The following is a 56,434-nucleotide window of genomic DNA, read 5'->3' as shown; positions in this document are numbered from 1 at the left end:
CGATGATCCGGTTCGGCGACACCAGGGCCAGCTTCAACTTGGTCAGGGCCGCGAGGTCGAGCTGCTTCATCGCTCGGGCGATGAGCTGGAGCATCTCCTCGATCGCACGTTGGACCTCCTCGTCACTGTCGCCCTCCATCAGGGAGAGCAGGAGCACGTAGAGGAACTCCGTGTCAGTAGTGCCCCGCATCTGCTTCAGGTACTTGTCCTCGCAGTGCTGCAGCAGCTCCCGCTGGAGCAGCACCCAGTTCGGCAGGTCACCGTTCTGGGCGAGAGTCCATGGGGTCTCCTCGAAGGAGAAGGGGTGGCAGTTCTCGTCGGCCAGCACGGTCCTCGAGTTGTAGGCGGCTGCTCGGACATGAGCGAGCATCGTGCTGGCCTGGAGGCTGGGGATGATGCGGTCGGCGTTGTCGTCGTAGAACGCAGCCATCGGCCGGCGGTAGATGAAGGGCTCCTCCGGCTTGAGCAGGTGCTCGCTCCACGCCCCGAAACCCCACCCTGCCAGCTGGAGCTCCGGGTGACGCTCCGGGTCGAGGGACTGGTTGATCAGGCTGTTCTCCGGCCTGAGCAGCAGGCTCTCCAGAGGTGTCTCCGGCCCGATGTAGGCGAGTACTCGGCACATACGCTTCCTTCGCTCACACGTCGGTGTCCGGCGATCACTGCGACCGCGAGCGCGCCAGCCTAACGGCCCGGCGGCGGCCCCGTCCGGGGTAGACGCTCACCCCGGGTCTCGGACCACGGCGGCGGAGGGTCGGACGTCAGCTGTGCTCAGCTGCCTCCGAACGTCCCGGCACCGTAGTTCCCAGCGCTGCCGGTGGGCGGGTAGTCGTGCTTCTGGCAGCGCCGGCACCGGCGGAACCGGCCGGTCCCGTCCTCCGAGCTGACCTTCTCCCAGTCGTGCAGCGACAACAGGCAGCGCAGCGTCCTCATCGCACCCTCCTCCGACCAGCACATGGTGCTCGTCCGCGATGAACGGACAGGGAAATCCACGGTGCCCCGCGATCCCCACCGACCGGCGCTGCCTCTGACCCACCCCTCGGGGCGGCCGGTGCGCTGGGACGACGGCATACCGTCGGACCCAGCGCCAGCACCGACCACCGAGGAGCACCTGTGAGCGACGACGAGCAGACCACCGGCCAGAGCACCGACCGGGCCACGATCGGTGTCATCGGGCTGGCGGTGATGGGCTCCAACCTCGCCCGCAACCTGGCCTCCCGCGAGGGCAACACGGTCGCGGTCCACAACCGCACCACCGCGAAGACCGACGCCCTGGTCGAGGAGCATCCCGAGGCGGGCTTCGTGGCCGCCGAGACCCTCGACGACTTCGTCGCCTCCCTGGCCACGCCCCGTACGGCGATCATCATGGTGCAGGCGGGCGCCGGCACCGACGCCGTCATCGAGAAGCTCGCGGAGCGCTTCGAGGAGGGCGACATCATCGTCGACGGCGGCAACGCCGACTTCCACGACACCATCCGCCGCGAGGAGGAGCTGCGCGAGCGCGGCATCCACTTCGTCGGCTGCGGCATCTCCGGCGGCGAGGAGGGCGCGCTCAACGGCCCCTCCCTGATGCCCGGTGGGTCGAAGGAGGCCTGGGAGGCCATCGCGCCCGCGCTGCGCTCGATCGCCGCCGTGGCGCAGGACGAGCCCTGCGTCACCCACGTCGGCAGCGACGGCGCCGGCCACTTCGTGAAGATGGTCCACAACGGCATCGAGTACGCCGACATGCAGCTGATCGCCGAGTCCTACGACCTGCTGCGCCGCATCGGCGGGCACGACCCCGCCGCGCTCGCCGACGTGTACGCCGAGTGGAACGAGGGCGACCTCGAGTCCTACCTGATCGAGATCACCGCCGAGGTGCTGCGCCAGTCGGACGCCGAGACCGGCGAGCCGTTGGTCGACGCCATCCTCGACCAGGCCGGCTCCAAGGGCACCGGTGTCTGGACCGTGCAGAACGCCACCGGTCTCGGCGTGCCGACCACCGCGATCGGCGAGGCCGTCTTCGCGCGGGCGCTGTCGTCGTCCGCCGAGCACCGCGACGCGGTCCGCCGGACCTTCACCGACCGCCCCGACCTCCCGGAGGCACCCGAGGGGTTCGAGGACGACGTCCGCTCGGCGCTCTACGCCTCCAAGGTGGTCGCCTACGCCCAGGGCTTCGACCTGATCAGGGCCGGGGCCGAGGAGCACGGCTGGGACATCGACCTCGGCGCGGTCGCCCGCATCTGGCGCGGCGGGTGCATCATCCGGGCCCGGTTCCTCGACCGGATCGCCGAGGCCTTCGACGACGACCCGTCGCTGGTCACCCTGCTGGCCCACCCCTACTTCGCCGATGCCGTCCGCGACGGCGAGGCCGCCTGGCGCCGCGTGGTCGCGCTCGCCGTCACCGCTGGCGTCCCCGTGCCCGCGTTCGGCTCCGCGCTGGCGTCGTACGACGCGCTGGCCTCGGAGCGGCTGCCCGCGGCGCTGATCCAGGCCCAGCGCGACTTCTTCGGCGCCCACACCTACCGGCGCACCGACCGCGACGGCGTCTTCCATACGCTCTGGTCGGGCGACCGCTCCGAGGTCTCCGCCGACTGAGCGCTCACGGCACGCCGCACGGCCTCGACCGTGCGGCGCACGTCGTCCTCGGTGGTGGCGGCGTTCGACACCGACACCCGGATGACGGGGCGGCCCCGCCAGTGCGACGGGGACATCCAGACCTCACCCGACCTCGTGAGGGTCGCGCAGACCTCCTCGACCCGGTCGTCGTCGAGGCCGAGGCAGACCTGGGTGTAGACCACGTCGTTGAGCACCTCGACGCCCGGCAGGCCGGCCAGCCCGTCGGCGAGGTGCCGGGCGCGCGCCGCCAACCGCTCGACCTGCGCGGCGGCGCCCTCGCGACCCAGTGAGCGCAGCGCGGCCCACACCGGCACGCCGCGGGCGCGGCGGGAGAGCTCGGGCACCCTCTCGAAGGGGTTGCCCGGCCCGGGGGCGTCGGGGAGATAGCTCGCGTGCACGCCCATCGCGCTGCGCATCGCCAGCGGGTCCCGCACGACGACGATGCCGCAGTCGTAGGTGACGTTGAGGGTCTTGTGCGCGTCGGTCGCCCACGAGTCGGCCGCCTCGACCCCGGCCGCGAGGTGGGCCAGCCGGGGCGTCGCCCGCGCCCACAGCCCGAACGCGCCGTCGACGTGCACCCACGCGCCGCGGTCGTGGGCCGCGGAGACGAGGTCGGGGAAGGCGTCGAAGGCCCCGGAGTGCAGGTTGCCGGCCTGGAGGCAGACGACCAGCGGCTCGCCGTCCGGTACGTCGCGCAGCGCGGCCGCCAGGGCCGCGGGGTCCATCCGCCCCTGGCCGTCGGCCGCCACCGCGGTCGGCGCGCCCAGGCCCAGGTAGCGCAGCGCCAGGTCGACCGTGTCGTGCCGCTCGGCGCCCACCAGCACGTGCACCCGGGGCGCACCGGTCAGCCCGTCGTGGTGCACGTCCCACCCGACCCGGTCGAGCACGGCGAAGCGCGCGGCCGCGAGACCGGTGAAGTTGGCCATCGTCGCGCCGGTCACGAAGCCGACGTCGGCCCCGCGCGGCAGGTCGAGCAGCTCCAGCAACCAGTCGCCCGCGACCTCCTCGAGCACCGCGGTGGCCGGCATCGCGTCGCGCAGCCCGGCGTTCTGGTCCCAGGCGCTCACCAGCCAGTCGGCACCGAGCGCCGCCGGCAGGTTGCCGCCCATCACCCACCCGAAGAACCGGCCGGACTGGATGTTCAGCAGCCCGGGAGCCGCGCCCGTCGCGAGCTCGTCGACCACCGCGACCGGGTCGGCGCCCCGCTCGGGCAGCGGACCCCAGAAGGTCGCCAGCATCTCCTCGAGCCCGGCGCTCGGCCCGACCGGGTGCTCGGGGGCACCGGCACGCCACTCCCGCGCGTGCGCCAGCGCCCGCTGCAGCACCGCGTCGTCGGACATCTCGTCAGACTAGGGCTCCTCGAGACGGGCCGCGAGCCCGTCGAGCACCAGCTCCAGCCCGACCTCGAACTCGTCCCCGAAGTCGTAGCCGGGCCGCAGGGCGTGCTCGAGGGTGAACTCGCGGAAGTACGGCAGCTGCCCCTCAGGCAGGGCGGTGAGGATCTGCCGGCCGAGCTCGGCGAGATCCTCCTCGCCGTCGAAGGCCAGGCTGAGCTCCTGGACGAGGAAGCCGTAGAGGTGGGCGTCGAGGACCGCGAAGGCGTGGCCGGTCAGCGCGAGCGAGAAGCCGGCCTCGCGCAGGCAGCCGAGCACCGCGTCGTGGTGGCGCAGGGTCTCGAAGCCGGCGTTGCGGCGCGAGTCCATCATCCCCACCGCCCACGGGTGCTTCTTGCAGACCGCACGCGCCGAGTGGTGGCGCGCGCGCATCTCCTCGCGCCAGGGCCCGCCCACCTCGGGGGCGTGGAACTCGGCGAAGACCGCGTCGACCATGCCGTCGAGCAGGTCCTCCTTGTTGGCGACGTGGTGGTAGAGCGACATCGCCTCCACCCCCAGCCGCTTGCCGACCGCGCGCATCGACAGGGCCCCGACGCCCTCGGCGTCCGCCAGCCCCACGGCCGCCGCCACGATGCCCGTCCGCGTCAGACCGCTCCTGCCCATCCGTCCTCCGTACCCGATCTGGTCGTTGACCGAACTTACACCGTAAGTCTAACGTTGGATCCGCAACCTTACGTCGTAAGAAAGGACGATCCCGATGCGTGCCATCACGCAGCACCGCTACGGCGGCACCGAGACCCTGCAGCTCACCGAGATCGAGACCCCCACCCCAGGACCCGACGAGGTGCTCGTGCGGGTGCGCGCCGCCGGGGTCGACCGCGGCACCTGGCACCTGATGGCCGGGCGCCCGTACGCCGTGCGCCTGGCCTTCGGGCTGCGCCGCCCCAAGTTCCCGGTCCCGGGCCGCGACGTCGCCGGGGTCGTCGAGCGGGTCGGCGCGGAGGTGACCTCCTTCGCGGTCGGCGACGAGGTGATCGGCACCGCCGACGGCTCCTTCGCCGAGGTCGCGGTCGTCCCCGAGCGCCGCCTGGGACACAAGCCCGCCAGCCTCTCCTTCGAGGAGGCCGCCGTCCTGCCGATCTCCGGCGGCACCGCCCTCCAGGCCGTCCGCCTGGCGCGGGTCGGCCCCGGCGACCGGGTCCTGGTCATCGGCGCCTCCGGCGGCGTCGGCTCGTACGCCGTGCAGGTCGCGGCGGCGCGCGGCGCCGAGGTCACGGGGGTGGCCAGCGCAGCCAAGGCGGACCTGGTCCGCGCCCTGGGCGCCGTGGACGTCATCGACCACGACCGCGAGGAGATCGACGACGCGGGCCGGCGCTGGGACGTCATCATCGACGTCGCCGGGCTCCGCCCGCTCCGCCTGCTGCGCCGCTGCCTGGAGCGCGAGGGCACCCTCGTCATCGTCGGGGGCGAGGGTGGTGACCGGTCGATCGGCGGCATCCAGCGCCAGCTGGTCGCCATGGTGCTCTCGCCCTTCACCCACCAGCGCCTGACCTCGTTCATGGCTAAGGAGACCGCCGCCGACCTCGCCGAGCTCGCCGACCTGGTCGACCGGGGCGTGGTGCGACCGGTCCTCGAGCGCACCTACGCCCTCGACGAGGCCGCCAAGGCCATCGACCACCTCGTCGCCGGCCACGCGCGCGGCAAGGTCGCGGTGTCCCTGTGAACGCGCCCACGACCACTCCCCGCACCGCCGCGGGCTGGGCGGCGGTCTCGTACGCGCTGCTCTTCGTGCTGGCGGTCCTCGCCAACTTCCTCGCCCTCGGCAGCGTCCTCGAGCCCGGCGACGCCCCTGCCACCGCTGCCGCCCTGGTCGAGCACGAGACCTCGCTGCGGCTCGGGGCGGTGGCGTTCCTGGGCGTCTTCCTGCTCGACGTGCTGATCGCGTGGGCGCTGCTGGTCCTGCTGCGGGCGGTCCAGCCCGACCTCGCCCTGCTCGCGGCCTGGTTCCGGCTGACCTACACGGTGCTGCTGGGCGCCTCGATGGTGGCGCTCTTCGTCGCCCTCGAGCTGGTCGAGACCCCGGGGGCGAGCGACAGCTCGGTGCTGCTGGCCCTGCAGTCCTTCGACTTCCTGTGGGTCGTGGGGCTCTCGGCCTTCGGCGTGCACCTGGTGCTCGTCGGGCTCCTGCTGCTGCGAGCCACCGGCGCCCCCCGCCCGCTGGCGTGGCTGCTCGTCGTCGCCGGTACGGCGTACGCCGCCGACACGGTGGCCCATCTGGTCCTCAGCGACTACGAGGCTTACGCCGACCTGATGCTCGCGGTCGTGGCGGTGCCCTCGGTCGTGGCCGAGCTGTGGTTCACCGTCTGGCTGGCCCTGGTGGCCGCGGGTCGGCGTCCGGCGCCTTCGGCGCGAGGCACTGGCGACTACGCCGAGCGCACCACGTCGAGCCGGAGCCTGACGGTCTGACCCGGCTCGAGCCCGGCCGCCCGGCGTACCGCGACCTTGAGCGGCACCAGGTAGCGACTCTCCCGGGGGAACAGGGCGGTGCGGAACTCCACGTCGCCCAGGCGGACCAGCACCGGGACCTGGCCCCAGTACTCCACGCCCTTCGCCGCCTCCTTGAGGTCCTCGGAGTCCTCGTGGGAGACCTGCAGGAAGTAGAACGGCGCCGGGCCGCGCCACTCCACGACGGGGCCCTCGAGCTCGAACTCCACCAGGCCCCCGGGCGTCAGACCCGGTGCAGCCGGCGGGCGGCCTCGGCGATCGAACCGCTCATGGAGGGGTAGACGGTGAAGGTCTGGGCCAGCTGGTCGGCGGTGATCGACTCGGCCACGGCCAGCGCGACGGGGTGGATCAGCTCGCTGGCGCGCGGGCCGACCACGCTGCCACCCACGACGATGCCGGTGCCGGGGCGGCAGATGAGCTTGATGAAGCCGTCGCGGACCCCCTGCATCTTGGCCCGCGGGTTGCCGCCGAGCGGCAGCATCACGACCTCCGCCTGGATCTCGCCGTTGTCGACGGCCTGCTGGGTCCAGCCGACGGTGGCGATCTCGGGGGCGGTGAAGACGTTGGAGGAGACCTTCTTGAGGTCGAGCGGGTGCACGGTGTCGCCGAGGAAGTGCCACATCGCGATCCGGCCCTGCATCGCGGCCACCGAGGCGAGCATCAGCACGCCGGTGCAGTCGCCGGCGGCGTAGACGCCGCGCGCCGAGGTGCGCGAGACCCGGTCGACGTTGACGAAGCCGCCGTCCTTGAGCACGACACCGGACTCCTCGAGCCCGAGGTCGGCGGTGTTGGGCACCGAGCCGAGGGCCAGGATGCAGTGCGAGCCCTGGACGGTGCGCCCGTCGGTGAGGGTGACGGTCACGACGTCGCCGTCGCGGGTCACCGACTCCATCCGGGACTTGGAGAGCACCTTCATGCCCCGGCGCTCGGAGACCTCCTGCAGCACCAGGGAGGCGTCGGCGTCCTCGCCGGGCAGGACCCGGTCGCGCGAGGAGACCAGGGTGACCGGCACCCCGAGGGCGAGGTAGGCGCTGGCGAACTCGGCGCCGGTGACACCGGAGCCGACCACGATCAGCTCCTCGGGCAGCTCGTCGAGGTCGTAGACCTGCTCCCAGGTCAGGATGCGCTCCCCGTCGGGCTGCGCGGTGGGCAGCACCCGGGGTGCGGCACCGGTGGCGATGAGCACGGCGTCGGCCTCGAGGACCGACTCGGCGCCCTCGGCGTCGGTGACCACGACCCGGTCGGGGCCGTCGAGGCGCCCGCGGCCCACGACCAGCTCGACCCCGTCGCGCTCGAGGCGGCGGCGGATGTCGTCGGACTGGTCGGCGGCCAGCGCCTTGACCCGACGGTTGACCCGGCCCAGGTCGACCTTGATGGCGGTCGCCGCGTCACCCTGCGGGTCGTTGAAGGTGATGCCGAGCTCGGCGGCCTCGGCCACCTCGCTCATCACCTCGCTGGTGGCGATCAGGGTCTTGCTGGGCACGCAGTCGGTCAGCACGGCCGAGCCGCCCAACCCGTCGGTGTCGACGATGGTGACCTGCGCCCCCAGCTGTGCGGCCACGTGCGCCGCCTCGTACCCGCCGGGGCCTCCCCCGACGATGACGACCTTGTCGCTCATCTGTTCCTTCCGCGCGTGGTGGGTGTCAGAGGTTGATCATGTGGCCGGCGATCCCCTCGACGGCCTCCTTCATCGCCTCCGACAGGGTCGGGTGCGCGAAGACGTTGCGGGCGACCTCGTCGGCGGTGAGGTCCCACTTCTGCGCCAGCGTCAGCGCCGGCAGCAGCTCGGTGACCTCGGGGCCGATCATGTGGGCGCCGATGATCTCGTTGTGCTCGGCGTCGGCGACGATCTTGACGAACCCGACGCCCTCGGCCATGCCGCGGGCCTTGCCGTTGGCCGAGAACGGGAACTGCGCGGTTTTGACGTCGTAGCCCTTCTCCTTCGCCTGCTCCTCGGAGTAGCCGAAGGAGGCGATCTGGGGCTGGCAGAAGGTGGCGCGCGGGATCATGTCGAAGTCGATCTCGACGGTCTCGGCGCCGGCGATGGTCTCGGCGGCGATGACACCCATCGACTCCGCGGTGTGGGCCAGCATCAGCTTGCCGGTGACGTCACCGATCGCCCAGACGCCGTCGACGTTGGTGCGCCCGCGCGCGTCGACCGCGATCGCGCCGCGCTCGGTGAGCTCAACGCCGGTCGCGTCGAGGCCGAAGCCCTCGACGCGGGGCGCGAAGCCGATCGCCTGCATGACCTTGTCGGCCTCGAGCACCTGCTCCTCGCCGTCCTTGGTGACGGTGACCTTCACCTTCTCGGCGGAGTCGTCGATCTTCTCGACCTTGGTCGAGAGCATGACGTCGACGCCGAGCTTCTTGTACTGCTTGAGCAGCTCCTTGGACACGTCGGCGTCCTCGGTGGGCACCATCCGGTCGAGGAACTCGACGATGGTCACCTTCACGCCGAAGTTGACCATCACGTAGGCGAACTCGACGCCGATGGCGCCGGAGCCGGCGATGATGATCGAGCCGGGCAGCTGGTCGGTGAGGATCTGCTCCTCGTAGGTGACCACGCGCTCGCTGAGCTCGGTGCCGGGGATCAGCCGGGTCTTGGCACCGGTGGCGATGATCAGGTCGTCGCAGGTGTGGGAGGTGGTGTTGCCGTCGGCGTCCTTGACGTCGATGCCGTGCTTGCCGTCGGTGGTGCCGGTCAGGGTGCCCCAGCCGTCGACCTCGGTGATCTTGTTCTTCTTCATCAGGTAGTGCACGCCCTTGGCGCTGGCCTCGGCGACCTTGCGGCTGCGCGCGTGGGTCGGGCCGAAGGCCATCGTGGCGTCGCCCTCGATGCCGAAGGTCTTCTTCTCGTGGGTGATGAGGTGGGAGATCTCGGCGTTGCGCAGGAGGGCCTTGGAGGGGATGCAGCCGACGTTGAGGCACACACCGCCCCAGTACTTCTCCTCCACGACCGCCACCGACTTGCCGAGCTGAGCAGCTCGGATCGCCGCGACGTAGCCTCCGGGGCCGGCACCAAGAACGAGAACATCGAAGTGGGTCACGCCCCCACCCTAATGCCGATCGCCGACGGTCTAGCCTTCGGTGTCGTGACGCTCTACGCCGCTTACGGGACCAACCTCGATCCGGGCCGCATGGGCGAGCGCTGCCCGCACTCCCCGCTGCGCACCACCGGCTGGCTCGGGGGCTGGCGTCTCACCTTCGGGGGTGAGGAGCACGGCTGGGACGGCGCGCTGCCCACCCTCGTGCAGGACCCCTTCGAGCAGGTCTTCGTCGCGCTCTACGACGTGACCCGCGAGGACGAGAAGCTCCTGGACTCGCTGGAGTCGGCCGACTCGGGCCTCTACCGCAAGACCAAGGTGCGGGTCTCGACCATGACGGGCGAGGAGGTCGCCTGGACCTACGTCCTCGACGCCTACGAGGGCGGCCTGCCCTCGGCCCTGCACCTGGGCGTCCTCGCCGACGCCGCCGAGGCGGCCGACGCCCCCGCCGACTACGTGGCGGCCCTGCGGCGCCGGCCGTGTCGTTCCACCGGTCTCTGACGCGCGCGGCCCCCAGCGTCTAGAGTCGCGGCGTGAATCACAGCGCCGCACCCACAGCCACGCCGTACGAGCTCGCGCAGGAGGCCGCCCAGCGGCTCGCGGAGCTGACCGGCGTCGAGCGCCACGACGTCGCCCTCGTGCTCGGCTCGGGCTGGCTGCCCGCCGTCGACGCCCTGGGCGAGGCGACGGCCGAGATCGAGACCACCGACCTGCCCGGCTTCAGCGCGGCGGCCGTGGCCGGCCACTCCGGCAGGATCCGGTCGGTGCGCCAGGGCGAGCGCAACCTGCTGGTCTTCCTCTCCCGCACCCACTACTACGAGGGCCGCGGCGTCGAGGCGGTCGTGCACCCGGTGCGCACCGCGGCCGCCGCGGGCTGCTCGACGATCGTGCTGACCAACGGCTGCGGCGGCCTCAACCCGGCGTGGACGCCGGGCACCCCGGTCCTGATCAAGGACCACCTCAACCTCACCGCCCGCTCCCCCATCGTCGGCGCGACCTTCGTCGACCTCACCGACCTGTACTCCGCCCGGCTGCGGGCGCTGTGCCGGGAGGTCGACGAGACCCTCGACGAGGGCGTCTACGCCCAGTTCCCCGGCCCCCACTACGAGACCCCGGCCGAGGTGCGGATGGCCGGCGTGCTCGGCGCCGACCTCGTCGGCATGTCGACCACGCTCGAGGCGATCGCGGCCCGCGAGGCCGGGATGGAGGTCCTCGGCATCAGCCTGGTCACCAACCTGGCCGCCGGCATCAGCGACCAGCCCCTGGACCACCAGGAGGTCATCGAGGCCGGGCGCGCCGCGGCGGAGCGGATGGGCGGCCTCCTGGGCCGCATCGTCCCGCGGGTCTGAGATGAGCAACGACAGCGGGGCCGAGACCCGCCAGCGACTGATCGCGGCGGCCAGCGGCGCCTTCGCCGAGCACGGCACGGCCAACGCCTCCCTGCTCGACATCACCCGGCAGGCCGGCCAGCGCAACCGCGGCGCCGTGCACTACCACTTCGGGACCCGCGAGGGCCTGATCGCGGCGGTGCTCGAGCAGCACGCCGCGTTCCTGAGCGAGCGCGAGCTCGCGCTCCTGGCCGCCGCCCGCGAGCGCCCGGGCGACCTGGCGGCCGCCGTCGAGGCCTCTGCGCGCCCGACCACCGAGCTGGCCGAGACCGGCAGCAGCGGTCGCCACTACGTCCAGATCGTGGCCGAGCTGGTCGCCGAGGAGCGCATCGACATCCACCCGGGGGTGCGCGAGGCGCTCGAGCGCACCGGCGGCTGGGCGGTCTTCGAGGAGATCCGCGCCCGGCTGCCGGAGATGCCCGCGCACATCGTCGAGGAGCGCCTCGCGCTGGTGACCGGCTTCCTGCTGCGCGCCGTCAGCGACCGCGCCCGCGCCATGGACCGCGAGCACTCGCGCCGGCCGCAGCTGGGGACCGACGAGTTCGTCGGCAACCTGGTGCGGATGATCGTCGCGATGCTCCAAGCACCCGTGGAGTGAGACGGGCGGTCACCGCTCAGGAGTAGCGGTGGCTCTTCGCGGCGTGCCCGTGCTCCCGGGTGCAGGTGCGCCCGCTCATGTTGCGGTGCCCGCACAGTGCGTCGCTGGCCGGGGCGTCGCTGGCCGGGGCGTCCGGGGTCGTCGAGGACCTCGGGGCCGCCGGCGCCACCGGGGGCGGCGTGGCGACCTTCCGGGTGGTCTTCGTGGTCTTCTGGGCTGTCTTCTGGGCCGTCTTCTGGGCGGCCTCGTACTTGGCCTCGCGCATCGCCCGCAGGGCGTCCATCTTGCTCATCGTCGCTTCACCCCTCGATCCTAGGCGCGGGCACCGACACCTCCCCCGGGCAGGACCCCTCGCCAGGGGCTAGCGTGCGGGCATGACCTCGCCGACCTCCTCGACCGAGCTGCTCGACCGCGCCCGCGCCTGGGCCGACGCCGACCCCGACCCGACGACCCGCGACGAGCTGGAGCGGCTCGTGGCGTCCGTCGAGTCCGGCGACGAGGCCGCCCGCGCCGACCTGGCCGACCGCTTCGACGGCACCCTCGAGTTCGGCACCGCCGGCCTGCGGGGCGCGATGGGCGCGGGGCCCAACCGGATGAACCGCGTGGTGGTCTCGCGGGCCGCGGCCGGCCTGGCGGCGTACCTGGTCGCCGACGCCGAGGGTGGGCACGCCGGTCGTGGCGCGGTGGTGATCGGCTACGACGCCCGCCACCTCTCCGAGCAGTTCGCCCGCGACAGCGCCGAGATCATCAACGGCGCCGGGCTCGACGTGTGGCTGCTGCCGCGCCCACTGCCCACCCCCGTGCTGGCCTACGCCATCCGCGAGCTCGGCTGCGTGGCCGGCGTGATGGTCACCGCCAGCCACAACCCCCCGCAGGACAACGGCTACAAGGTCTACCTCGGTGACGGCAGCCAGATCGTGCCGCCCGCCGACGCCGAGATCGCCGAGCGGATCGCCGCGGTCGGCGAGCTGTCGTCGGTGCCCCGCGCCGACGGCGCCCGGGTGCTCGACGAGAACATCCTCGACGCCTATCTCGACACCGTCGCGGCGCTGGCCGGCGACGGCCCGCGCGACCTCGACGTCGTCTACACCCCGCTGCACGGCGTCGGCGGCAGCACGGTGGCGCAGGTGCTCGAGACCGCCGGCTTCGCGGCCCCCCGGGTCGTGGAGCAGCAGGAGCAGCCCGACGCCGACTTCCCCACCGTGCCCTTCCCGAACCCCGAGGAGGACGGGGCCATGGACCTGGCGCTCGCCCTCGCCGAGCGCACCGACGCCGACCTCGTGGTGGCCAACGACCCCGACGCCGATCGTTGCGCGGCCGCGGTGCCCACGCCGACCGGCTGGCGGATGCTGCGCGGCGACGAGGTGGGCGCGCTGCTCGCCTCCCACCTGGTGGGCCGCGGGGTCACCGGCACCCTGGCCACGAGCATCGTGTCGTCGAGCCTGCTGGGCAAGATCGCCGCCGCCGCCGGCCTGCCGTACGCCGAGACGCTCACCGGCTTCAAGTGGATCGGTCGCGTCGAGGGGCTCTCCTTCGGCTACGAGGAGGCGCTCGGCTACTGCTGCGACCCCGAGCACGTGCGCGACAAGGACGGCGTCTCGGCGCTGCTGCTGCTCTGCGAGATGGCCGCCGACGCGAAGGCCCAGGGGCGCACCCTGCTCGACCTGCTCGACGACCTGGCCACCGAGCACGGCCTGCACGCCACCGATCAGGTCAGCGTGCGGGTGGAGAATCTCAGCCTGATCACCGACGCGATGGCGCGGCTGCGCGAGCAGCCGCCGACCGAGCTCGGCGGCCTGGCGGTCGAGGGCGTCGACGACCTCGCCGAGGGCTCCGCCGACCTGCCGCCGACCGAGGGCCTGCGCTACCGGCTGGCCGACGGGGCCCGCGTGGTGGTCCGCCCCAGCGGCACCGAGCCCAAGCTGAAGGCCTACCTCGAGGTCGTGGTGCCGGTGCGCGACGAGCCCGTCGAGGCGGCCCGCATCTCGGCCGCCACGCGCCTCGACGCGCTCGGGGGCGACGTACGGGCCGCGCTCGGTCTCTAGCTGAGTCTCAGCCCAGCAGCAGGCTGAGCACGACGACGGCGCCCGCGAGCACCGTGAGCCCGATCTGCACGAGCGCCGGGCGGCGCACGACCTGGGCGGCCAGCGCGGCCTGCTCGCTGCTGCCGAGCTTGACGCGGTGCCGGCTGCGGGCCTGGGCCGCCAGCTCGCGCAGCCGGTCCTCGACGAAGTCGGCGTAGTTCATGCCCTCCTCGGCGACCAGGCCCTCCCCCGGCACCGGCGTCATCGCCAGCTCCCGGGTCGAGCGCGGCTTGCGCAGGGCCTGGCGGAAGGTGCGGCCCACCGCCGGGGAGACGTAGCGCTTGTCGCCGACGAGCACGGCGAGCACCTGGCGCACCGCCACGGTCTCGACACCGGCCAGCGGCAGCCGGACGGTCTCGAAGAGGTTGACCATCTCGAGCTCGTCGTCGGTGGCGCGCACCACGGGCTTGAGCATCGAGCCGTGCACCAGGACGCCGACGAGCACCGCCACGGCCATCGTGGTGACCCCGAAGCCGGAGCCCGGGTCGACCAGGCCGATCACCACGACCCCGGCGCAGACCAGGAGGCCCACCACCCCCAGGAAGCGTCCGCTCGTCGGCTTGAAGACCTCGACGTACTCGTCCGGGCCGGTCATGACAGGTGCTCCGTCCAGGGGCGGGGGTGGGGGGCTGCTCGACGGTTGTGGCGCCGTCGGCCGCCAACCTTATGCTGGCCCAATGCCCTCCACGCCCACCACGGACGCCCCGGCCGCCACCGCGACCGGCGCGGCCACCGGTTCCGCCACCGGCGGGAACTTCTCGGACGTCACCCGCTCCGACGCGTCCCTGCGCCGGTTCCTGCACGGCCTGCCCGGCGTCGACCAGGTCGGCGCCGAGGCGCGCGCCGCCTCGTTGAGCACCCGGTCGATCAAGACCACCGCGAAGGCGCAGGCCATCGACCTGGCCATCCGGATGGTCGACCTGACCACGCTCGAGGGCGCCGACACCCCCGGCAAGGTCCGCGCGCTGGCCAGCAAGGCGATCCGCCCCGACCCCGCCGACGCGTCGTGCCCGCCGGTCGCGGCCGTGTGCGTGTACGGCGACCTGGTCGCCACCGCGCGCGAGACCCTCGGCGACAGCGGCGTCCACGTCGCCGCCGTGGCCACCGCGTTCCCCAGCGGCCGCGCCTCGCGCGAGGTCAAGCTCGCCGACACCCGTGAGGCCGTCGCAGCGGGCGCCGACGAGATCGACATGGTCATCGACCGCGGCGCGTTCCTGGCCGGGCGCTACCTCGACGTCTACGAGGAGATCGTGGCGGTCAAGGAGGCCTGCGGGCCCGCCCACCTCAAGGTGATCTTCGAGACCGGCGAGCTGCAGACCTACGACAACGTCCGGCGCGCCTCGTGGCTGGCGATGATGGCCGGCGGCCACTTCATCAAGACCTCCACCGGCAAGACCCAGCCGGCCGCGACCCTGCCGGTCACCATGATCATGCTCGAGGCCGTGCGCGACTGGCGCGAGGCCACCGGGCAGATGGTGGGCGTCAAGCCCGCCGGCGGCATCCGCTCCACCAAGGACGCGATCAAGTACCTGGTCACCGTCAACGAGGTCGCCGGCCCCGACTGGCTCGACCCCGACTGGTTCCGCTTCGGCGCCTCCACGCTGCTCAACGACCTGCTGATGCAGCGGACCAAGATGCGCACCGGCCGCTACTCCGGCCCCGACTACTTCACCCTGGACTGATCGCATGAGCATCTTCGAGTACGCCCCCGCCCCCGAGTCCCGCGCGATCGTCGACATCAAGGGCTCCTACGGGCTCTTCGTCAACGGTGAGTTCACCGACGGCCACGGCACCCCCTTCAAGACGGTCAACCCGGCCACCGAGGAGGTGCTCGCCGAGGTCGCCGAGGCCGACGCCTCCGACGTCGACGCCGCGGTCAAGGCCGCGCGCAAGGCCTACGACAAGGTCTGGGGCCCGATGCCCGGGCGCGAGCGCGCCAAGTACCTCTACCGCATCGCGCGCATCCTGCAGGAGCGCTCCCGCGAGATCGCGGTGCTGGAGACCATCGACAACGGCAAGCCGATCAAGGAGTCGCGCGACGTCGACGTCCCGACCGCGGCGGCCTTCTTCTTCTACTACGCCGGGTGGGCCGACAAGCTCGAGCACTCCGGCTACGGCAGCACCCCGCTGGGCGTGGCCGGCCAGGTCATCCCGTGGAACTTCCCGCTGCTGATGCTGGCCTGGAAGATCGCCCCGGCGCTGGCCTGCGGCAACACCGTGGTGCTCAAGCCCGCCGAGACCACGCCGCTGACGGCGCTGCTCTTCGCCGAGATCTGCCAGCAGGCCGACCTGCCCCCCGGCGTCGTCAACATCATCACCGGCGCCGGCGCCACCGGCGAGGCCCTGGTGGGCCACCCGGGCGTCGACAAGGTCGCCTTCACCGGCTCCACCGGGGTCGGCAAGGCCATCGCGCGCACCGTCGCGGGCAGCGACAAGAAGGTGACCCTGGAGCTCGGCGGCAAGGCCGCCAACATCGTCTTCGACGACGCCCCCATGGACCAGGCGGTCGAGGGCATCGTCAACGGCATCTTCTTCAACCAGGGCCACGTGTGCTGCGCCGGCTCGCGGCTGCTGGTGCAGGAGTCGGTGGCCGACGAGGTGCTCGAGCGCCTCAAGCGCCGGATGTCGACGCTGCGCCTGGGCGACCCGCTCGACAAGAACACCGACGTGGGCGCCATCAACTCCGCCGCCCAGCTGGCCCGCATCCGCGAGCTCTCCGACGTCGGCGAGGCCGAGGGCGCCGGGCGCTGGTCGCCCGAGTGCGAGCTGCCCGCCAACGGCTTCTGGTTCCCGCCCACGGTCTTCACCGGGGTCTCCCAGGCGCACCGCATCGCGCGCGAGGAGATCTTCGGCCCCGTGCTGTCGGTGCTGACCTTCCGCACCCCCAGCGAGGCGGTCGAGAAGGCCAACAACACGCCGTACGGCCTCTCGGCGGGGATCTGGACCGACAAGGGCTCGCGCATCCTCGACATCGCCGGGCGCCTGCGCGCCGGCGTCGTGTGGGCCAACACGTTCAACAAGTTCGACCCCACCAGCCCCTTCGGCGGCTACAAGGAGTCGGGCTACGGCCGCGAGGGCGGGCGCCACGGCCTCGCCGCCTACCTGAAGGGAGCCGACGCGTGAGCAACCGCATCGACGTCCGCAAGACCTACAAGCTCTTCATCGGCGGCGCCTTCCCGCGCTCGGAGTCGGGCTACTCCTACGTCGTCAACGACCACAAGGGAGCCTTCGTGGCCAACGCCGCCCTCGCCTCGCGCAAGGACGCCCGCGACGCCGTCGGCGCGGCCCGCAAGGCCCAGTCCGGCTGGGCCGGGCGCACCGCCTACAACCGCGCGCAGATCCTCTACCGGGTCGCCGAGGTGATGGAGGACCGCCGCCCGCAGTTCGTGCAGGCCGTCCAGCAGTCCGAGGGGCTCTCGGGCAGCAAGGCCGAGCGGGTCGTCAACGAGGCCGTCGACCGGTGGGTCTGGTACGCCGGGTGGGCCGACAAGCTCGCCCAGGTCGTCGGCAACGCCAACCCGGTCGCGGGGCCGTTCTTCAACCTCTCCACCCCCGAGCCGACCGGCGTCGTGGCGGTGCTCGCCCCCGAGCGCTCCTCGCTGCTGGGCCTGGTCTCGGTGCTGGCGCCGGTGATCGTCAGCGGCAACACCGCCGTGCTGGTCTCCTCCTACTCGCGCCCGCTGCCGGCGGTGAACCTCGCCGAGGTGCTCGCCACCAGCGACGTGCCGGGAGGCGTGGTCAACATCCTCACCGGCAAGGCGGCCACCGTGGCGCCGTGGCTGGCCGCCCACATGGACGTCAACGCGATCGACCTGTGCGGCGTCGCGGGTGACGCGACCCTGGCCACCGAGCTCGAGGTCGCGGCCGCCGACAACCTCAAGCGGGTGCGCCGTGCTCCCGCCGCCGAGCCCGACTGGAGCGCCGAGCCCGGCCTCGAGCCGATGACGGCGTTCCTGGAGACCAAGACGGTGTGGCACCCCATGGGGGTGTGAGCGTCCTGCTCGCCCAGGTCATCGTCCTGGCCGGCCCCTCGGGGTCGGGCAAGTCCCGGCTCGCCGAACGCCTCGGCCTGCCGGTGCTGCGCCTCGACGACTTCTACAAGGACGGCGACGACCCGTCGCTGCCGCGCATCACCGAGGGCCCCAACGCCGGGATCGTCGACTGGGACCACCCCGACTCGTGGCTGCCCGACGACGCGCTGGCGACCATGCGCGAGCTGTGCGAGCGCGGCCGGGCCGACGTGCCGGTCTACGAGATCGCCCGCAACGGCCGCACCGGGTGGCGCCCGGTCGACCTGGGCGGGGCGCCGCTCTTCGTGGCCGAGGGCATCTTCGCCCCCGGCGTCGTGGAGCCCGCGCGGACCGCGGACCTGCTGGCGGCGGCGTACTGCATCAGGCGCAGCACGGCGCGCACCTTCTGGCTGCGGTTGACCCGTGACCTGCGCGAGCGGCGCAAGCCGCCGCCGGTGCTGGTGCGCCGCGGGCTCGCCCTGGCCCGGGCCCAGCGCGGCGTCGTCGCCGACGCGGTCGCGAAGGGCTGCGAGCCGGTCTCGCCGACCGAGGCGCTCGAGCGGGTCGCAGCGATGCGTCCGGACCGTGTCTGACCCACGCTGGCCGCACCGCCAGCCCGACCAGCGCTCCTGCGGCGCCGCCTGCCTGGTCGTGGCCACCATGCTCACCGACGCGTCGTACGACGCCCGGCTGCGCGCCGACCCCGGCTCCTGGCCCGCCGAGGTGCTGCGCGTGCACCGCGAGGTGACCGGGCTGCGCGACCACGGTGCCGCCGCGCTGCCGTGGCCGCGGTTGCTCGGCACTCCCCCGTGGGCGGTCGCCCGGCGCCTCTCGCGGCGTCCGGGTGGGCGGTGGCGCACCGGGCTGGTGCGGCTGGGTGCCCGGTCCGGTGCCTTCGCCTCGCTGCTCGTGCTCGCGGGCCACGACGTGCCGGTGCCGCTGTACGTCGGGTCGACCCTGCTGCCGCGGCACGTGGTGCTGGTGGTCGGGGTGCGCGGCGAGGACCTGCTGGTCTGGGACCCAGCGCGCGGCGCGACGATGCGCGTGACCCGGGAGGCGTTCGAGACCGGGCGGCTGCCGTTCGGGCGCTGGCGCACGCCGTGGTTCGTGGTGGCACCGGCTGCCGTCGCCGGCTGAGCGGGCGCGTCCGGTGGAGCGGTGCGTCAGCAACCGGACTGGCTGTCAGGACGGTTGCCAGCCCACCGCTACGTCGGCCTAGGTTCGTCGGTGGAACTGCACCTGGTTGTCGGCGCCGACGTCGGCCTCGTACTCCGGGTCGTGGATGCGTCGGTGGTGGAAGGGGCACAGCAGCCGCCCCCGTCGGGTGGCGGTGTGGCCCTCGTGCGACCAGAAGTCCTCGTGGTGGGCGTGGCACATCGCGGGCGGGGCGTCGCAGCCGTGGGCGGTGCAGCCCCTGTCGCGCACGCCGAGTGCGACGCGTTGCGGGACAGTGAAGAACCGTTGGGTGCGGCCGACGTCGAGGGGCTGGCCGTCGCCACCCAGGACGACAGGGATGACGCCGGCCTCACAGGCCAGGCGTCGCGCGGTCGCTGCGCTGAGGCGGGCGCCGGTGTCGAGCGTGGCGGCGGCGAGGCCGTCCTGCAGCGACTCGAGGCTCATCGTCACCACGACCGTGGCGTTCACGCCGCCGGCGCGAGGAAGGTCGGCCGGGTCGAGGCGTTCGACGAGCTCGACGAACGCCGCCCCGAGGCGCTGCGCGGTGGGGCGACGTACCGGAACCGGCGCCTCGTCCTGCTCGCTCTCCCCAGCCGCGGCGGCGTGGGTGGCGATCTGGTGCTTGGGGGCGGCGAACGCCAGCAGTGCCCGCTCGAGCATCTGACCGACCAGCAGCGGCACCGTGAAGCTGCCCTTGATGCGGCCCTGCCCGTCCTCGCGAAGCCGGAGGACCGCGGACCTCTCCGCCTCGCGCTCCTCGCGGTCCAGCTGCTCGGCCTCCCACGCCTCGGCGACCTCGGGAGCCACGACCTCGAGTATGCGTCGGCCCAGGACGCGGAGCGCCTTGGCGTCGTGGACCTCCGCGAACGCCACCAGCGCTCTGGTCGCCTGTTCCAGCACTCCGGCGTCGAGGTCGTCGGGCAGGTCGTCCAGCGCAGTGCAGATCACCGACGCCTGCTCCGCGAGCACCTCGCCGCGACCCACTGCCTCCCGCACGAGGTCGTACCGATCCAGACCCTCGGCCAGGCGCACCTGACGGAACGACTCCCGCTTCGTCGACCGCGTCGCGTTGGAGTGCCACACCGCCACGGACGGCGATGCATTCGTCTCCGCCACCGTCACCGTCTCGGCGTGCGACAACAAGCGCGAGCGCACCTCCACCAACCGGGCCTCGGCCCGGGAGACCTCGACCAACGCCTCGGCCGTCGCCGCCCGGCTCATCGACCACGAGGGCGTACCGGCCACCTCGTCGAGGGCGGCGTGCACCCGCGCGACGGCACCGCCGATGGGGTGTGCCGCGGTGGTGGACATGAGTAAAGCATCTCAGGGCCCACCGACAAAGCACCAGGTCAAACCCCGTTTTCCACAGGAAGATCGAAAACTTTTTCGAGGGGTCAGAAGTGACCGGTCGAGGGTGCAGAACTGACCGGTCGAGGGTGCAGAAGTGACTGGTCGGCTGTCAGGACGGCCGCTACAGCGTGCGGGCGATGCCGAGGATGACGACCCAGGCGACGGGGAGCGACATGCCGAGGCCGAGCATCATCCGGGCCAGGGCCATCGACGTGGCGCCGGCGCCGGCGACGGGGTCGGCGCTGGCGAGCACGACGCGAGAGGGGTGCCGGGGGTCGTAGCGGACCTCGACCTGCTCCCCCACGTGCGGCACCGGGGGCTCGACGCCGGTCATCGTCTGGGCCTCGACGTCGCGCTCGCCGACGCGGTAGCGCAGCTGCTGGTAGTAGATCGTCACCGGCTCCCCGGCCATCGCCACGTCCTTGGGCAGCGACTCGAGCACCTCGGCGGTCGTCGGCTCCGAGCGCTCGCCGAAGCCGGCGGCCTCGCGCCGCTGGCGCAGGCCGACCACGGCCAGCACGACGCCGGCCAGCAGCGCCAGCACCGCGGCGCCGAGCATGACCACGCTCAGCGCGAGGTTCACGCGCCCTCCGCGGCCAGGGCGGCGTACCCGGGCTTGATGACCTCGTCGATGATCGCGAGGCGCTCGTCGAAGGGCAGGAACGCCGACTTCATCGCGTTGATGGTGAACCAGCGCAGGTCGTCGAGGGTGTAGCCGAAGGCGTCGACGAGCGCGGTCATCTCCTTGGTCATCGAGGTGTCCGACATCAGCCGGTTGTCGGTGTTGACCGTGACCCGGAAGCGCAACCGGGTCAGCAGCCCGATCGGGTGCTCGGCGATCGAGCTGGCCGCGCCGGTCTGCACGTTGCTGGCCGGGCACAGCTCGAGCGGCACCCGCCGGTCGCGCACGTACGCCGCCAGGCGGCCCAGGGTGACGGTGCCGTCGTCGGCGACCTCGATGTCGTCGACGATGCGCACGCCGTGCCCGAGCCGGTCGGCGCCGCACCACTGCAGCGCCTGCCAGATCGAGGGCAGCCCGAAGGCCTCGCCGGCGTGGATGGTGAAGTGGCCGTTCTCGCGCTGGAGGTACTCGAAGGCGTCGAGGTGGCGGGTCGGGGGGTAGCCGGCCTCGGCGCCGGCGATGTCGAAGCCGGCGACGCCGCGGTCGCGCCAGGCGACCGCGAGCTCGGCGATCTCCATCGAGCGGGCCTGGTGGCGCATGGCGGTCAGCAGCTGGCGCACCACGATGGCGCCGTCGGCGGCGCTGACGGCCTCGTCGAAGCCCTGCTTCACCGCGGCCACCACCTCGTCGAGGCTCAGCCCGTGCTCGACGTGCTGCTCGGGGGCGTAGCGCACCTCGGCGTAGACGACGCCGTCGGCGACCAGGTCCTCGACGAACTCACGCGCGACCCGGGTCAGCGCCGGCGCGGTCTGCATCACCGCCACGGTGTGCTGGAAGGTCTCGAGGTAGCGCTCCAGGGAGCCGGAGTCGGCCGACTCGGCGAACCACTGCGCCAGCGACTCGGCCGTGTCGGCCGGCAGCGCGTGGTCGATCTCGCGGGCCAGCTCCAGCACCGTGGCCGGGCGCAGCCCGCCGTCGAGGTGGTCGTGCAGCACCACCTTGGGTGCGCGGGCCACCTGGCTCGCGGTCGGGACGATAGGTTCGGTGCGGGTGCTGCTCATGGCGGCATCCTTGCACCCCCTCCCCACACACCTTCCAGACAGGAGCCACCATGCGCGTGTTCACCTCCCTCGACGAGGTCTCCGAGGCCGCCGGCCAGGAGCTCGGCACCAGCGACTGGGTCGAGATCGACCAGCAGCGGGTCGACACCTTCGCCGACGCGACCGGTGACCACCAGTGGATCCACGTCGACGTCGAGCGCGCCAAGGAGGGCCCCTTCGGCGGCACCATCGCCCACGGCTACCTGACGCTCTCGCTGGTGCCGTGGCTGGGCAGCAAGGTCTTCAGCTTCGACACCCCCGGCGCCAAGCTCAACTACGGCGTCAACAAGGTGCGATTCCCGAACCCGGTGCTGGTCGGCTCGAAGATCCGGGCCACGGTCACCCTCGGCGAGGTCACCGACATCCCCGCCGGCAAGCAGGCGACCGTGCGCTACACCGTCGAGATCGAGGGCGTCGACAAGCCGGCCTGCGTCGCCGAGTCGGTCGTGCTGCTGCTCACCGACTGAGGCTCAACCCAGCCGGTCGAGCACCAGGTCGGCGAACGGGCCGGCGGAGCCCGGCGCGAGGTCGAGGTAGAGCCCGGGCTCGATCAGCTCGAGCTCGCTGACCACGAGCCGCCCGTCGAGCTCCATCATGTCGACGCGGGCGTAGTCGAGGCGCTGCTCGAGCAGCGTCTCGGCCGCCCGCACCGCCTCCAGCGCCAGCCGCTCGGCCTCCGGCGCCACGTCGACCAGGGTGCTGCGCCCGCCGTGCTCGGTGTGCACCCGCACCTCCCCGGCGCCGGGGACCTTGTCGACCTGGGTGCGCGCCTGCCCGTCGAGCACGACGACCGACGTCTCGCCGCGGGTGCGCACCGACTCGACCAGCGGCTGCGCCAGCCAGGGCCCGGGGGTCAGGCCGACCAGCCGGTCGTCCTCGAGGGAGTCGACCACGACCACCCCGACCCCGCCGGCCCCGACGCGCGGCTTCACCACGACGCTGTCCCAGCGCGCCAGCGCCCGGCGCAGGCCCCCGACGAGGTCGTCGTCGGCGACCAGCTCGGAAGGCACCACGGGCACGTGCTCGCCCAGGGTCTCCAGGTAGGCCTTGTCGGTGTTCCAGTCGAAGACGGCGCCGCCGTTGAGCAGGCGGGTCTCCTTCTCGACGCGGCCCACCCAGTCGCGCCAGGCGCCCAGCCGGCGCTGGTAGTCCCAGGTCGCCCGGACGGCGACCAGGTCGGCGGCCGCCCAGTCGACGGCCGGGTCGTCCCAGACCGCCCACGCGGCCTCGACGCCGCGCTCGGCCAGGGCGTCGACGAGCAGCGAGCCGCCGGGCTCGCCCTCGGGCATCAGGCAGAAGGTCGCGAGCAGCACACGGGCATCCATGCCGCCATGCTCTCAGCCGTACGGCGTCACCAGCTGGTCGACCGGGGCGTGGTCGTCGGTGAGCACCTCGGCCCCGTCGACCCACTCCTCCAGGTCGGCGCCCGTGACCAGCCGCCACCCGGTGCCGCGCTCGTCGAGACCGTCCTGCACCCGCTCGAGGTCGAGCGGCGCGGGCGAGGCCACGGCGACCAGGTTGCCGCCGTCCTCGCGGGCCAGCGTGGCCGGCGAGGCGAGCAGCGCGACATGCTCGAAGACCTCGCCCAGGGTGGCCAGCTCGGCCCGGGCGAAGGCCAGCGGGCCGCGGTCGATGAGGTTCTGCACGTAGGCACCGTCGTCGACCAGCACCCGCCTCACCTCGCGGACCGCCTCCACGGTGGTGAGGTGCCAGGGCGGGCTCAGCCCGCCGAACGCGTCACCGACGACCAGGTCGTACGCCGCGTCGTCGAGCCGCCCCAGGCCCAGCCGTCCGTCCTCGACCCGCACCTCGAGGTCGGGGCCGGTCTCCAGGCCGAGCCGCTCGACGTCGAGGTCGACGACGCCGCCGTCGATCTCGGAGACGAGGCTGCTGCTGCCCGGCCGGGTCGCCGCCAGCCAGCGCGGCAGGGTCAGCCCGCCGCCACCGAGGTGGTAGGCCGCGACCGGCTCCCCGGCCGGGTGCACGGCGTCGATCGCCGCGGCGGCGGCGCGCACGTAGACGAAGTCGAGGTACGTCGGGTCGTCGGGGTCGACGTAGGAGTGCCGCACCCCGTCGAGGACCAGCACCAGCCCGCCCGCCCGCTCGGGGTCCTCCTGCACCACGGCGCAGTGGTAGGTGGTCTCGACGTCGCAGCCGCCGGGAGCGGCGGCCGCGCCCAGCCCGCCGAGCAGCACCAGGACCACCGGGGTGGCGCCGGCGCGCCAGCCGCGCACCCGCCAGTCGACGACGACACCGGCCAGCACGAGCACGGCCCCGAGCCCGACGAGGATGACGCTGACGGGCACCAGGGAGACCAGGAAGAAGCCGGTCACCACGGTGCCGGCGATCGAGCCGGCCGTCGCGATGCCGGAGAGCCGGCCCACCACGCTGCCGGTCTCGTCGAGGTTGGTCAGCCGGAGCTTGGTCACCATCGGCGTGACCGCCGAGAGCAGGGCACCGGGCACCACGATCGTGGTCGTCGCGGCCGGCAGCAGCAGCCCGCCGGAGCCGGCCTCGGCGCCGCCGCGCACCAGCAGCGGCGTGAGCGCCACGACCACCCCGGAGATGCCCAGCAGCGGCCCCAGGGCGCGCCGCGGCGGCATCCGGTCGGCGGCCCGGCCACCGGCCCAGGAGCCGAGCGCGATGGCGGTGAGGGCCAGCCCGATGACCAGGGTGCTGGTCTCGAGGGTCAGCCCGAGGTAGGGCGCGAGCAGCCGCAGCGCCACCAGCTCGACGACCAGCACGGCCGCCGACGAGCCGAAGACCAGCGCGACGGCGCTGCGCTCACCCAACGCGGTCGATGACCAGGGGGTCGGGGGTGAAGCCGCGCGCGTCCTCGGCGACGTCGTAGCCGTCCTCGAGCGAGGCCAGTGCCCGGTCGAAGCGCTCGGGCTCGTCGGTCAGCAGCGTGAACAGCGGCTGGCCGGCGGTGACCTCGTCGCCGGGCCGCGCGTGCCACACGACGCCCGCGCCGGCCTGCACCGGGTCCTCCTTGCGGGCCCGGCCGGCGCCCAGGCGCCAGGCGGCCATCCCGACGGCCATGGCGTCGAGCCTGGTGAGCACGCCCGAGGTGCTCGCCTCGACGACGTGCTCCTCCTTGGCGCGCGGCAGGTCGGCGTCGGGGTCGCCGCCCTGGGCGCGGATCATCTTCTTCCACGCGTCCATGGCCGAGCCGTCGGCGAGCTTGTCGGCGGGGTCGACGTCGGTGACGCCGGCCGCGGTGAGCATCTCGCGGGCCAGGGCGACGGTCAGCTCCACCACGTCGGCGGGGCCGCCGCCGGCGAGCACGTCGACCGACTCGGCGACCTCGATCGCGTTGCCGGCGGTCAGGCCCAGCGGCGTCGACATGTCGGTGAGCAGCGCCACCGTGGTCACCCCGGCGTCGTTGCCGAGCGCGACCATGGTCTCGGCCAGCTCGCGGGCGTCGTCGAGGGACTTCATGAAGGCGCCGGTGCCGACCTTGACGTCGAGCACCAGCGCGCCGGTGCCCTCGGCGATCTTCTTGCTCATGATCGAGGAGGCGATCAGCGGGATCGCCTCGACCGTGCCGGTCACGTCGCGCAGCGCGTAGAGCTTCTTGTCGGCCGGGGCCAGCTCGGCGCCCGCGGCGCAGATGACGGCGCCGATCTCCTCGAGCTGCTCCAGGAGCGCGGCGTTGGAGAGGTCGGCCTGCCAGCCGGGGATCGCCTCGAGCTTGTCCAGGGTGCCGCCGGTGTGGCCCAGGCCGCGGCCCGAGAGCTGCGGCACCGCGACGCCGCAGGCCGCGACCAGCGGGGCGAGCGGCAGGGTGATCTTGTCGCCCACGCCACCGGTGGAGTGCTTGTCGGCGGTGGGGCGCGAGAGCGAGGAGAAGTCCATCCGCTCGCCGGAGGCGATCATCGCCTGCGTCCAGCGGCTGATCTCGCCGCGGTCCATGCCGCGCAGCAGGATCGCCATGGCCAGCGCCGACATCTGCTCGTCGGCGACGTCGCCGCGCGTGTAGGCGTCGACCACCCAGTCGATCTGGCTGTCGGTGAGCCCGTGGCCGTCCCGCTTGGCGTGGATGACCTCGACCGCGTCGTGCTTGCTCATCTGATCCCTCTCCCTCGTCGACCCCGGGCCGGTCTAGCGCCCGGTGACCGGAACTCTATGGAACCCGCGCAGCACGAAGGTGCCCCGGCTCTCCGGCTCCCCTGCCAGCGTGATGTCGGGCATCCGCGCGAACAGCGCCTGCAGCGACTCGGCGAGCTCCATGCGCGCCAGCGGCGCGCCCAGGCAGAAGTGCACGCCGACCCCGAAGGCCAGGTGCGGGTTGCGCTCGCGGTCGACGCGGAACTCGTCGGCGTCCTCGAAGACGGCCGGGTCGCGGTTGGCCGCACCCAGCAGCGCGGCGATCCGCTGGCCCGGCTCGACGACGACCGCCTGCTCGCCGCTGCCGACCTCGACCGCCTCGGTGGCGGTGCGCTCGAAGAGCTGCAGCGCCGAGTCGAAGCGCAGCATCTCCTCCACGCACACGGCCGGGTCGGCACCCGGGCGCAGCCCGCGGCGCAGCATCGCGACCAGGCCGTTGCCGAAGACGTTGACCGAGGCCTCGTGGCCGGCGTTGAGCAACAGCACCACCGCGGCCACGACCTCGTCGTCGCTCAGCTCGGTCGCGGCGAGGTCGGTGACCAGGTCGTCGGCGGGCGTGCGGCGGCGTACGGCGACCAGGTCGCGCACCAGCGCGGCGAAGTCGACCGAGGCGCTCACCGCGTCGTCGACCACCTGCTGGGAGGGCGCGACCTCGTACATCCGCACGATGGCCTGCGACCAGTCGCGCAGGTCGTCGACGTGGCTGCGCGGCACCCCCAGCAGCTCGGCGATCACCAGCACCGGCAACGGCTCGGCGTAGGCCCCGACGACGTCGAAGACGCCGTCGCCGACCTCGTCGAGCAGCCCGGCGGCGATCTCGCGCACCCGCGGACGCAGCCGCTCGACGTGGCCGCGGCTGAAGGCCGAGGCGACCGGCCGGCGCAGCCGCGTGTGCACCGGCGGCTCGTTCTCCATCATCTGGTTGCGGTGCAGCAGGTTGAACGGCTCGAGGTAGGAGGCGGGCTCCTTGTCGGTCCACAACCGGCCCAGGCGTCGGTCGCGCTGGACCGCGCCGACCGTCGCGTGCGAGAAGGTCAGCCAGCGCTGGGTGCCCTCGTGCCAGGCCACCGGGTGCTGCGCACGCTCGGCGGCGAAGAACGGGTAGGGGTCGGCGGCGACGGCCGGGTCGGACAGGTCAAGCGAGGTCGTCGGGACCGAACGCATCGGGCAGGACCTCCTTCATCGGGCGCAGGCCGGAGACGGTCATCAGCTCGAGCTCGGGGCCGCCGTTCTCCCACAGCAGCTGGCGGCAGCGCCCGCACGGCATGATCACCGCACCCTCGCCGTCGACGCACACGAAGTGGGTCAGGCGACCGCCACCGGTGATGTGCAGCTGGCTGACCAGCCCGCACTCGGCGCACAGCGCGACGCCGTACGCCGCGTTCTCGACGTTGCAGCCGGTGACGAGCCGGCCGTCGTCGACCAGCGCGGCGGCCCCCACGCGGTAGCGCGAGTAGGGGGCGTAGGCGTGGCGCATCGCCTCGGTGGCCGCCTCCTGCAGCGCGGCCCAGTCGACGTCGCTCGTGGAGGTCACTAGCCCGCACTTCCCTTCCGGTAGATCTGCCCGTCGGCCGCCGGCATGCGTAGTCGTTGCGAGGCGAAGGCCAGCACCAGCAGCGTGATGACGTAGGGGGTGATGCTGGTGAAGTCGCCCGGCACGGTGTCGATGGCCACCCAGACCAGCATCACCACGGCGCCCAGACCCAGGATGACGCTGCCCTGGGTGATGTTGCGGCGGTAGAACTGGTAGGCCGCGAGGCCCATGGCCAGCACCGCGACGCCGAGCAGCAGGGCGTGCACGGAGGTGCCGCCCTGGCGGAGCCCGACGCTCTCGGTGTAGCCGAACAGCCCGGAGCCGGCCAGCAGGCCCGTGGGGCGCCAGTTGCCGAAGATCATCGCCGCCAGGCCGATGTAGCCGCGCCCGCCGGTCTGCCCGTCGCGGTAGTTGGAGGAGGCCACCATCGCCAGGAAGCCGCCGGCCAGGCCCGCCAGGGCCCCCGAGACGAGCACGGCGCTGAACTTGTAGCGCAGCACCGCCACCCCCAGGGACTCCGCCGCCGAGGGGCTCTCGCCCACCGAGCGCAGCCGCAGGCCGAAGGTGGTGCGCCACAGCACGACGTAGGTCAGCAGCAGCAGCACGAAGGCCAGCAGCACGAAGAGCGAGAGGTTGGTGACCATCGCGCGCAGCACCGCGGCCAGCTGGGAGACGAAGAAGATGTCCTGGCCCTCGAGGTCGCCCAGGGCGTCGCTGAGTGGGCCGATCGTCACCGATGGCACGTTGTCGAGCTTGGGCGACTGCGTCGAGCCCCCGCCCGGCAGGCCGGCGAAGGTCAGCGAGGCGAGGTACTGCACCGCGCCGAGCGCGATGATGTTGATGGCCACGCCCGAGATGATGTGGTCGACGCCGAAGACGACGGTGGCGATCGCGTGGACCAGCCCGCCGAGGGCACCCATCAGCAGGGCGCCGGCCACGCCGGCCCACGCGCCGTAGTGGTAGCCGAAGAACCCGGCGCCGTAGGTGCCGAGGATCATCATGCCCTCGAGGCCGATGTTGACGATGCCCGCGCGCTCGGACCAGAGCCCGCCGAGGCCGGCCAGCATGATCGGCACCAGGGCGATCAGGGTGGCGCGCACGGTGCCGGAGGAGGCCAGGTCGTCGGCGCCCGTGACCACCTCGAGCACCGAGACGACGAAGAGGACGCCGAGGACGGCGCCGAGCCACCACCAGCGCGGCAGCCGGCGCTTCGCGGTGGCTCCCGCGACGGGACGAGACGACGTGGTGGTGCTCATGCGTGGGTCTCCTGCTCGTCGGCGGCTCGGTGCTCCTGCTCCAGCGCGCCGGCGACGCGCTGCTGCTCGAGGCGTACGCCGTAGCGGCGCACGACCTCGTAGGAGATGACCACGGTCAGCACGATCACGCCCTGGGTGATGGCCACGATGTCGGGCGAGACCCCGACCAGGATCTGCAGGGCGTTGGACTGCTCGTCGAGGAAGGCGAAGAGCAGCGCACCGACCGCGATGCCGATCGGGTTGTTGCGGCCCAGCAGCGCGATCGCGATGCCCGCGAAGCCCAGGCCGCTCTGGAAGGTCGAGCCGTAGGCGTAGGCGTCGCCGAAGAGGATCGGGAGCCCGACCAGGCCGGCCAGGGCGCCGGAGATGAGCATCGCGGTGATGGTCATCCGCTTGACGTTGATGCCGCTGGCCACCGCCGCGGAGGTCGAGGCGCCGGTGGCGCGCAGCTCGAAGCCGAAGCGGGTGCGGTTGAGCACGAACCAGTAGGCGAAGCCCGCCAGCGCCGCCAGGAAGATGAAGCCGTAGACCTCGGTGGTCGCCCCGTCGCCGATCTCGAAGCCGGGGATCCGGCTGCCCTCGGGGATCTCCTTGGTGCCGATGGTGTTGCTGCCGGCCTCGCGCACCGCCACCTTGCGCAGGAAGAACGCGACCAGGCCGGTGGCGATGAAGTTGAGCATGATCGTGGCGATCACCTCGCTGACGCCGCGGCTGGCGCGCAGCACGCCGGCGATGCCCGCCCACGCGGCGCCGGCCAGCATCGCTGCGGCGATCGCCAGCACGATGTTGGCGGCACCGGGCAGCCAGCCCTCACCGGCGACGACGGCGGCCACGAAGGCCGCCACGCGGTACTGGCCGTCGACGCCGATGTTGAACAGGTTCATCCGGAAGCCGACGGCCACCGCGAGGCCCGAGAGGTAGAGCACCGTGGCGTTGTTGAGGATGTTGGCCACGTTGCGCGTCGCCGGGACGGTGAGGATCTCGCCCCAGACCCCGCCCACGGGGTCGCCGGCGACGACGAGGACCAGGCTGGTGATGGCGAAGGCCGCGAACAGGGCCAGCACCGGGGCGCTGAGCCCCAGGACGACCTTGGTCAGGCGGGGTGACAGGCCGCTCATGCGGCACCTCCTGCGCCGGTCATCGCCGAGCCGAGCTGCTCGGGGGTGACCTGGCTGGGGTCGAAGGAGCCGACGAGCCGGCCCCGGAGGATGACCTCGATGCGGTCGGAGAGGCCGATCAGCTCGTCGAGGTCGGCGGAGATCAGCAGCACGGCAAGGCCCGCGCGACGGGCGTCGCGGATGTGGTCCCAGATGCCGGCCTGGGCGCCGACGTCGACGCCCCGGGTGGGGTGGGCGGCGATCAGCAGGATGGGGTCGCCGCTCATCTCGCGACCCACGATCAGCTTCTGCTGGTTGCCGCCCGACAGCGCCCGCGCGAGCACGTCGGTGCCCGGCGTGCGCACGTCGTACTGCTCGATGATGCGCTGGGTGTCCTCGCGCGCGGCCCGGCGGTCGACGAGGCCGCGGCGCACCACCGGCTCGCGCGACTGGTGGCCCAGCACCCGGTTCTCCCACAGCGGGGAGTCGAGCAGCAGACCGTGGCGGTGCCGGTCCTCGGGCACGTAGCCGATGCCGGCCTCCCGACGCTCGCGCGTCGAGGCCCGGGTCAGGTCGCGGCCGGCCAGCTCCACCTTCCCGGTGGCGCCGGACCGCATGCCCATGATCGCCTCGACGAGCTCGGCCTGGCCGTTGCCCTCGACCCCGGCGATGCCGAGCACCTCACCGCGGTGGATGTCGAAGCCGACGTCGTCGAGGAGCAGCCGGCTCTCGCCGGGCAGCCGCAGTCCGCGCACCGAGAGCGTGACGGTGTCGGTGACCGTGGAGGACTCCGTGGAGGGGGTCGGCAGCTCCGAGCCGACCATCAGCTCGGCGAGCTGGCGCGAGTCGACCTCGTCGGGGGACACGGTGGCCACCGTGGTGCCCCGGCGCACGACCGTGATCGTGTCGGCGACGGAGAGCACCTCGTCGAGCTTGTGCGAGATGAAGATGACGGCCAGGCCCTCGGCCTTGAGCTCGCGCAGGTTGGCGAAGAGCTCGTCGACCTCCTGCGGCACCAGCACCGCGGTCGGCTCGTCGAGGATGATCACGCGGGCCCCGCGGTAGAGCACCTTGAGGATCTCCACGCGCTGCCGCGCCCCCACGCCGAGGTCCTCGACGAGGCGGTCCGGCTCGATGTCGAGGCCGTAGGCGTCGGAGAGGCGCATGATCTCGGCCCGGGCGGCGGCACCGATGCCGTGCAGCTTCTCCGCGCCGAGCACGACGTTCTCGAGGACGGTGAAGTTGTCGGCCAGCATGAAGTGCTGGAAGACCATGCCGATGCCGTGGTCGATCGCGTCGGCGGGCGAGCCCAGGGAGACGGCACGCCCGTCGATCTCGATGGTGCCCGAGTCGGGTGCCTGCACGCCGTACAGGATCTTCATCAGCGTCGACTTGCCGGCGCCGTTCTCGCCGACGACGGCGTGGATGGTGCCCTGCTCGACGTCGATGTCGACGTCGTGGTTGGCGATGACGCCGGGAAAGCGCTTGCCGATGCCGCGCAGGCGGACGGCGGGCGCGTGCTCGGACGCCTGGGCGGGTGCGGTCTCGGACACGCGAGCCCCTTTCGCGAAGGACTGGATCGGACGAACGCTAGCCGCCCGCACGACGACGGGGCCACCGGCCCGCTGCGAGGCGGGCAGGTGACCCCGTCGTCGGTGGGACGGGTCAGGCAGGGGTCACGGGGTCGCGGGGACCGTGATCTCGCCGTCGATGATCTGCTGCTTGTACTCGTCGAGCTGCTCGGTGAACTCGTCGACGAAGCCGCCGCTGGTGGAGTAGCCCACGCCGTCGACCGCGAGGTCGTAGGTGGTCACGCCGGACGGGAAGGTGCCGTCGTTGACCTCGGAGAGGTACTCGAAGACCGCGACGTTCACGTTCTTGAGCATCGAGGTGAGGATGGCGTCCTGCACCGAGGAGTCAGCGGTCTCGTACTGGTCGGAGTCGACGCCGATGGCCCAGTTGCCGGACTGCGCTGCAGCCTCGAACAGGCCGCCACCGGAACCACCGGCGGCGTGGTAGACGACGTCGGCACCGTTGTCGAACATGCCCTGGGCGGCGGTCTTGCCCTTGGCCGGGTCGGCGAAGCCGGAGAAGTCGGGGGCCTGGGTCAGGTAGGTGACGTCGACCTCGATGTCGGGGTTGACGGCCTCGGCGCCGGCCACGTAGCCGGCCTCGAACTTCTGGATGAGCGGGGTCTCGACGCCACCGATGAAGCCGATCTGGTCGGTCTCGGTCTTCAGCGCGGCGGCCGCGCCGACGAGGAAGGAGCCCTGCTCCTCGGCGAAGACCAGGCTGGCGACGTTGTCGGCCTCGACGCTGGAGTCGTCGATGATCGCGAAGTGGACGTCGGGGTACTCCTCGGCGACCTTGCCCACCGAGGGGCCGTAGGCGAAGCCCACGGCGATGATCGGGTCGTAGCCGGCGTCGGCGAAGGTGCGCAGGCGCTCCTCGCGGGCCGCCTCGGCCTCGCCGTCCTCGGCCTCGGACTCCTGCGACTCCATGCCGAACTCCTCCATGGCCTGGTCGAGACCAGCCGCGGCGGAGTCGTTGAAGGACTGGTCGCCCCGGCCGCCGACGTCGTAGGCCATGCCGACCTTGACGTCGCTGCTGGGAGCGTCCCCACCGTCGGTGCCGGTCGACGACTCGGTGTCGTCGGAGCCGCACGAGGACAGGGCAAGTGCGGCGACCATGGCCACCGCGGCAAATCGGGCCGTCTTCTTCACGGCTTCCTCCTGGAGAGTTGGATCACGCGGGCCCCCTCACGCCAGGGGGCACATCGGGCCACCTTAGGGCCGGCGCACCCGCACGGGGGTGGTGACGGCCCTAATTTCTCTGGGTTGTTACCTCCCGGTGACCTGCCCGGCAACCTCCGCCGAAAGCCGCCTCTCAGGCTTGGCGAGAAGCGTGCTTGCCCGGCAGCCGCAGGGCCCGCGCGGCGGCCTCGGCCAGCAGCCGCGCGCCGAGGCCGATGGCGCGCTCGTCGACGCGCAGGTCGCCCTGGTGCAGGTCGTACGTCGCTCCCCCGGGCGTGCGGGTGCCCAGGCGCATCATCGCGCCGGGGACCTCGTCGACGTACCAGCCGAAGTCCTCGCCGCCGAGGCTCTGCGGGGCCAGGACCCGGCCCTCGGGCCCGAGGACGGAGGCCACCGCCTCGGCCAGGACCGCGTGGGAGACCGGCTCGTTGACCACCGGCGGGACGCCGCGCACGTAGTCGACGTGGGCGGTGACGCCGTAGGGGCGCACGATCTCGTGCACCAGCTCGCGCACCAGCTTCTCCGCGTCGGCCCAGGCGATCGCGTCGAGGATGCGCACCGTGCCGGAGAGCAGCCCCCGCTCGGGGATCACGTTCGGGGCGCGGCCGGCCTCGATGCGCCCCCACACGACCGAGACGCCGGCGCGGGGGTCGAAGCGGCGCGAGAGGATCGCGGGCAGCTCGGTGGTGACCTTGGCCAGGGCGAAGGTCAGGTCGCCGGTCAGGTGCGGGCGCGAGGTGTGCCCGCCGGTGCCCTCGAGGCGCACGTCGACCTGGTCGGCGGCGCTGGTCATCGGGCCCAGGCGCAGGCCGACCTGGCCCACGTCGACGCCCGGGTCGCAGTGCAGCGCGAAGACCCGGTCGACCCCGTCGAGCAGGCCGAGCCCGATCAGGCGCAGCGCTCCCCCGGGCATCACCTCCTCGGCGGGCTGGAAGAACAGCCGCACCCGCCCGGGCAGCAGGCCCTCGGCGTGCAGGCGGGCCAGCGCCGCGGCGGCGCCGACGAGCGCGGTGGTGTGCACGTCGTGGCCGCAGGCGTGGGCCACCCCCGGCACCGTGCTGGTCCACGGGTCGCCGGTCGTCTCCTGCACCGGCAGCGCGTCGATGTCGGCGCGCAGCCCCACCACGGGGCGCGCGTCGCGCTCGCCCAGGTCGGCCACCAGGCCGGAGCCGGCCAGCCGCTCGACCCGCCAGCCCAGCGCCTCGAGCCGCTCGGCGACCACCGTGGTGGTGCGGGTCTCGTGCCACGACAGCTCGGGGTGGGCGTGCAGGTCGCGGCGCAGCGCCACGAGCGCGTCGGCGCCCGCCTCCACCTCGTCGCGGACGAGGTCGTGGAGGCGTGCGTCGAGGCGTGCGTCGCTGGACATCGGGCCCAGGTTAGTGGGCCCGGCCCGGCGTCAGGGCAGCGGGAAGCTGCGCACCTTGCCGCCGGGCTTCTGGCTCGGTCCTCCCACCAGAACGTCCGTCGTGGCCCACAGCCGCCCTCCGGAGAGCTCGACGTCGCCGGGCATCACCACCTCGCGCCAGGTCTCGGCCTTGGGCGATCCCGCCATGACCCGCGAGATCCGGTTCCTGAAGAGCTCGGCGACGTAGATGGTGCCCTCGTCGTCGACAGCGAGACCGGTCGCGGACACGAGACCCTTCGCCACCCGGTCCGTGTCACCGGTGACGGGGTCCACCACGTACACCGAGCCGAGCCTGCCGACGCTGCCGTCCTCGGGTCCGCCGGGCAGGGACGAGACGTACAGCTGACCCTCGGGGCCGATCTCCACGTCGGTCGGCACGGCCTCGAAGTGGTAGTCCAGCCCGACCGTGCACCGGGGCAGCCCGATCGACTTGGCCCTGGCGCGGGTGATCTCGCTGACCGCCGGCGGGAGGACCGCCACGGTCGACACGGTGCGACCTGTGATGGCCAGCACCGCGTTGGCGCCTGCGTCGGCCACGTAGGTCACCCCCGCCGCAGACGTCGTCGCGTACGGGTGGGTCTCGACCACACCGGAGTGGGTGGCGGGTCCGACGTGCTTGGGGAGCTTCGCCGCACAGCGCTTCGTGATGCCCTGGAAGCCGTAGGACACGTCGGCGTCCGGGTTGTTCCTGCGCTCGTACTTGCCCAGGTCGGCCACGCCCCGGTCACGGCCCTCCGCATCGATCCGACGGATCTTGCCGACCTCGTTGTGACCGCGCGACACCGCGTAGGTCACTTCCTGGTCGTGGACCGAGACGGCGCCGATCTCACCGCCGCGGGCCACCGAGGCGATCACCTGCGCCTTCTTGCCGGGCAGGCGACGCATCAGCTGGCCGGCGAAGTTCTGCGACACGTAGACCGTGCCGCCCTCCCCCAGCGCGAGGCTGAGCGGGGTCGTGAGTCCGTGCACCACCGGACGGGTCGCGGGCGGGTCGCCCGCGGAGGTCCCGGCCGCGACCGGGGACAGCAACGAACCGGCCACCAGCGCGCAGGCGGTGACCGAGGCCGCGCCGGCAACAGCAGCGCAGCGGCGGATGAGAAGCACGACGACCTCCAGGTAAAGAGACAGTCCTTGACTGTCGCTCTCCGGCGGCGCGACGCGCATGCCCCATCGTGATCATTTCCCGCCCACCCGAACGGGCCAAGGGGGCTACCTCGGGTCGGCGTCGTACGCCGCCAGCAGCCGGTCGGCGGCGACGGTGGCGGGCAGCTCTCCGGCCAGCACGGCCGTGCGGATCGCGTCGCGGACCTCGCGCACCCCTGGCGAGAGCCGCAGGCGCTGGTCGAGCTCGTCGCGCACCATCGCCCAGGTGAACTCCAGCTGCTGCTCGGCGCGCTTCGCGCCCAACCCGTCGGCGCCGAGGTGCTCGCGGTGGGCGAGCACGCGCGACCAGACGTCGTCGACGTCGACGTCGTGCAGGCCGGAGCAGGTCACCACCGGCGGGGCCCACTCCCCCTTGCCCCGCACCATCCGCAGCGCGCCGGCGAGGTCGCGGGCCGCGGCGCGCGCCTCCTGCTCGCGGTCGCCGTCGGCCTTGTTGACCGCGATCACGTCGGCGATCTCGAGGATGCCCTTCTTGATGCCCTGCAGCTGGTCGCCGGTGCGGGCCAGGGTGAGGAAGAGGAAGGTGTCGACCATCCCGGCCACGGTCACCTCCGACTGGCCCACGCCGACGGTCTCGACGAGCACGACGTCGTACCCGGCCGCCTCGAGGACCGCCATCGCCTGCACCGTGGCGCGGGCGACGCCGCCCAGGGTGCCGGCCGAGGGCGAGGGCCTGATGAACGCGTCGGGGTCGGTGGCCAGGCGGCCCATCCGGGTCTTGTCGCCGAGCACCGACCCGCCGGTGCGCACGCTGGAGGGGTCGACGGCGAGCACGCCCACGCGGTGCCCGGCCGCGGTCAGCCGGGTGCCGAGCGCCTCGATGAAGGTCGACTTGCCGACGCCGGGCACGCCCGAGATGCCCACCCGCACCACGTCGGCGCCGCCGGACTCCTCGGCAAGCGCCGTCAGCAGCTCGCGTGCCTGCAGCCGGTGCTGCGGGCGCGAGGACTCCACCAGGGTGATCGCCTGCGACACCGCCGCCCGACGGCCCTCGCGGATGCCGGCGACGAGCGTGGCGACGCGGTCCTGCGCCTCTGGCCCCTGCACCTGCGACCTAGTGCCCGAGCTGCTCGCGGAGCCCCGCCAGCAGCGACAGCGCCGACTCGGCGATGACGGTGCCGGGCAGGAACACCTCGGCGGCCCCCATCTCGCGCAGCGTCGGCACGTCGTCGGGCGGGATCACCCCGCCGATGACGACCATGATGTCGGGGCGGCCCTGCTCGGCCAGCGCCGCGCGCAGCGCCGGGAGCAGCGTGAGGTGGCCGGCGGCCAGCGAACTGACGCCGACGATGTGCACGTCGGCGTCGACGGCCTGCTGGGCGACCTCCTCGGGCGTGGAGAACAGCGGCCCCACGTCGACGTCGAAGCCCATGTCGGCGAAGGCGGAGACGATCACCTTCTGGCCGCGGTCGTGGCCGTCCTGGCCCATCTTCGCGACCAGGATGCGCGGGCGGCGCCCCTCGGCCTCCTCGAACTCCTCGGTGGCCTCGAGCACCTGGGTGACCAGGCTGCCGCCCTCGCCGGCGCTGGCGGACTCGTCGCGGAACACGCCGCTGATCGTACGGATCACGGCCTGGTGGCGGCCGTACACCTTCTCCAGCGCGTCGGAGATCTCCCCGACGGTGGCCTTCGCGCGCGCCGCGTCGACGGCCAGCGCGAGCAGGTTGCCGTCGAGCGAGCCCTTGCTGGGGCCCTGCTCGGCCGAGCGGGTCAGCGCCTCCAGCGTGCGCCGCACCTCGTCGTCGTCGCGCTCGGCGCGCAGGCGCTCGAGCTTGGCGACCTGCTGGCGGTAGACGTCGTCGTTGTCGACGCGCAGCACGTCGAGCTTGTCCTCGGCGGCCAGGCGGTAGGTGTTGACGCCGATCAGCTTCTGCGCGCCCGAGTCGAGGCGGGCCTGGGTGCGGGCGGCCGCCTCCTCGATGCGCATCTTCGGGATGCCCTGCTCGATCGCCTTGGCCATGCCGCCGGCCTTCTCGGCCTCCTGGATGTGCGCCCAGGCGCGCTCGGCGAGGTCGTGGGTGAGGCGCTCGACGTAGTAGGAGCCGGCCCACGGGTCGATGGTGCCGGTGGTGCCGCTCTCCTGCTGCAGCAGCAGCTGGGTGTTGCGGGCGATGCGCGCCGAGAAGTCGGTCGGCAGCGCGATCGCCTCGTCGAGGGCGTTGGTGTGCAGCGACTGGGTGTGGCCCTGGGTGGAGGCCATCGCCTCGATGCAGGTGCGCTGGACGTTGTTGAAGACGTCCTGCGCGGTCAGGCTCCAGCCGGAGGTCTGCGAGTGCGTGCGCAGCGAGAGCGACTTGGGGTTCTGCGGGTCGAACTGGCGCACCAGCCGCGCCCACAGCGCCCGGGCCGCGCGCATCTTGGCGACCTCCATGTAGAAGTTCATCCCGATCGCCCAGAAGAACGACAGGCGCGGGGCGAACTGGTCGATCGTCATCCCGGTCTCGAGGCCCGCGCGGATGTACTCGACGCCGTCGGCCAGCGTGTAGGCCAGCTCCAGGTCGTTCGTCGCCCCGGCCTCCTGGATGTGGTAGCCGGAGATCGAGATCGAGTTGAAGCGCGGCATCTTCGCCGAGGTGTAGCTGAAGATGTCGGAGATGATCCGCATCGACGGCGCCGGCGGGTAGATGTAGGTGTTGCGGACCATGAACTCCTTGAGGATGTCGTTCTGGATCGTCCCCGCGAGCTGCTCCGGCTTCACCCCCTGCTCCTCGGCCGCCGCGATGTAGAGCGCCAGCACCGGCAGCACGGCGCCGTTCATGGTCATCGACACCGACATCTGGTCCAGCGGGATGCCGTCGAAGAGGGTGCGGGCGTCGTAGATCGAGTCGATCGCCACGCCGGCCATGCCGACGTCGCCGCGCACCCGCGGGTGGTCGGAGTCGTAGCCGCGGTGGGTGGCCAGGTCGAAGGCGACCGACAGGCCCTTCTGGCCGGCCGCGAGGTTGCGCCGGTAGAACGCGTTGGACTCCTCGGCGGTGGAGAAGCCGGCGTACTGGCGCACCGTCCACGGCTGGGTCGTGTACATCGTCGGGTAGGGCCCGCGCAGGAACGGGCTCAGGCCCGGCAGCGTGTCGAGCGCGTCGAGGCCCTCGACGTCCTCGGGCCCGTACGACGTCTTGATCTGGATGCCCTCGGGGGCGGTCCACAGGTCGTGGGCCGGGGTGCCGGTCGACGGCGCGGGGCCGTCGCCGACCAGGGGCAGGCCGCGGAAGGACTTCGGGATGCTCATGCCAGCGCCTCTCGGGTGCGGGTCAGGAAGGCGAGGGCGTCGACGCCCATCGCGCAGGAGTCGTCGGCCCACTCGCGCGGCTTGCCGGCGACCACCACGTGCGTGGCGCCCGCGGCGCGCAGCGCCTCGGCGGCGCCCTGGCCCCACTCGTCGTACGCCGCGTCGGCGCCGGCGAGGCAGACCACGGTGTGGCCGTCGTGGGCGGCCACGAGGTCGTCGGGCCCCTCGGTCGGGCCGGCCACGTCGACGCCCACCCCGCCGGCGGCCAGCAGGTTGGTGGCGAAGGTGGCGCGGGCGGTGTGCGCGGCGACCGGACCCAGGGTGGCCAGCAGCACGCGGGCGGCCGGGGGCTCGTCCCGCATCGCCTCGAAGGCCTGGCCGTAGGAGCGCACGCCCGACCAGCCGTCGTACGGCTCGCGCTCGGGCAGCTCCTCGGCGAGGTTCGGGAACTCGGTCAGGCCGGTCAGCGGGCGCTCACGGGTGGCGACCTGCTGGTCGCGGCGCTCGACGGTGCGCGCCACCATCTCCTCCAGCGCCGTCTCGTCGGGGCCCTCGGGGGTGTCGAGGCGGCCCAGCACCTCCCACGCGGCGACGGCCAGGTCGTCGGTGAGCTTCTCGACGGCGTACGAGCCGCCGGCCGGGTCGGCGACATGGGCGACGTGGGCCTCGTCGATGAGCAGGTGGGAGGTGTTGCGCGCGATCCGGCGACCGAACGCGTCGGGACGACCGAGCGGGGCGTCGAAGGGCAGCACGGTGACGGAGTCGGCGCCGCCGACACCGGCGGCGAAGGCGGCCACGGTGGTGCGCAGCATGTTCACCCAGGGGTCGTAGCGGCTCATCATCGGCCGGCTCGTGACCGCGTGCAGCCGCTGGGCGACGACGCCGGGCGTGGCGCCGCTGAGCTCGAGCACCCGGGCCCAGAGCCGGCGCGCCGCGCGGAGCTTGGCGATCGAGGCGAACTGCTCGTCGGTCACCGCGAGGCGCAGCTCGACGAGGCCGGCGGCGTCGTCGACGCCCATGCCGGCCTCGGTCAGCACCCGCAGCGCCCGGGCCCCGGCGGCCATCGCCCAGCCGAGCTCCTGGGCGTCGGAGGCGCCGCGGTCGTGCACGCGGGTGCCGTCGACGACGACGCCGAGCACGCCGCGCTCGGCGGCCAGCCGCGCGACCGCGACCAGGTCGTCGGCCGGCGCGGTGGCGCTGACGCCGAGGTTGGTGCCGGCCGCGAGGTCGGTGTCGCCGGCGTGGGCCAGGAAGGCCTCGGCCACCGCCACCGGGGCGGTGGGCGCGTCCAGCACGACGGGCGCGAGGTCGATCAGCACGCCCTCGGGCAGCACCGCCAGGTCAGCGTCGGCGTCGGCCTCCACCCAGACCGAGGTGACGCCGCCCTCCAGGTCGACCAGCAGCGCCTCGTTGCCGGCCTTCGCCGGCCCGGCGGCCAGGTGGGCCCGCACGTCCCAGTCGCCGGCCCGCGCCGGCCGGCCCGCGGTGAGCAGGTCGTCGAGCAGCGAGGCGGTGCCGAGCGGGGTGACCGGGATGTCGTCGAGGGTGGTGCGCGTCAGCTTCTCCCAGACCAGCGAGTCGGGGTCCTCCTCGCGCATCCGGCGCGACTTGCGCAGCACCGCCGCCGTCGCCTTCTCCCAGTCGGCCGGCTGCCAGTCGTCGTCGGGTCCGAGCAGCTCGAGCGAGCCCTGCTCCGGTTCCAGGCCGGTGGGCTCGTCGAGTCCGCCCTCCACGGCGCCTTCGGGTGAGGTCATGCAGCGAACCCTAGGAGCCGAGCGTGGCGTCGGCCACAGAGTGTGATGTTTTCCGCGTGGGCGTCCCCGACCCGGCCCGAACTTCGCGCTGACCCGGCCCATATCTCTTGTCGAGCCGGCACGAACTTCTCCGCGGTGAGATCCAGGCCGGGTCAGCGCGAGATTCAAGCCGGGTCAGCGCGAGATTCAAGCCGGGTCAGCGTGAGATTTGGGCCGGGTCAGCGTCGATGACACGCGCCGTTCGCCGGGCTGTCACCGACGTGTGACCCCGGGGCCAGGGAGCGGGGCCAGGGTGGCGCCATGCGGATCCTGCTGGTGACCGAGACCTTCTTCCCGGCGAGCGACGCGACCACCACGACCGTCAAGGCGCTGGCCGACGGGCTGATCGACCGCGGTCACGAGGTGCGGTTCGTGGCGCCGGCGCCGGGGCTGGGGTGCTACCGCGGGAGCGCGGTGGTGCGGATCAGCCCGCTGGCCCAGCCCGGGGCGCAGGTGCGCGCCGCCGTCGAGGCCTTCCGGCCCGACGTGGTGGTGGCGACCAGCCCCGCCACGACGCCCGGCGGCCTGGGACGCAAGGCGCTCAAGCACTGCCGGGCGACGGGGGTGCGCAGCGTGGTGCTGCAGCAGCAGCCGGTGCCCGACCTGGCGTGGGACTACTGGCGCACCCGGGTCGCCGAGCGCGCCGACGCCGTGGTCGTCACCGCTAGGTGGATGTCGGCGCACCTCGAGGCGCTGGGGGTGCGCACCACCACCTGGCTGCCCGGGGTCGACACCGACGCCTTCACCCCCGCCCTGCGCGACGAGTGGCTGCACCGGCACTGGTCACGTGCGTCGTCGAAGGACGGCCCGCTGGTGGTGGTCGGGTTCGTGGGCAGCCTCCACAAGCGCCACGGCGTACGCCGGCTGGCGGCGCTGGCGCAGGTGCCGGGCATCCGCCCGGTCGTCGTCGGCGAGGGCCCGCAGCGCGAGTGGCTCCAGTCGCGGCTGCCGGGCGCCCGCTTCACCGGGGTCCTGGGCAGCGGCGACCTGGCCGTGGCGCTGGCCAGCACCGACGTGGTGGTCCACCCCGGCGAGCACGAGACCTGCTCGCACGTGCTGCGCGAGGCGGGCGCCAGCGGCGTACCGGTGGTGGGGCCTCGGGCCGGCGGTGCCCGCGAGGTGGTGCGCCACCTCGAGACCGGGCTGCTGCACGAGCCCGGCGACGCGCACGCGCTGGCGCGGGCGGTGGCGGCTGTGGCCGGCGACCCCCGACGCGCCCTCCTCGGCGAGCGGGGCCGGGAGGTGGCGCTCGAGCGCACCTGGGCGGTGGCCGTCGACGAGCTGGAGGCGCTGCTGCGCCGGACGACGTGCGTCGTGAGGGCCGGTTAGGGTACCCTCACTTATTCCCTGCGCAAGCCACAGAGGGGTATTTGTCACACTCCCGGGGGCCTGACGGCTCCGCGCCGGGAGGTACGGTGACCGACGTGGCAACCTCGACTCTCGTCAGAGGAGCGCGCGCTTCGCGCTCGACGATCACCCTCAAGATCCTGATGGCCGGCAGCGGAGCGCTGTTCATCCTCTACGTACTCCTGCACATGTACGGCAACCTCAAGGCGTTCTCCGGGGAGAGCGCCTTCAACGAGTACGCCGAGCACCTGCGCGAGCTCGGTGAGCCGATGCTCCCTTACGCGGGCTTCCTGTGGCTGTTCCGCTCGGCGCTGATCATCGCGCTGGTGGTGCACGTCTACGCGGCGGTGACGCTGTGGAAGCGCGCCAAGGCCGCCCGACCCGTGCAGTACGAGGTGAACAAGTACAAGCACTCCTCGATCTCCTCGCGCACCATGCGCTGGGGCGGGCTGACGCTGCTGCTGTTCCTCGTGTGGCACCTGCTGAACTTCACGATCGTGAAGGTCAACCCGACCGGTGGGGAGACCAACAACCCCTACCAGCTGATGGTCGACACCTTCGGCCTGTGGTGGATGACGCTCATCTACCTCGCCGCGATGGTCGCGCTCGGCCTGCACCTGCACCACGGCACCTTCAGCGCCGCCCAGACCCTCGGCTGGACCAGCACCGCCGCCGCGCGCACCCGCGCCCGCACCCTCGGCTGGGTGCTGGCCGTGGTGATCGCCGGCGGCTTCTCGCTGGTCCCGCTCTTCACGCTCTTCGGCGTCATCGACTAAGGGAGATCGACTCATGGCATCCACCGCAGACGTCAGCGGCCTGACCGAGCTCAACGGTCCCCCCGAGCAGCGCTCCGACGACGCCCACGGCTACTACACGCCGGCGCCCGAGAAGCTGGTCGACGCCAAGGCCCCCACCGGTCTGATCAAGGACCGCTGGACCACCCGCAAGATGGAGAACCGGCTGGTCAACCCGGCCAACCGCCGCAAGCTCGACGTGATCATCGTCGGCACCGGCCTGGCCGGCGGCTCGGCCGCGGCCACGCTCGGCGAGGCCGGCTACAACGTGAAGTCCTTCTGCTACCAGGACTCCCCGCGCCGGGCGCACTCGATCGCTGCCCAGGGCGGCATCAACGCGGCCAAGAACTACAAGGAGGACGGCGACTCCACCTACCGCCTCTTCTACGACACGGTCAAGGGCGGCGACTACCGCTCGCGCGAGTCGAACGTCTACCGCCTGGCCGAGGTCAGCGCCAACATCATCGACCAGTGCGTCGCGCAGGGCGTCCCCTTCGCCCGCGACTACGCCGGCCTGCTCGACAACCGCTCCTTCGGCGGCGTGCAGGTCTCGCGCACCTTCTACGCTCGTGGCCAGACCGGTCAGCAGCTGCTGATCGGCGCCTACCAGGCCATGGAGCGCCAGGTCGCGGCCGGCACGGTCACCCAGTACACCCGCCACGAGATGCTCGAGGTCATCGTCGTCGACGGCAAGGCGCGCGGCATCATCGCCCGCGACCTGGTCACCGGCGAGATCGAGACCCACCTGGCCGACGTGGTCGTGCTGGCCTCCGGCGGCTACGGCAACGTCTTCTACCTCTCCACCAACGCGATGGGCTCCAACGTCACCGCGTCGTGGCGCGCGCACCGCAAGGGCGCCTACATGGCCAACCCCTGCTACACGCAGATCCACCCCACGTGCATCCCGGTCTCCGGCGACCACCAGTCGAAGCTGACGCTGATGTCGGAGTCGCTGCGCAACGACGGCCGCATCTGGGTGCCGAAGAACAAGGAGGACTGCACCAAGGACCCGCGCGACATCCCCGAGGAGGACCGCGACTACTACCTGGAGCGGATCTACCCCTCGTTCGGCAACCTGGTGCCCCGCGACATCGCCTCGCGCCAGGCCAAGAACATGTGCGACGAGGGTCGCGGCGTCGGCCCGATGGTCGGCGACTTCCGTCGCGGCGTCTACCTCGACTTCGCCGACGCGATCGCGCGTCTGGGCGAGGACGCGGTGCGCGAGAAGTACGACAACCTCTTCGACATGTACGAGCGGATCACGGGTGAGAACCCCTACCAGGTCCCGATGCGGATCTACCCCGCCGTGCACTACGTCATGGGCGGGCTGTGGGTCGACTACGACCTGCAGTCCAACATCCCGGGTCTCTTCGTGACCGGCGAGGCCAACTTCTCCGACCACGGCGCCAACCGCCTCGGCGCCTCGGCGCTGATGCAGGGCCTGGCCGACGGCTACTTCGTGCTGCCGAACACCATCCGCGACTACCTCGCCGACGGTCCCTTCGAGCAGATCGACGAGTCGCACCCGGCCGTGGTCGAGGCACGCACCTCGGTCGAGGAGCGCATCGACAAGTTCCTCTCCATCGGCGGCTCCCGCTCGGCCGACTCCTTCCACAAGGAGCTCGGCAACATCATGTGGGAGTACTGCGGCATGGAGCGCTCCGAGGACGGCCTGCGCAAGGCCATCGACATGATCCGCGAGCTCAAGGCGGAGTTCTGGACCAACCTGAAGGTGCTCGGGACCGCCGACTCCCTCAACCAGAGCCTCGAGAAGGCCGGTCGCGTCATCGACTTCATCGAGCTCGGCGAGCTGATGTGCATCGACGCCCTCAACCGTCGCGAGTCCTGCGGCGGCCACTTCCGCGCGGAGTCGCAGACCGAGGACGGCGAGGCGCTGCGCCACGACGAGGAGTTCGCCTACGTCGCGGCCTGGGAGTTCGGCGGCGAGGGCGGTCTGCCCGTGCTGCACAAGGAAGACCTGATCTACACCGCCATCGAGATGAAGCAGCGGAGCTACAAGTGAACCTCACTCTCAAGATCTGGCGTCAGAAGGACGCCCAGTCGTCCGGCGCGATGCAGTCGTACGCCGTCGAGGGCATCTCGGAGGACATGTCGTTCCTGGAGATGCTCGACACGCTCAACGAGCAGCTCAACGAGCGCGGCGAGGAGCCGGTGGCCTTCGACCACGACTGTCGTGAGGGCATCTGCGGCTCCTGCGACCTGATGATCAACGGCCAGGCGCACGGCCCGGAGGTCACCACGACCTGCCAGCTGCACATGCGCTCGTTCTCCGACGGCCAGACGATCACGATCGAGCCGTGGCGCGCGGGTGCGTTCCCGGTCGTCAAGGACCTGATCGTCGACCGCTCCGCCTTCGACCGGATCATCCAGTCCGGCGGCTACGTCTCGGTCAACACCGGCTCGGCCCCCGAGGCCAACTCGGTGCCGGCGCCGCGCGACAAGGCCATGCGTGCCTTCAACGTGGCCACCTGCATCGGCTGCGGCGCCTGCGTCGCCGCCTGCCCCAACGGCTCGGCCTCGCTGTTCCTCGGCGCCAAGATCACCCACCTCGGCGAGCTGCCGCAGGGCCAGCCGGAGCGGATGAGCCGCGTGGCCGGGATGGTCGCCCAGCACGACGCCGAGGGCTTCGGCGGCTGCACCAACATCGGCGAGTGCGCCAGCGCCTGCCCCAAGGAGATCCCGCTCGACGTGATCTCGCAGCTCAACAAGGACCTGCGCGACGCCCTGCGCGCCGGGTACTGAGCAGCAGCGCTACTCCTGACGCCCCGTCTGCCCGGCCTCTTCGGCCGGGGAGGCGGGGCGTTCGGCGTCCCGGACCGCGCGCAGCACCCGCAGCCCCCAGACGGTGAAGACCACGGCGAGCGCCACGTTGACGACGATCAGCGCGGTGTGGGCCACCCAGTAGCCCCCGGCGCGCTCCTCCCCCGCCGACCAGGCGTTCCAGAGGTTCCTCGCGAACATGGTCCAGCTGTAGTAGCCCCAGGCCGCGACGCCGAGCAGGAACCAGCCGTGCTTGCGCTCGAACCGCATCCTCAGCCCCTCCCGCGGGCCCGCAGCCGCTGCAGCAGCCCCGGCCGGGACCCTCGCTCCGGCTCCGCCGGGGCCGCGCTGGCGACCAGCACGGCCATCGCGTCCGGCCCGCTGGGCAGCGCCGGGCCCTGGACGGGCGCCGGCTCGTCGTCGGGCCGCAGCGCCCGCGCCTCGGGCGAGGTGTGGGCGAAGGCGGCGGCGTACAGGACCACGCGGCTGAAGTAGTTGATCCACACCACCAGCACCAGCGCGATGCCGAAGGCCTGGAAGGCCGGCTGGCCCTGCGTGGAGGCGATCAGGTAGCCGGAGGCCTGCTTGAGCACCTCGAAGAGCACCGCGCCCAGCAGCGAGGCCTTGACCAGGGAGATCCGCGGTGCCTGCGGCTCGCCGAGCAGGCGGAACATGGTGAAGAAGAGCAGCCCGTTGGCCGCGAAGCCGAGAGCGATGGTCAGCAGCTTGACCAGCCAGGCCAGCTCCTCGTCGAGCCCGATCCAGCCCAGGATCTCGGTGGAGAACGAGGCCACCAGCCCGGTGAGGGCCACCGCGACCAGCAGGGTCAGGCCGATCACCGCCAGGGTCACCAGGTCGCGCAGCTTGCCCATCACGAAGTTGGGGATCGCCTGCTCCGGCGGCTCGAAGACCGCGAAGAGGGCGAGCCGCAACGCCGAGATCCAGCCGAGCCCGGCGTACAGGACGCCCGCGAAGCCGAGCACTCCGGCGAGGCCGGAGAAGGTGCGGAAGTCCTTGAGCTGCAGGTCGTCCGGACCCGTGCCGATGATGCCCGGGAAGAGTGAGGTGATCGCCTCGGTGAGGGTCTGGTTGGCGTCGGGCCAGACGTCGGAGACCAGGCCGACCACGAAGAAGGAGAGCGCGAGGATGGGGAAGAAGGAGAGGAACGCGAAGTAGGTGATCGCGCCGGCGTGCTGGCTGGCCCGGGCCTCGCCGTAGTGCTCCTGCATCCGCACCAGGTGGTCGACGAGGGGGCGGCGCTCACGGACCTCCGCCAGGCGTTCCTTGACCGAGGCCACGCTCACTCCTCGCGCTCGACGGGGCGGGCGGGCCCGGCGAGCGCGAACTCGCGGGTCGGGCGCCACCCGCGCTGCTGGTCGTGGACGTAGAGGTGGAAGTGGTCGACGTCGAAGCGGCACTCGAAGCGGGCCAGGTCCTCGAAGACCTCGTCGAGGACGCTGTCCTCCAGCTCGTGCGCGACCGTCACGTGCGGGTGGTAGGGGAAGGCCAGGTCGACGTCGAGCGGCCCGCGGCGCACGGCCCCGGCCAGCTGCTCGCAGCCGGCGATGCCCTCGGCCACGGCCACGAAGACGACCGGGGAGACGGGCCGGAAGGTGCCGGTGCCCCGCAGGTGCACGGCGAAGGGGTCGACGCCGGCGGCGGCCTGCGCGAGGTGGGCCTCGACGTCGGCCACGGCGTCGGCCTCGACCTCGGTGGGCGGTACCAGGGTGATGTGGGTCGGGATCTGGGTGGCGGTGGTGTCGCCGATCCGGGTGCGGTAGTCCTGCAGCTGGCTGCCCCACGGCTCGGGGATGGCGACGGCGACTCCGATCGTGACCACGTCGGCGACCCTAGCGGTCACGGGTGACGCGTCGGCGCCACGAACCCGACACGCTGGTAGACGTCGCGCAGCGTGGCCTCGGCGACCTCGCCGGCCTGCTCCGCCCCGCGGCGCAGCACGTCGCTGAGGTGGGCCTGGTCGTCGAGCAGCTCGAGGGTCTTGTCGCGGAACGGCGTCACGACGTCGACCACCACCTCGGCGAGGTCCTTCTTCAGGTCGCCGTAGCCGCGCCCGGCGTACTGCTCGACGAGGTCGGCCACGCCCTCGCCGGTCAGCGCCGAGTAGATCGTCAGCAGGTTGCTGACGCCCGGCTTCTCCTCGCGGTCGAAGCGGATCTCGCCGTCGGAGTCGGTGACGGCCGAGCGGATCTTCTTGGCGCTCACCGACGGCTGGTCGAGCAGGTCGATGATGCCGGCCGCCGAGGAGGCCGACTTCGACATCTTCGCCGTGGGCTCCTGGAGGTCCGCGATCTTCGCGGTGGCCTTGAGGATGTAGGGCTCGGGCAGCCGGAAGGTCTTCTTGTAGCGGTGGTTGAAGCGCTGCGCGAGGTCGCGGGTCAGCTCGAGGTGCTGGCGCTGGTCCTCGCCGACCGGCACGAAGTGGGGCCGGTAGAGCAGGATGTCGGCGGCCTGGAGGACCGGGTAGGTGAAGAGCCCGACGCTGGCCGCACCCTCACCGCCCTTGGCCGACTTGTCCTTGAACTGGGTCATCCGGCGCGCCTCGCCGAAGCCGGTCAGGCACTGCAGCACCCAGCCGAGCTGGGCATGGGCCGGGACCTGGCTCTGCACGAAGATCGCCGAGCGCTCCGGGTCGATGCCCATGGCCAGCAGCTGGGCCGCCGCGCGCAGGGTCCGCTCGCGCAGCACCTTGGGGTCCTGCTCGACGGTGATCGCGTGCAGGTCGGCGATGAAGAAGAACGGCTGGTGGTCGTGCTGGAGCCCCACCCACTGGCGCAGCGCGCCGAGGTAGTTGCCGAAGTGGAAGGAGTCGGCCGTCGGCTGGATGCCCGAGAGCACACGCGGACGGGCCCCCGAGGGCGGTGCTGCCGGCACGGACACCTCGGGCTGGGTGGTGGCTGCCATGCGCCCCATTCTCCCCGACCGGCCGCCGGGCCCGACGGGCGGGGCTCAGTCCTCGAGCAGGTGGGCCCGGCGCGCGACCACGAGCACGCCGAGGCCGGCGAGCGCGAGCGCGGCGCCCACCACCAGCGGTGCGCGCAGCCCGTAGCCGGCCGCGATCACCAGGCCGCCCAGCCAGGCGCCCAGGGCGTTGCCGATGTTGAGGCTGGCGTGGCTCATCGCCGCGCCCAGGGTCTGGGCGTGCTCGGCGGCGTCCATCAGGCGGGCCATGAAGCCCAGCGCCAGCACCGAGCCGATGACGGTGACCAGGAAGCCGGCCAGCACCGCCCACCAGCCGGTGGGGGCGAGCACGAAGTAGAGCACCAGCGCGAGCGCCAGGCCCACGGCGGCACCGCGCAGGGACTTCTCGACCGACCAGTCGACCAGGCGCCCGGCCACCACGTTGCCCACGACCATGCCGGCGCCGAGGACCAGCAGGAAGACCGCGACCGCCGACTCCGGCAGACCGCCCACGTCGGTGGTGATCGGGGCGATGTAGGAGACCAGCGCGAAGAGGCCGCCGAATCCGATCGCACCGGCCCCGACGGCGTACCAGAGCTGGGGGTGGCGCAGCGCCGCGAGCTCGCGCCGGCCGGTGGCGGTGGCGTCGCCCGGGGTGCTGGGCACGAAGAGCAGGATCATCACGACGGTGAGCACCGAGACCAGCCCGACGGCGACGTACGCTGCGCGCCAGCCGTAGGCCTGGCCGAGCAGGGTGGCGGCGGGGACGCCGGCGAGGTTGGCCACCGGGATGCCCATCATCACCAGGGCCAGGGCGCGGCCGCGGCGCTCGGGGCTGACCATGCTGGAGGCCACCAGCGCCGAGACCCCGAAGTAGGCGCCGTGCGGCAGCCCGTCGAGGAACCGCACGAAGGCCAGGAGGCCGTAGTGCGAGACCGCCGCGGAGAGCAGGTTGAGCACGGCGTAGGCGACCATCAGCCACACCAGCAGCGCGCGGCGGGGCAGCCGCGCGCCCAGCGCCGCGAGGGTCGGCGCACCGACCACCACGCCCAGGGCGTAGGCGGAGATCAGGTGGCCCGCCTGCGGGATCGTGACCCCGATGCCGCCCGCGATCTGGGGCAGCAGCCCCATCGTGACGAACTCGGTGGTGCCGATCGCGAAACCACCGGTGGCCAGGGCCACCACGGCCATCACGAAGCGGGCGCGGGTCACCGGCTGGGCGGCGGGCGCGGCCGGGGCGAGAGTCGTCATGCAGGGCACTTCCGGGACGAGGGAGGGCAGGTCACCATCGTCCAACACCGGGCAGGTTTACCGCTATTCCACGACGAGCCCCGGACCGTGGCGGTCCGGGGCTCGTGCGAGGTGCTGCGGGTGGGCGTCAGAGCGAGGCGAGCGCCTCGTTCAGGGTGCTCGAGGGACGCATCACCTTGTCGGCCTTCTCGTCGACCGGCTGGTAGTAGCCACCGATGTCGGCCGGGCTGCCCTGCACGCCGTTGAGCTCGGAGACGATCGTCTCCTCCTCGGCGGCGAGCTTCTCGGCCAGCGGCGCGAAGACCGCGGCCAGGTCGGCGTCGACGGTCTGCTTCGCCAGCTCCTGGGCCCAGTACATGGCCAGGTAGAAGTGCGAGCCGCGGTTGTCGATGCCGCCGATCTTGCGGGTCGGGGACTTGTCCTCCTCCAGGAACGTCGCGGTCGCGGCGTCCAGGGTGTCGGCCAGGACCTGGGCGCCGCGGTTGTCGGCGTACCCCGCGAGGTGCTCGAAGGAGGCGGCCAGCGCGAAGAACTCGCCCAGGCTGTCCCAGCGCAGGTAGTTCTCCTCGATGAGCTGCTGCACGTGCTTGGGCGCCGAGCCGCCGGCGCCGGTCTCGAAGAGGCCGCCGCCGTTCATCAGCGGCACGATCGAGAGCATCTTCGCCGACGTGCCGACCTCGAGGATCGGGAACAGGTCGGTGTTGTAGTCGCGCAGCACGTTGCCGGTCACCGAGATGGTGTCCTCGCCCTTGCGGATGCGCTCGACGGAGTACGTCGTCGCCTCGGCCGGGGCCATGATCTCGATGGTCAGGCCCTCGGTGTCGTGCTCGGGGAGGTAGGCGTGGACCTTCTTGATCAGGTTCGCGTCGTGGGCGCGGGTCTCGTCGAGCCAGAAGACGGCCGGCGAGCCGCTGGCGCGGGCCCGGGTCACGGCGAGCTTGACCCAGTCGCGGATCGGCTCGTCCTTGGTCTGGCAGGCGCGCCAGATGTCACCGGGCTCGACCTCGTGGGAGGTCAGGGTCTCCCCCGCACCGTTGCGCACCACGACGGTGCCGGCGGCGGGGATCTCGAAGGTCTTGTCGTGCGAGCCGTACTCCTCGGCCTTGCGCGCCATCAGGCCCACGTTGGGCACCGAGCCCATGGTCGCGGGGTCGTAGGCGCCGTTGGCCTTGCAGTCCTGGATCACCGCGGCGTAGACGCCGGCGTAGGAGGAGTCGGGGATGACCGCGAGGCAGTCGTCCTCCTGGCCGTCGGGGCCCCACATGTGGCCGCCGATGCGGATCATCGCCGGCATCGAGGCGTCGATGATGACGTCGGAGGGCACGTGCAGGTTGGTGATGCCCTTGCGGTCGTCGACCATCGCCATCCGCGGGCCCTCGGCCAGGCCCTGCTCGACGGCGGCCTTGATCGCCTCGCCGTCGGCCAGCTGGTCGAGCGAGGACATCAGGCCGCCGAGGCCGTCGTTGGGCGAGATGCCCGCCGCGGCCAGCTGCTCGCCGTACTGCTCGAAGAGGGTGGGGAAGAAGGCCTGCACGGCGTGGCCGAAGACGATCGGGTCGGAGACCTTCATCATCGTGGCCTTCAGGTGCACCGAGAACAGCACGTCCTCGGCCTTGGCGCGGGCGATCTGCTCGGTCAGGAAGCGGCGCAGCGCGGCGACGCTCATGAACGTCGAGTCGACGACCTCGCCGGCCTCGACGGGCAGCGCGTCCTTGAGCACGGTCTCGGTGCCGTCGACGCCGACGTGCACGATCGAGAGGGTGTCGGCGGACTCCATGACGACCGACTGCTCGTTGGAGCGGAAGTCGCCGCCGTCCATGGTGGCCACGGCGGTCTTGGAGTCGCTCTTCCACTCGCCCATGCGGTGGGGGTACTTCTTGGCGTAGCCCTTGACCGCGGCGGGCGCGCGGCGGTCGGAGTTGCCCTCGCGCAGGACCGGGTTGACCGCGGAGCCCTTGACCTTGTCGTACTTGGCGCGGGCTTCCTTCTCCTCGTCGCTCTGCGGGTTCTCGGGGTAGGCCGGCAGGTCGTAGCCCTTCTCCTGCAGCTCCTTGATCGCGGCCTTGAGCTGCGGGGTGGAGGCGGAGATGTTGGGCAGCTTGATGATGTTGGCCTCGGGCTTGGTGGCCAGCTCGCCGAGCTCGGCGAGGTGGTCACCGATGCGCTGCTCCTCGGTGAGGCGCTCGGGGAACTGCGCGAGGATGCGGCCGGCCAGCGAGATGTCGCGGGTCTCGACCTCGACGCCCGCCTTGGCGGCGTACGCCTGGATGATCGGCAGGAAGGAGTAGGTCGCCAGCAGGGGCGCCTCGTCCGTGTGGGTGTAGATGATGGTGGCCATGGTGCGGGGCGACTCCTCGGCGTTCGAGTGCAAGTGATTTCTTGACGTCAAGATACCTGACCGCGCACCGCGCGATCCGTCCCCACCCTCGCAGCCGGGCGTCCACCCGGCAACGCCCCCGGGGGCGGTGCCGCACCACTACTCTCTGGCCCATGAGCGATCTCGGCGCCACGTCCACCTCCACCGGCACCGTCCCCACCACGACCCAGAAGGTCGCGGCCGAGGTGATCGGCACCTTCGTCCTGGTGCTGATCGGGTGCGGCGCGATCGTCTACGCCCGCGAGGTCGGCGCGATCATCACCGTCACCACCGTGGCGCTGGCCTTCGGCCTGGCGATGACCGCGGCGGTGCACTCCTTCGGCCGCGTGTCGGGCGGGCACTTCAACCCCGCCACCACCCTCGCCGCGGTGCTCAGCGGCCGGCTCGCCTGGCGCGAGCTGCCGGCGTACGTCGCGGCCCAGCTCGCGGGCGGCCTCGCGGCCGCGGCGGTGCTGCTGGGGCTGGTGCAGGGCTTCGCCGGCCACGACGGCAGCGACGGCCTGGCGCAGAGCTCCTTCGGCGACCAGGGCACCGGCTACGCCGCCTGGTCGGCGTTCCTGCTCGAGATGCTGCTGACCGCGGTCCTGGTGACCGTGGTGCTGGCCGTCACCGACGCCCGTCACGAGCACCCGGGCTCGGCGCCGGTCGTCATCGGCCTGACGCTGGCGGCGGCGTACGCCGTCGCGCTGCCGGCCACCGGCGGCTCGCTCAACCCGGCCCGGTCGGTGGGCCCGGGACTGCTGGCCGGCACCGACGCGATCCTCCAGCTCTGGCTCTTCGTACTGGCGCCGCTGCTCGGCGCGGCCGTGGCGGGGCTGGCCTACCCGATGCTCTTCGGCCACGACCGCGAGCCGGTGCCCGGCTCGGGCGTGCCGCGACCGGCACCGCGCGCGCGTGAGGCGGCGGTGGCGCCCACCGCCGCGGCCGAGCCCGCGCCGATCATCCAGGACGGCTGGCAGTGGGACCCCGTGGCCCACCAGTGGCGCCCGCTGGAGCAGCCCCCGGCACCGCGCCCGGCCGGTGACGACGACGGGCGGACCCAGATCCGGCCCTGACCTGCTCCTGACCTACCGCGCCAGGCCGCGAGCCAGCTCGTCGAGGGCGGCGGCGAGGCTGACGCTCGGCTTCCAGCCCCACCGGTGTGCGCGGTCGGCCCGCACCTGGCCGGTCCACGCGGGCTCCTCCTGCCACTGCGGCTCCACGCCCAGCGCGCCGGTCACCGTCTCGTGGTAGTCGCGCACCGTCGCCGGCTCGCCCGCCACGTTGACCGCCGTGCAGCCGCCCGCGACCGGGCCCTGCTCCGGGTCGTCGCCGGCCTCGGTGCGACCGGTGGCGACCTCGGCGATCATGGCGGCGAGGTCGTCGAGGTGCACCCAGGCGAAGGACTGGTCGGGGTTGGCCCGACGCGCGGACTCGTCGTCGCGGATCGCCCGGGGGCGCAGGGTGTTCCACACCGAGCTGTCCCCCGCGCCCAGGATCGCCGGCGGGCGCACCAGCACCCGGGTCAGTCCCTCGACCTGCGCGATCGCCGCGTCGGTGTCGCGCTTGGTCACCGGGTAGTCGCCGCCGTCGTCGCCGACCAGGGCGGCCTCCTCGTCGACGTCGCCGACGCCCGGGGAGCGGTCGTAGACGGCGGCCGTCGAGACGTGCACGAAGCGCTCCACCCCGGTCCCGGCCGCGGCGCGGGCGAGCACCGAGGTGCCCTCCACCCCGATGCGGTGCTGGGTCTCGCGGTCGCTGCCCATGGGGTGCACCGTCGTGACCACGGCGTCGGCGCCCGCGACCAGCCTCGCGGCGAGGTCGGGGTCGTGGAAGTCGCCCACGCGCTCCTCGACGCCGGGCAGCGCGGGGGCCGTGCCCGCGCGGCGTACGACGGCACGCACGTGGGCGCCCCGTTCGATGAGCGCGGCGCAGGTGGCGGCGCCCACGAGGCCGTTGGCACCGGTGACGACGACGGTGGGGGTGCTGGTGATGGTGCTGGTCTGGCTCATGCGATCCACACAAGCACGGGCCGCCTCACCCTGTGGTGGGCTGCGGCCAGACCTCGCGGCGCACCAGGTCGGGGTCGAGGTCCGAGCGGACCTCCAGCACCACCTGCTCGCCGGTCTCCAGCACCGTGACCCGCTCCTCCGAGACACTCTCGGCCGCGGAGCGGCGCCACCCGTCGCCGACCCGCGGCTGCGCCGGCAGCCACAGGCCCAGCGGCACGTCGGGCCCGACCTGCCACTCCCCCTCGCGGCCGAACCACCACGTGTGGCCGTCCTCGTCGGTGGCGAGGAGGTCGACGACCTGCTCGAGCCCGTCGAGCCGCTCGACGCGGGTGGTCGCGACCCCGGCGACCTCGGGCCCGGGGGTCCCCTCGGGCGCCACGAAGTCGTCGGGGTCGGGCGAGGCGGTGGGCACCTCGAGCCCGTCGATGCCGGTGGGCGGGCTGTCGCCGGGGCCCAGCGAGCAGCCCCCGAGGGCCACAGCGGTCACGGCAGCCACAGCGGTCACGGCCGCGCGGCGTACGACGGTGGGGGCCGGGGTGACGGGCATGGGTCCATGCTCGCGCACCCGCCCAGCGCTGCTAGCGTCGGCCGCACCCAGACCATCGCAAGGAGATCCGCGTGAGCACTACCCCGTTGAAGGTGGCCGTCACCGGCGCCGCCGGTCAGATCGGCTACAGCCTCCTGTTCCGTCTCGCGAGCGGCGCGCTGACCGGTGGCCAGCCCATCGAGCTGCGCCTGCTGGAGATCACCCCCGCCCTGAAGGCGCTCGAGGGCGTCGTCATGGAGCTCGACGACTGCGCCTTCCCGGGCCTCGCCGGGGTCGAGATCGGCGACGACGCCGAGAGGATCTTCGACGGCGTCAACCTCGCCCTGCTCGTCGGCGCCCGCCCCCGCGGCCCCGGCATGGAGCGCGGCGACCTGCTCTCGGCCAACGGTGCGATCTTCACCGCGCAGGGCAAGGCCCTCAACAAGGTGGCGGCCTCCGACGTGCGCATCGGCGTGACCGGCAACCCGGCCAACACCAACGCGCTCATCGCGATGACCAACGCCCCCGACATCCCGCAGGAGCGGTTCTCGGCGCTGACCCGCCTCGACCACAACCGCGCGATCTCGCAGCTGGCCGCCAAGACCGGCGCCTCCGTCACCGACATCACCAAGATGACGATCTGGGGCAACCACTCCGCGACCCAGTACCCCGACCTGTTCAACGCCGAGATCGCCGGCAAGAACGCCGCCGAGACCGTGGGCGACCAGGACTGGCTCGAGAACACCTTCATCCCCACCGTCGCCAAGCGCGGCGCGGCGATCATCGAGGCCCGCGGCTCGTCCTCGGCCGCCTCGGCCGCCTCCGCCACCATCGACGCGGCCCGCGACTGGCTCTACGGCTCCGCCGAGGGCGACTGGGTCTCGATGGCGGTGCGCTCCAACGGTGAGTACGGCGTCCCCGAGGGCCTCATCTCCTCCTTCCCCGTCACCACCTCCGGCGGCGACTGGAAGATCGTCGAGGGCCTCGAGGTCAACGACTTCTCCCGCGCCAAGATCGACGCCTCCACCGCCGAGCTCGCCGAGGAGCGCGACGCGGTCACCGAGCTGGGCCTCATCTGACGGCCGAGCAGTCACTTCTGAACCGCCGAGCGGTCAGTCTTGAACCATCCACCGGTCAATTCTGAACCTCTCTCCCGCCGCCCCCCGACCTGTTGTCCACAGGCCGGGGGGCGGCGGCGTTCGTAGGGGCGCCGACTCGGGCAACGTGCCGCTCATGGACGTCTGCCCCACGCCGCTGACCGAACCCGCCACCACGGAGCAAGCCGCTGCGCTCGGCTGGACCAAGCGCCGTCTGCAGCGGGCGCGCGAGGACGGACGCGTGCGCCGGGTGCTCCGGGGCGTGTACGTCGACGCCGACGTGCCCGACGGGACCACGCTGCGTGCCGCGGCGGCGAGGCTCGTGATGCCGGCGCGCATGGTGGTCTGCGACCGCAGCGCTGCCTGGATGCACGGCGTCGACCACTGGGAGCCGAGTGCACTCGACGTGCCGCCGCACCTCGAGGTCGTGGCCCGCGGCGGCACGCGCACCCGGCTCACCGGGACGCACGGGGCGCTGCGCTCCCTGGCCGCCGACGACGTGATGGAGCTCGACGGGGTGCCGGTGACGACGCCGTTGCGCACCGCGGCCGATCTCGCCTGCCTGCACGGGCGCCTCGGGGCGGCTGCGGTGCTCGACCAGTTCGCCCGCCGCCACGGCATCACTCCTGAGGACTTGAGAGCGATCACCGCCCGCTTCGCCGGCCGGCGCGGCGTCACCCAGCTGCGCGAGCTCGCCCCGAGCGCGTGCGGGCTGCTCGAGTCACCCGCCGAGTCGTGGGTGCGACGGCTGGTGGTCGACCACCAGCTGCCGGTGCCGACGCCACAGGTGGTCGTGCTCCTGCCCGAGGGCCAGTTCCGCCTCGACCTGGCCTACCCGCGGCTGCGGATCGCGATCGAGTACGACGGCGAGGAGCACCACTCCAGCCCCGAGGACCGTGAGCGGGACCGGCTGCGTCGCGAGGCTCTACGACGGGCGGGGTGGGTCGTCGTCGTGGTCCGCAAGGACGGGCTGAGCGGTCCCGGGCTGGACACCTGGGTGCGGCAGCTGCGGGCCGCGGTGGCGGAGCGGGTGGGCCCGGCTGGTCGACGCTACGCGCGCGGCGAGGGTGCCGGCGTACACCGGAGGTGACGGGCGAGTGGTGCCAGATCGACCGGTGGGTGGTTCGAAACTGACGGCGAAATCAGGGGGCGGACGCAACACCTTTGGTGTGGTCTTCTTCGAGCAACTTAGCGAAGACCTCGG

Annotated in this window: 54 protein-coding genes (1 of these 54 cut by a window edge); 20 read left to right on the top strand and 34 right to left on the bottom strand. The window is 72.7% G+C overall.

The features are described 5' to 3' along the window. Together OCU29_RS19440 and OCU29_RS19435 are read right to left on the bottom strand one after the other, a co-directional pair. Positions 1-622, bottom strand: the 5' portion of a protein-coding gene (locus OCU29_RS19440) for a class II glutamine amidotransferase (protein WP_261821218.1). The gene continues 329 nt to the left of window position 1, outside the view; the window shows 622 of its 951 coding nt (coding positions 1-622); it begins with the start codon at positions 620-622; its stop codon lies off the left edge, out of view. A 146-nt stretch (positions 623-768) separates the two neighbouring features. Further along, a complete protein-coding gene (locus OCU29_RS19435; protein WP_179614002.1) occupies positions 769-930 on the bottom strand; it encodes a hypothetical protein in 162 nt (53 codons plus the stop codon). A 180-nt stretch (positions 931-1,110) separates the two neighbouring features. Here OCU29_RS19435 and gndA point away from each other — a divergent pair, with 180 nt between their 5' ends. Next, positions 1,111-2,574: an NADP-dependent phosphogluconate dehydrogenase gene (gene gndA, locus OCU29_RS19430; protein WP_261821217.1), complete on the top strand. Its 1,464-nt coding sequence runs from the start codon at positions 1,111-1,113 to the stop codon at positions 2,572-2,574. Here gndA and OCU29_RS19425 read toward each other — a convergent pair. Together OCU29_RS19425 and OCU29_RS19420 are read right to left on the bottom strand one after the other, a co-directional pair. After that, positions 2,499-3,935, bottom strand: a complete 1,437-nt coding sequence (locus OCU29_RS19425) for a pyridoxal-dependent decarboxylase (RefSeq protein ID WP_261821216.1) — start codon at positions 3,933-3,935, stop codon at positions 2,499-2,501. The two genes, gndA and OCU29_RS19425, sit on opposite strands and share 76 nt — an antisense overlap. Positions 3,936-3,944: 9 nt before the next feature. After that, positions 3,945-4,592 carry a TetR/AcrR family transcriptional regulator gene (locus OCU29_RS19420; RefSeq protein ID WP_261821215.1) on the bottom strand — a complete coding sequence of 216 codons (648 nt, stop codon included), beginning with the start codon at positions 4,590-4,592 and terminating at the stop codon, positions 3,945-3,947. A 94-nt stretch (positions 4,593-4,686) separates the two neighbouring features. On the opposite strand from OCU29_RS19420, the gene OCU29_RS19415 reads away from it, so the two are divergent. Together OCU29_RS19415 and OCU29_RS19410 are read left to right on the top strand one after the other, a co-directional pair. Further along, a complete protein-coding gene (locus OCU29_RS19415; RefSeq protein WP_261821214.1) occupies positions 4,687-5,652 on the top strand; it encodes an NAD(P)-dependent alcohol dehydrogenase in 966 nt (321 codons plus the stop codon). Continuing rightward, positions 5,649-6,395, top strand: a complete 747-nt coding sequence (locus OCU29_RS19410) for a DUF4386 domain-containing protein (RefSeq protein WP_261821213.1) — start codon at positions 5,649-5,651, stop codon at positions 6,393-6,395. Before OCU29_RS19415 ends, OCU29_RS19410 begins: the two co-directional genes overlap by 4 nt. Here the strand turns inward: OCU29_RS19410 and OCU29_RS19405 are convergent. Genes OCU29_RS19405 through lpdA form a run of 3 tightly spaced genes read right to left on the bottom strand, consistent with a single transcriptional unit; the run spans position 6,353 to position 9,481 of the window. After that, entirely contained in the window at positions 6,353-6,643 is a 291-nt protein-coding gene (locus OCU29_RS19405) for a DUF1905 domain-containing protein (RefSeq protein ID WP_261821212.1), read from the bottom strand. The two genes, OCU29_RS19410 and OCU29_RS19405, sit on opposite strands and share 43 nt — an antisense overlap. Before the next feature lie 14 nt (positions 6,644-6,657). After that, positions 6,658-8,052, bottom strand: coding sequence for an NAD(P)H-quinone dehydrogenase (locus OCU29_RS19400; protein ID WP_179614009.1), 1,395 nt, complete (start codon positions 8,050-8,052; stop codon positions 6,658-6,660). A gap of 25 nt (positions 8,053-8,077) precedes the next feature. After that, positions 8,078-9,481, bottom strand: a complete 1,404-nt coding sequence (lpdA, locus tag OCU29_RS19395) for a dihydrolipoyl dehydrogenase (RefSeq protein WP_261821211.1) — start codon at positions 9,479-9,481, stop codon at positions 8,078-8,080. A gap of 45 nt (positions 9,482-9,526) precedes the next feature. Between lpdA and OCU29_RS19390 the strand changes: the two genes are divergently transcribed. Genes OCU29_RS19390 through OCU29_RS19380 form a run of 3 tightly spaced genes read left to right on the top strand, consistent with a single transcriptional unit; the run spans position 9,527 to position 11,464 of the window. Then, the gene (locus tag OCU29_RS19390) at positions 9,527-9,979 is read left to right on the top strand and encodes a gamma-glutamylcyclotransferase family protein (RefSeq protein ID WP_179614011.1); all 453 of its coding nucleotides are present in this window, start codon (positions 9,527-9,529) and stop codon (positions 9,977-9,979) included. 32 nt (positions 9,980-10,011) lie between these two features. Continuing rightward, a complete protein-coding gene (locus OCU29_RS19385; protein WP_179614012.1) occupies positions 10,012-10,827 on the top strand; it encodes a purine-nucleoside phosphorylase in 816 nt (271 codons plus the stop codon). Between the two features lies 1 nt (position 10,828). Then, positions 10,829-11,464 carry a TetR family transcriptional regulator gene (locus OCU29_RS19380; RefSeq protein ID WP_261821210.1) on the top strand — a complete coding sequence of 212 codons (636 nt, stop codon included), beginning with the start codon at positions 10,829-10,831 and terminating at the stop codon, positions 11,462-11,464. Positions 11,465-11,480: 16 nt separating this feature from the next. On the opposite strand, the gene OCU29_RS19375 is transcribed toward OCU29_RS19380, so the two are convergent. Continuing rightward, positions 11,481-11,756: a hypothetical protein gene (locus OCU29_RS19375; protein ID WP_261821209.1), complete on the bottom strand. Its 276-nt coding sequence runs from the start codon at positions 11,754-11,756 to the stop codon at positions 11,481-11,483. An 82-nt stretch (positions 11,757-11,838) separates the two neighbouring features. Between OCU29_RS19375 and OCU29_RS19370 the strand changes: the two genes are divergently transcribed. Then, positions 11,839-13,509, top strand: a complete 1,671-nt coding sequence (locus tag OCU29_RS19370; protein WP_261821208.1) for a phospho-sugar mutase — start codon at positions 11,839-11,841, stop codon at positions 13,507-13,509. Positions 13,510-13,516: 7 nt separating this feature from the next. Here the strand turns inward: OCU29_RS19370 and OCU29_RS19365 are convergent, their stop codons facing one another. Beyond that, positions 13,517-14,143 (bottom strand): hypothetical protein, encoded by a 627-nt coding sequence (locus tag OCU29_RS19365; RefSeq protein ID WP_261821207.1) that lies wholly within the window; start codon positions 14,141-14,143, stop codon positions 13,517-13,519. A gap of 82 nt (positions 14,144-14,225) precedes the next feature. Between OCU29_RS19365 and deoC the strand changes: the two genes are divergently transcribed. From deoC to OCU29_RS19340, 5 genes are read left to right on the top strand one after another with little or no spacing between them, the layout of a single operon-like run. Next, on the top strand, positions 14,226-15,230 hold the full coding sequence (gene deoC, locus OCU29_RS19360; protein ID WP_261821206.1) for a deoxyribose-phosphate aldolase: 1,005 nt from the start codon (positions 14,226-14,228) through the stop codon (positions 15,228-15,230). Between the two features lie 4 nt (positions 15,231-15,234). Beyond that, entirely contained in the window at positions 15,235-16,671 is a 1,437-nt protein-coding gene (locus OCU29_RS19355; protein WP_218876211.1) for an aldehyde dehydrogenase family protein, read from the top strand. Next, positions 16,668-17,540 (top strand): aldehyde dehydrogenase family protein, encoded by an 873-nt coding sequence (locus tag OCU29_RS19350; protein ID WP_261821205.1) that lies wholly within the window; start codon positions 16,668-16,670, stop codon positions 17,538-17,540. Before OCU29_RS19355 ends, OCU29_RS19350 begins: the two co-directional genes overlap by 4 nt. Beyond that, positions 17,537-18,151: an ATP-binding protein gene (locus tag OCU29_RS19345; protein WP_261821204.1), complete on the top strand. Its 615-nt coding sequence runs from the start codon at positions 17,537-17,539 to the stop codon at positions 18,149-18,151. The genes OCU29_RS19350 and OCU29_RS19345 overlap by 4 nt, the downstream gene beginning before the upstream one ends. Further along, the gene (locus OCU29_RS19340) at positions 18,144-18,695 is read left to right on the top strand and encodes a hypothetical protein (RefSeq protein ID WP_261821203.1); all 552 of its coding nucleotides are present in this window, start codon (positions 18,144-18,146) and stop codon (positions 18,693-18,695) included. The genes OCU29_RS19345 and OCU29_RS19340 overlap by 8 nt, the downstream gene beginning before the upstream one ends. A 78-nt stretch (positions 18,696-18,773) precedes the next feature. Here OCU29_RS19340 and OCU29_RS19335 read toward each other — a convergent pair whose 3' ends face one another. The 3 genes from OCU29_RS19335 to OCU29_RS19325 form a co-directional block, all read right to left on the bottom strand. Continuing rightward, complete coding sequence (locus tag OCU29_RS19335) at positions 18,774-20,045, bottom strand: HNH endonuclease signature motif containing protein (protein WP_261821202.1); 1,272 nt, start codon at positions 20,043-20,045, stop codon at positions 18,774-18,776. 160 nt (positions 20,046-20,205) lie between these two features. Then, positions 20,206-20,667, bottom strand: coding sequence for a DUF3592 domain-containing protein (locus OCU29_RS19330; protein WP_179614020.1), 462 nt, complete (start codon positions 20,665-20,667; stop codon positions 20,206-20,208). Then, positions 20,664-21,767, bottom strand: coding sequence for an adenosine deaminase (locus tag OCU29_RS19325; RefSeq protein ID WP_261821201.1), 1,104 nt, complete (start codon positions 21,765-21,767; stop codon positions 20,664-20,666). Before OCU29_RS19325 ends, OCU29_RS19330 begins: the two co-directional genes overlap by 4 nt. Before the next feature lie 50 nt (positions 21,768-21,817). On the opposite strand from OCU29_RS19325, the gene OCU29_RS19320 reads away from it, so the two are divergent. Then, entirely contained in the window at positions 21,818-22,273 is a 456-nt protein-coding gene (locus OCU29_RS19320; RefSeq protein ID WP_179614022.1) for a MaoC family dehydratase, read from the top strand. Between the two features lie 3 nt (positions 22,274-22,276). On the opposite strand, the gene OCU29_RS19315 is transcribed toward OCU29_RS19320, so the two are convergent. From OCU29_RS19315 to OCU29_RS19250, 14 genes are all read right to left on the bottom strand, one after another. Beyond that, entirely contained in the window at positions 22,277-23,131 is an 855-nt protein-coding gene (locus OCU29_RS19315) for a RimK family alpha-L-glutamate ligase (protein ID WP_261821200.1), read from the bottom strand. Positions 23,132-23,143: 12 nt separating this feature from the next. Then, complete coding sequence (locus OCU29_RS19310) at positions 23,144-24,598, bottom strand: fused MFS/spermidine synthase (protein WP_261821199.1); 1,455 nt, start codon at positions 24,596-24,598, stop codon at positions 23,144-23,146. Further along, a complete protein-coding gene (locus tag OCU29_RS19305; protein WP_261821198.1) occupies positions 24,591-25,877 on the bottom strand; it encodes a thymidine phosphorylase in 1,287 nt (428 codons plus the stop codon). Before OCU29_RS19305 ends, OCU29_RS19310 begins: the two co-directional genes overlap by 8 nt. A gap of 33 nt (positions 25,878-25,910) precedes the next feature. After that, the gene (locus OCU29_RS19300; protein ID WP_261821197.1) at positions 25,911-27,080 is read right to left on the bottom strand and encodes a cytochrome P450; all 1,170 of its coding nucleotides are present in this window, start codon (positions 27,078-27,080) and stop codon (positions 25,911-25,913) included. Continuing rightward, complete coding sequence (locus OCU29_RS19295; protein ID WP_261821196.1) at positions 27,052-27,450, bottom strand: cytidine deaminase; 399 nt, start codon at positions 27,448-27,450, stop codon at positions 27,052-27,054. Before OCU29_RS19295 ends, OCU29_RS19300 begins: the two co-directional genes overlap by 29 nt. Beyond that, positions 27,450-28,706, bottom strand: a complete 1,257-nt coding sequence (locus tag OCU29_RS19290) for an ABC transporter permease (protein WP_261821195.1) — start codon at positions 28,704-28,706, stop codon at positions 27,450-27,452. The genes OCU29_RS19295 and OCU29_RS19290 overlap by 1 nt, the downstream gene beginning before the upstream one ends. Continuing rightward, positions 28,703-29,824 (bottom strand): ABC transporter permease, encoded by a 1,122-nt coding sequence (locus OCU29_RS19285; protein WP_179614029.1) that lies wholly within the window; start codon positions 29,822-29,824, stop codon positions 28,703-28,705. The genes OCU29_RS19290 and OCU29_RS19285 overlap by 4 nt, the downstream gene beginning before the upstream one ends. Continuing rightward, positions 29,821-31,356: an ABC transporter ATP-binding protein gene (locus tag OCU29_RS19280; protein ID WP_179614030.1), complete on the bottom strand. Its 1,536-nt coding sequence runs from the start codon at positions 31,354-31,356 to the stop codon at positions 29,821-29,823. The genes OCU29_RS19285 and OCU29_RS19280 overlap by 4 nt, the downstream gene beginning before the upstream one ends. Positions 31,357-31,479: 123 nt before the next feature. Beyond that, positions 31,480-32,526, bottom strand: coding sequence for a BMP family protein (locus OCU29_RS19275; protein WP_179614031.1), 1,047 nt, complete (start codon positions 32,524-32,526; stop codon positions 31,480-31,482). A gap of 163 nt (positions 32,527-32,689) precedes the next feature. Continuing rightward, a complete protein-coding gene (locus OCU29_RS19270) occupies positions 32,690-33,922 on the bottom strand; it encodes an amidohydrolase (RefSeq protein WP_261821194.1) in 1,233 nt (410 codons plus the stop codon). 30 nt (positions 33,923-33,952) lie between these two features. Beyond that, the gene (locus OCU29_RS19265) at positions 33,953-35,065 is read right to left on the bottom strand and encodes a ScyD/ScyE family protein (RefSeq protein ID WP_261821193.1); all 1,113 of its coding nucleotides are present in this window, start codon (positions 35,063-35,065) and stop codon (positions 33,953-33,955) included. A gap of 105 nt (positions 35,066-35,170) precedes the next feature. Then, on the bottom strand, positions 35,171-36,172 hold the full coding sequence (meaB, locus tag OCU29_RS19260) for a methylmalonyl Co-A mutase-associated GTPase MeaB (protein WP_261821192.1): 1,002 nt from the start codon (positions 36,170-36,172) through the stop codon (positions 35,171-35,173). Positions 36,173-36,179: 7 nt separating this feature from the next. Then, on the bottom strand, positions 36,180-38,354 hold the full coding sequence (gene scpA / locus OCU29_RS19255) for a methylmalonyl-CoA mutase (protein WP_261821191.1): 2,175 nt from the start codon (positions 38,352-38,354) through the stop codon (positions 36,180-36,182). Then, positions 38,351-40,108, bottom strand: a complete 1,758-nt coding sequence (locus tag OCU29_RS19250) for a methylmalonyl-CoA mutase family protein (RefSeq protein WP_261821190.1) — start codon at positions 40,106-40,108, stop codon at positions 38,351-38,353. Before OCU29_RS19250 ends, scpA begins: the two co-directional genes overlap by 4 nt. Positions 40,109-40,408: 300 nt before the next feature. Between OCU29_RS19250 and OCU29_RS19245 the strand changes: the two genes are divergently transcribed. The 4 genes from OCU29_RS19245 to OCU29_RS19230 all read left to right on the top strand — a co-directional run bounded on the left by OCU29_RS19245 (position 40,409) and on the right by OCU29_RS19230 (position 45,051). Beyond that, positions 40,409-41,476, top strand: coding sequence for a glycosyltransferase (locus OCU29_RS19245; protein ID WP_261821189.1), 1,068 nt, complete (start codon positions 40,409-40,411; stop codon positions 41,474-41,476). 95 nt (positions 41,477-41,571) lie between these two features. Further along, positions 41,572-42,270 (top strand): succinate dehydrogenase cytochrome b subunit, encoded by a 699-nt coding sequence (locus OCU29_RS19240; protein WP_179614038.1) that lies wholly within the window; start codon positions 41,572-41,574, stop codon positions 42,268-42,270. A gap of 13 nt (positions 42,271-42,283) precedes the next feature. After that, a complete protein-coding gene (locus OCU29_RS19235) occupies positions 42,284-44,311 on the top strand; it encodes a fumarate reductase/succinate dehydrogenase flavoprotein subunit (protein ID WP_179614039.1) in 2,028 nt (675 codons plus the stop codon). Then, positions 44,308-45,051, top strand: a complete 744-nt coding sequence (locus OCU29_RS19230; protein WP_179614040.1) for a succinate dehydrogenase/fumarate reductase iron-sulfur subunit — start codon at positions 44,308-44,310, stop codon at positions 45,049-45,051. The genes OCU29_RS19235 and OCU29_RS19230 overlap by 4 nt, the downstream gene beginning before the upstream one ends. A gap of 9 nt (positions 45,052-45,060) precedes the next feature. Here the strand turns inward: OCU29_RS19230 and OCU29_RS19225 are convergent, their stop codons facing one another. The 6 genes from OCU29_RS19225 to OCU29_RS19200 all read right to left on the bottom strand — a co-directional run bounded on the left by OCU29_RS19225 (position 45,061) and on the right by OCU29_RS19200 (position 51,577). Beyond that, positions 45,061-45,339: an SCO4848 family membrane protein gene (locus OCU29_RS19225; protein ID WP_179614041.1), complete on the bottom strand. Its 279-nt coding sequence runs from the start codon at positions 45,337-45,339 to the stop codon at positions 45,061-45,063. A 2-nt stretch (positions 45,340-45,341) separates the two neighbouring features. Next, on the bottom strand, positions 45,342-46,367 hold the full coding sequence (locus OCU29_RS19220) for a YihY/virulence factor BrkB family protein (protein WP_261821188.1): 1,026 nt from the start codon (positions 46,365-46,367) through the stop codon (positions 45,342-45,344). Between the two features lie 2 nt (positions 46,368-46,369). After that, entirely contained in the window at positions 46,370-46,909 is a 540-nt protein-coding gene (locus tag OCU29_RS19215; RefSeq protein WP_261821187.1) for a 2'-5' RNA ligase family protein, read from the bottom strand. 17 nt (positions 46,910-46,926) lie between these two features. After that, a complete protein-coding gene (trpS, locus tag OCU29_RS19210; protein WP_261821186.1) occupies positions 46,927-47,991 on the bottom strand; it encodes a tryptophan--tRNA ligase in 1,065 nt (354 codons plus the stop codon). A 45-nt stretch (positions 47,992-48,036) separates the two neighbouring features. Next, the gene (locus OCU29_RS19205; RefSeq protein WP_261821185.1) at positions 48,037-49,239 is read right to left on the bottom strand and encodes an MFS transporter; all 1,203 of its coding nucleotides are present in this window, start codon (positions 49,237-49,239) and stop codon (positions 48,037-48,039) included. A gap of 127 nt (positions 49,240-49,366) precedes the next feature. Then, positions 49,367-51,577, bottom strand: coding sequence for an NADP-dependent isocitrate dehydrogenase (locus OCU29_RS19200; RefSeq protein WP_261821243.1), 2,211 nt, complete (start codon positions 51,575-51,577; stop codon positions 49,367-49,369). A gap of 152 nt (positions 51,578-51,729) precedes the next feature. Here OCU29_RS19200 and OCU29_RS19195 point away from each other — a divergent pair, with 152 nt between their 5' ends. Further along, entirely contained in the window at positions 51,730-52,671 is a 942-nt protein-coding gene (locus OCU29_RS19195) for an aquaporin (protein WP_261821184.1), read from the top strand. Positions 52,672-52,683: 12 nt separating this feature from the next. Here OCU29_RS19195 and OCU29_RS19190 read toward each other — a convergent pair whose 3' ends face one another. Next, positions 52,684-53,607, bottom strand: a complete 924-nt coding sequence (locus tag OCU29_RS19190; RefSeq protein WP_261821183.1) for an NAD(P)-dependent oxidoreductase — start codon at positions 53,605-53,607, stop codon at positions 52,684-52,686. Positions 53,608-53,632: 25 nt separating this feature from the next. Next, positions 53,633-54,154, bottom strand: a complete 522-nt coding sequence (locus tag OCU29_RS19185; protein WP_261821182.1) for a hypothetical protein — start codon at positions 54,152-54,154, stop codon at positions 53,633-53,635. 71 nt (positions 54,155-54,225) lie between these two features. Between OCU29_RS19185 and OCU29_RS19180 the strand changes: the two genes are divergently transcribed. Both OCU29_RS19180 and OCU29_RS19175 read left to right on the top strand, forming a co-directional pair. Further along, complete coding sequence (locus OCU29_RS19180; protein WP_261821181.1) at positions 54,226-55,212, top strand: malate dehydrogenase; 987 nt, start codon at positions 54,226-54,228, stop codon at positions 55,210-55,212. A gap of 154 nt (positions 55,213-55,366) precedes the next feature. Next, entirely contained in the window at positions 55,367-56,320 is a 954-nt protein-coding gene (locus OCU29_RS19175; RefSeq protein WP_261821180.1) for a type IV toxin-antitoxin system AbiEi family antitoxin domain-containing protein, read from the top strand. Positions 56,321-56,434 lie beyond the last annotated feature (114 nt).

Origin of the sequence: Nocardioides sp. OK12 (assembly GCF_024341885.1) — a bacterium.
In the GTDB taxonomy this organism is placed as follows: domain Bacteria; phylum Actinomycetota; class Actinomycetes; order Propionibacteriales; family Nocardioidaceae; genus Nocardioides; species Nocardioides marinisabuli.
The sequence above is the reverse complement of the archived record's forward strand: the minus strand, read 5'-3'. Positions and strand labels throughout refer to the sequence as shown.

Excerpts from the sequence above, each read along its gene's own strand:
- OCU29_RS19370 (WP_261821208.1), top strand. The coding sequence starts at position 11,839 with ATGACCTCGCCGACCTCCTCGACCGAGCTGCTCGACCGCGCCCGCGCC.
- OCU29_RS19415 (WP_261821214.1), top strand. The coding sequence starts at position 4,687 with ATGCGTGCCATCACGCAGCACCGCTACGGCGGCACCGAGACCCTGCAG.
- OCU29_RS19315 (WP_261821200.1), bottom strand. The coding sequence starts at position 23,131 with ATGGATGCCCGTGTGCTGCTCGCGACCTTCTGCCTGATGCCCGAGGGC.
- scpA (WP_261821191.1), bottom strand. The coding sequence starts at position 38,354 with ATGAGCATCCCGAAGTCCTTCCGCGGCCTGCCCCTGGTCGGCGACGGC.
- OCU29_RS19305 (WP_261821198.1), bottom strand. The coding sequence starts at position 25,877 with ATGAGCAAGCACGACGCGGTCGAGGTCATCCACGCCAAGCGGGACGGC.
- OCU29_RS19175 (WP_261821180.1), top strand. The coding sequence starts at position 55,367 with ATGGACGTCTGCCCCACGCCGCTGACCGAACCCGCCACCACGGAGCAA.
- OCU29_RS19225 (WP_179614041.1), bottom strand. The coding sequence starts at position 45,339 with ATGCGGTTCGAGCGCAAGCACGGCTGGTTCCTGCTCGGCGTCGCGGCC.
- OCU29_RS19325 (WP_261821201.1), bottom strand. The coding sequence starts at position 21,767 with ATGAGCAGCACCCGCACCGAACCTATCGTCCCGACCGCGAGCCAGGTG.
- OCU29_RS19300 (WP_261821197.1), bottom strand. The coding sequence starts at position 27,080 with ATGCGTTCGGTCCCGACGACCTCGCTTGACCTGTCCGACCCGGCCGTC.
- OCU29_RS19200 (WP_261821243.1), bottom strand. The coding sequence starts at position 51,577 with ATGGCCACCATCATCTACACCCACACGGACGAGGCGCCCCTGCTGGCG.
- OCU29_RS19380 (WP_261821210.1), top strand. The coding sequence starts at position 10,829 with ATGAGCAACGACAGCGGGGCCGAGACCCGCCAGCGACTGATCGCGGCG.
- OCU29_RS19320 (WP_179614022.1), top strand. The coding sequence starts at position 21,818 with ATGCGCGTGTTCACCTCCCTCGACGAGGTCTCCGAGGCCGCCGGCCAG.
- OCU29_RS19400 (WP_179614009.1), bottom strand. The coding sequence starts at position 8,052 with ATGAGCGACAAGGTCGTCATCGTCGGGGGAGGCCCCGGCGGGTACGAG.
- OCU29_RS19245 (WP_261821189.1), top strand. The coding sequence starts at position 40,409 with ATGCGGATCCTGCTGGTGACCGAGACCTTCTTCCCGGCGAGCGACGCG.
- OCU29_RS19195 (WP_261821184.1), top strand. The coding sequence starts at position 51,730 with ATGAGCGATCTCGGCGCCACGTCCACCTCCACCGGCACCGTCCCCACC.
- OCU29_RS19420 (WP_261821215.1), bottom strand. The coding sequence starts at position 4,592 with ATGGGCAGGAGCGGTCTGACGCGGACGGGCATCGTGGCGGCGGCCGTG.
- OCU29_RS19190 (WP_261821183.1), bottom strand. The coding sequence starts at position 53,607 with ATGAGCCAGACCAGCACCATCACCAGCACCCCCACCGTCGTCGTCACC.
- OCU29_RS19290 (WP_261821195.1), bottom strand. The coding sequence starts at position 28,706 with ATGAGCACCACCACGTCGTCTCGTCCCGTCGCGGGAGCCACCGCGAAG.
- OCU29_RS19365 (WP_261821207.1), bottom strand. The coding sequence starts at position 14,143 with ATGACCGGCCCGGACGAGTACGTCGAGGTCTTCAAGCCGACGAGCGGA.
- OCU29_RS19250 (WP_261821190.1), bottom strand. The coding sequence starts at position 40,108 with ATGACCTCACCCGAAGGCGCCGTGGAGGGCGGACTCGACGAGCCCACC.
- OCU29_RS19425 (WP_261821216.1), bottom strand. The coding sequence starts at position 3,935 with ATGTCCGACGACGCGGTGCTGCAGCGGGCGCTGGCGCACGCGCGGGAG.
- OCU29_RS19435 (WP_179614002.1), bottom strand. The coding sequence starts at position 930 with ATGAGGACGCTGCGCTGCCTGTTGTCGCTGCACGACTGGGAGAAGGTC.
- trpS (WP_261821186.1), bottom strand. The coding sequence starts at position 47,991 with ATGGCAGCCACCACCCAGCCCGAGGTGTCCGTGCCGGCAGCACCGCCC.
- OCU29_RS19205 (WP_261821185.1), bottom strand. The coding sequence starts at position 49,239 with ATGACGACTCTCGCCCCGGCCGCGCCCGCCGCCCAGCCGGTGACCCGC.
- OCU29_RS19375 (WP_261821209.1), bottom strand. The coding sequence starts at position 11,756 with ATGAGCAAGATGGACGCCCTGCGGGCGATGCGCGAGGCCAAGTACGAG.
- OCU29_RS19270 (WP_261821194.1), bottom strand. The coding sequence starts at position 33,922 with ATGTCCAGCGACGCACGCCTCGACGCACGCCTCCACGACCTCGTCCGC.
- OCU29_RS19235 (WP_179614039.1), top strand. The coding sequence starts at position 42,284 with ATGGCATCCACCGCAGACGTCAGCGGCCTGACCGAGCTCAACGGTCCC.
- OCU29_RS19355 (WP_218876211.1), top strand. The coding sequence starts at position 15,235 with ATGAGCATCTTCGAGTACGCCCCCGCCCCCGAGTCCCGCGCGATCGTC.
- deoC (WP_261821206.1), top strand. The coding sequence starts at position 14,226 with ATGCCCTCCACGCCCACCACGGACGCCCCGGCCGCCACCGCGACCGGC.
- OCU29_RS19185 (WP_261821182.1), bottom strand. The coding sequence starts at position 54,154 with ATGCCCGTCACCCCGGCCCCCACCGTCGTACGCCGCGCGGCCGTGACC.
- OCU29_RS19335 (WP_261821202.1), bottom strand. The coding sequence starts at position 20,045 with ATGTCCACCACCGCGGCACACCCCATCGGCGGTGCCGTCGCGCGGGTG.
- OCU29_RS19285 (WP_179614029.1), bottom strand. The coding sequence starts at position 29,824 with ATGAGCGGCCTGTCACCCCGCCTGACCAAGGTCGTCCTGGGGCTCAGC.